Genomic DNA, 46,336 nt, shown 5'->3' with positions numbered 1-46,336 from the left:
GCTGGGCGCGCTGGCCGCTGATAGCGTGTTCCGCCTTTTCCGCTCCAGCTTGGTCAAGATCCCAAATGCCTTCCGCTCTTCTCCCTTTTTCCTCGACCAGCTTTTCCTGGTCCTCCCTTTCTACATTTTGTGGGCTTCTTCTGAAGGAGCTGAAAAAAGCTTCGAAGGCTTATAAACCCTTATCTGAACAGAAAAAGAGAGCAGACAAAATGAATTGTCTGCTCTCTTTTGTATTATGCTCCAACCCAAACCCAGAAGATGAACACGAAGATCGCTGCTGCGATAAAGAACGAACCTGCAAAGATACTGATTCGAGCGAACTCGTGCCCTTTTTGGTCCATATGCATCCAGACGAAAAGTTGGAATAATGCTTGAACAATAGCCAGGATGACGATAAATGGTACGGTAAAGCCTACTGGAACTGCTTCATACGCGACCGCAATGAAGGCCAATGCAGTCAAAAGAAGTGATCCAATGAAGGCCACCAGATGCCTTTTTACGCCGTCATGACTTACTTTCGGCTTGCGAACATCTTCGTTATGCGTACCTGCTCCCATTGTTTTATCCCACCTTTCCACCGATCATACCCATGAGGTATACCACAGTAAAGATGAATACCCAAACGACGTCGATGAAGTGCCAGTACAAGCAAGCTACGTAGAACTTCGGTGCTGTAACCACTGTCAGGCCTTTCTTGACCGTTTGCAATTGAAGGGCGATGATCCAACAGATACCGAACGCCACGTGCGCTCCGTGGAAGCCGACCAGTGTATAGAAGGCCGAACCAAAAGCACTCGCACTAATAGTGTGTCCCATACTTGTGTAGTGGACAAACTCATAAATCTCCAAGGCAAGGAACGCAAGACCCAGAACAACAGTAATTGTCATCCAGGTTTGCAGTTGTTTCAAGTTCTTTTTATGCAGGGCTAGAACAGCCATAACGCTTGCCATCGAGCTGGTCAACAGGATCAGTGTTGCAGCAGCAACGAGCGGCATATCGAACAATTGCTGTGAAGTAGGTCCGCCATTGGCCTGATCGCGAAGTGCGATAAAGGTCGCAAACAAGGAACCGAAAAGGACGGTCTCACCGCCAAGGAAGAGCCAGAAGCCAAGAATCTTATTCTTGCCCTCAAGGGTGGCTTTTTCCGGTTCGTCAGGCAATACCGCATGTGCGTGATGTGTAGCCATTTAAGCCTTAACCCCTTTCCCCTCAATTTCTTCCGGTTCAATGTGGTAGCCAGGATCGTCTTTCAAAGAACGAGCAATCATGCAACCAAATGTGAATCCAATACCCAGAATGACAACCGGGTACACGTGATACATGAAGCCATAACCTGCAACGAACAAACCTATAGACATCAGGAATGGCAAGAACGAAGGCGATGGCATGTGAATGGAACCGAGCGGCTCTGCTGGTGTCATGCCTTTGTTGCCAGCCATTTTTTCTACCCACAAAGCATCCAGACCACGAACCAGTGGAGTTTGTGCGAAGTTGTACTCTGGCGGCGGAGATGGAATCGCCCACTCCAGCGTACGTCCATCCCATGGATCAGCCGCAGCTTTTGGTCCTCGAGCGGACACAATCGCATTGACTACGAACAAAATGGTACCGAGCGTCATTCCGATAACACCGATCGAACTGATAAAGTTACCTGTTTCCAGACCTTGTCCTGCCAGGTACGTATAGACACGGCGCGGCATCCCCATCAAGCCCAGGAAGTGCTGCGGGAAGAAGGTCAGATGGAAACCGATGAAGAACAGCCAGAAGTTCCATTTCCCGATGGTCTCGTTCATCATTTTACCGAACATTTTTGGCCACCAGTAGTAAAGACCCGAGAACAGACCGAACACCATACCACCAACGATAACGTAGTGGAAGTGCGCTACGACGAAATACGTGTCATGGTACTGATAGTCAGCCGGAGGAATAGCCAGCATGATCCCGGTCATACCACCGATTGTAAACGTCGGAATGAAACCAACTGCAAAAAGGTTCGCTGTCGTGAAGCGAATTTGTCCGCCCCACATCGTCAACAGCCAGTTAAAGATCTTAATACCCGTCGGCACGGCGATCAGCATCGTCGCCAGACCGAACAGGGTGTTGGCTACGGCGCCGAGACCTGTTGTGAACATGTGGTGAGCCCACACCATGAAGCCAAGGAAGCCGATCAGCGCTGTCGCGAATACCATGGAGCTGTAACCGAACAGACGTTTTTTCGAGAAAGTAGCCACAACTTCGGAGATGATACCGAATGTTGGGAGAATCAAGATGTAAACTTCAGGGTGACCGAAGATCCAGAACAAATGCTCCCAGATAATGATGTTACCGCCCGCATCCGGGTTGAAGAAGTTACCGCCAAACAGACGGTCGAACATCAGCAATACCAGACCTACCGTGATCGCTGGGAAAGCGAACAGGATCAATCCGGAGGTAACGAAGGATGCCCATGTGAAAATCGGCATGCGCATAAACGTCATTCCTGGAGCACGCATGTTGATGATCGTTACCAGGAAGTTGATACCACCGATCAGGGTACCCAGACCGGCAATCTGCAAACCGAGAACGTAGAAATCCACACCCATGTGGCTGTACTGATTCAGCGACAAGGTCGCATACGAGGTCCAACCAGCATCCGGGGCACCGCCCAAGAACCAGCTAGTGTTGAGCAGAACTCCTCCGAAGAAGAAGAGCCAAAAACCCAGGGCGTTCACAAATGGGAATGCTACGTCGCGAGCACCAATTTGCAGAGGTACAATCGCGTTCATCAGAGCGAAGATGATCGGCATCGCTGCCAGGAAGATCATCGTGGTTCCGTGCATGGTGATCAGTTCGTTAAAAGTCCTTGCACCGACAATGGAGAGCTCTGGATAAATAAGCTGCAAACGGATCAGGATAGCCTCTAGACCGCCGGCCAAGAAGAAAATTCCACCGGCGATCAAATACAGAATCCCGATCTTCTTGTGGTCAACTGTCGTGAGCCAATCCCACAGCCCGCTACGATTTGGTGCGTGAGAAGCATGTGCAGACACGGTTTTACCTCCTTTTAAGCGTTACTGCCTTCGGCTAGTCTATTTCTTATCTTCCACTGTCAGCGTGGACATGTACTCTACCAATGCATTTACTTGATTGTCATCCAGGTTGAGGTTAGGCATGTTGTTACCTGGTTTGATTTTTTGAGGGTCTTTCAGCCATTCTGCAACGTTCTCTGGAGTATGAGCCAGGATACCGGCCACACGCTCACGGTCAGCGAAGTTGGTCAGGTTTGGACCCAGTTTGCCGCCTTTGCCTGCAATCGCATGGCAGCCCAAGCAGCTTTGGTTGAAGATGTCTTCACCTTGTTTCGCAACAGCAGATGTTGCTGCTACTGGCTCAGCGGCTTGAACACCTTTCATTTTTGCAGTCCAGTTGTCAAAATCGGCTTGTTCCATAACGGTTACTTTGAAGTCCATCAAAGCATGGGACGCTCCACAGAGCTCCGCGCACTTCCCGTAGAAGACGCCGGTTTTGTCAGCTTGCAGCCAGATTGGGTTTTCCAAGCCAGGGTTGGTATCGATTTTACCGCCCAGAGCAGGGATCCAGAACGCGTGCTTCACGTCTGCGGACGTAACGACGAACTGTACCTTTTTGTCCACTGGAATAACCAAGTCTTGTGCTGTAGCCACGCCAAGGTCAGGGTACTCGAATTCCCACCAATATTGGTGAGCCGTAACCTTTACTTGCACAGCCTCTTCAGGAGAATACTTTTTGTGCAGCTCAAATCCTGTCGTAACAGTTGGAACCGCCATCACAATCAGAAGCAGGAACGGAATAACAGTCCAGAGAATCTCTAACGCATGGTTTCCTTCCACTTGTTTCGGAATCCCTTGCTGTCCCGGACGCTTACGATATCGAATAAGTACGTACGTAAAGATCAGCATAACGACTACAAATACGCCGATCATGATAAAAAAGGACAGCTTCATCAAATCGAATTGCATGGCTGCAACCGGACCTGAGGGTCTTAGAGCGGAAAGCTCTTCTTTACCGCAACCGGTTAATACCAGCGACAGCAGACCAAACAGGGACAGTTGACGCCAATACTGTTGCCAACCCTTCATACCTATGAACCCCTCTTTCTTCGTGTTGGTAACGTTCTAGCTACGCTATGTAACTAGAAGGCAAAGTCTTTCCCAATTGTTTGCTCACGTTGGAAATCTTTACTTTCCACAACTATGATACCCAATCGCGAAAAGGATTAGCAACCCTCGTGAAAACAAACAAAAGGAATAGATGGGTATGTAGACCCCTCTTCCCTAGCGTAGCACCCATTTAAGTATACATAAATTTACCTGTTAACAAAGTCTATTTGTTATCATTTTGTTAACAAATTTATGAACAAATTTATGAACTTTCATCCTTCCCTCTGTAAATCGGGATCGATTTGAGCTAACTCTGGTAGAAAAAGGAGAACTCTTATGCATAATAAGCCGATTGCACTGGTCACAGGTGCTTCCAGTGGATTTGGCATGCATGCCTCTGTCGCGCTGGCCAAATCCGGTTTTCACGTAGTCGCATCCATGCGGGATCCGAGCAAGCGCGAACAACTGATCCAACTTGCTTCCGCCCACCTCGTCCTTGAGCGCGTGGAGATTCTCGCTCTTGATGTAACCCGCCCAGACGAGATAGATCATGCTGTCTCTGACATCGTGGATCGTCACGGAAGAATCGACATGCTCCTCAACAACGCAGGATATGCCTGCGGCGGTTTTGTCGAAGAGGTAGCTTCCGAGGAATGGCGCCGGCAATTCGAGGTGAACGTGTTCGGCTTGATCGATGTCACACGAGCCGTTCTTCCTTATATGCGGCAGAGAAAACACGGCAGGATCATCAACGTCAGCAGCATCAGCGGTCGCTTCGGTTTTCCCGGGCTTGCCCCCTACTGCGCATCCAAGCATGCCGTTGAAGGATTCAGCGAATCGCTGCGTCTGGAGATGCTTCCGTTTGGCATCCACGTAGTCCTGATAGAGCCTGGCTCCTACCGCACCTCCATCTGGGAGAAAAGCATCGCACAGGTGCGCCAGCATCCGCATTCGGCCTATCAACAGCAAATGCAAAAAATGTTGGCTATGGTAGAAAACATTCAGACCGAGGCCCCGGCCCCCGATGAAGTCATCGCCGCAATCGTGCACGCAGCAACGTCTGAAAGGCCTCGTTTCCGCTATCCTGTCGGACGAGGCGTGCGCCTTACGATAGCTGCCAAGCAATGGCTGCCCTGGAAGTGGATCGAACGGATCGTTGCGAGAAAAATGAGTTAGCACGAGCGCTTCACGGAATGTTCTGAATTCCGCTTCCCGACCATAAGTCTTGCATAACGCACCACCCGCCTATCTGTACTTTTGCTATTCCTGCTGTCTACCTGTAGGATAGCCTTTGCGCACCTGTTTGTCAAAAAACGGCACGCAGAAAAGACCTGCACCGCAGCGTTGGGCGGCGCAGGTCTTTTTTCCATTCGAGGCAGGCGATCAACCTGCCGCTTTTTCTTGGTCGGTTTTCAGTGCTGGATCGAAATACTCTACGTGGTGCTTCTCCTGCAGGTCGCTCCACCATTTGCCGTAATTCTCGGCCCGATTGCTGTCCACGAGAATCATCGTGATCTGCTCCTTCACTTGATCCAGTGGAGGCACTGGAGAGCCGAGCTGGCTTTTATGCTCTTCGTAATAGGCCGCAATCTGCTCGTCCGTAACCGGATAAGCCTTGTCCAGCAATTTGTCCCGTGTCATGAGGAGATTCATTTGATCTTTCAGCTTGTTCAGATCCATGCCCATCGATTCCAGGTAGTCGAGAAATGCTTGTTCCGATCCGATCTGTTGCTTCATCGCGTCGATTTCTTTGTCGATCTCTTCCTGGCTCACTGTTATATTCTGCTGTTTGGCTTCCTGACGAATCAGGGACTGCGCGACCAGCTCCGTCAACATTTGCTTGCCATACAAGCCTTTCATCTCGTTGTACAGCTGATGTTGCGTAATCTCGGATTGTCCTGCTTTTGCCAAAACGGGATCGTTCTTTTTCACCGCCGACTCGTAGAAGCCAAGAACGACCAATCCCAGTATCAAAACCGCAATCGTCAGGATCGAAATATCAAACTTCTTCACGTAGATGTCCTCTCTTTCACTGTATCTGCTTCGTTTCAGTATAAGACTGGGATGCGGTAGAAAAATGGAATAGCTCTTCCACAGCTTTTACACATTTTGTGGCTCGTATAGCGATGCATCGTCCTAGTACCTTTGGCCTAGCAAAAAAGAAACAAGGAAGGGACGGCACCCATCCTTGTTCCTCTCTACTTGCCCCTTCTTTTTTTGGCTGCCAAGAGGCGGTTCAACGTCTCATCCGGCTTCTTCGCCTGCTCGTCTTCGTCTTGCTTCGCTTGCGCAGGCGGCGGAACCGGTTGCCGGGGGCCTGCTTGTGCATGGCCGGATTTCGGCTTCGAGGCTTCTGACTGCTCCTCAGAAGCAACCGCATGCTGCCACATGCCTTCACCGGGATGCTCGCGGGTCTGCTTGCGGGTTTTCGCCCGTTTCTGCTCGATTCGGGTCCAGACCGTCTCTTTTTCGGCGGCCTTGCTGTCAGAAGCTCTCATGGTTTTTGTCCGGCTGCCAAGACGCGCCCACCACATCTCCGGCAATTGCAGGCGGCGCACAGCCACATCCAGCGGCAACAAGAGCGCTGCCAGCATCAAAAGCCATTCGCTCACCTTTTGGATTTCCCATTTTTCTGGGAGGTCATTGCCAAAAACCTCTCGCGAATCTGAAATCAACGCTCCTCCCCCAGCCAAGAGCCAATTTCTCAGCTGCTGCTCCCCGTCATCCTGCAGCCCGTATTCAGGGGAATAGGAAACCGTCAAGCCTGTGGTCTGGCTCGCTACGGCCTGCCCCCCGGCTTTTTCGGTAATCTGGATCAGATAGCTGCCTGGATCGGAAGCAGGGAACACTCCTTCCAGCACATTGGGCGCGGTCGGTCTCAGACGGATCACTTGCCTGTCCATCTGCTGGTTCAACACGACAGCCTCCAGCTCTTGCGGCATCGCTGCGTCGTCCGGCAGCGTGACTGTCACCTTTCCGCTGCCGCCTTCCAGTTGGGTCTGGGTCTTCCATACCCCATCCTCGATCTGCGGCAGCGTCCAGGCGACGATCTCGTTCCAAAGTCTGCTGTTGCCTCCCCATCCGACCCATTCCGCCGCCCATTTGCCTTCGAGATCACTCGTCCAGGCGGCTGTTCGGCCCAGGCCGTACTGCCAGCGGGCCAGTATCGGATCTTCGTCCATGCTCAGCAGGGAAACTTCGGCAGTCTGCTTGGGCGTCGTCGCGATGTAGGCCCGCAGCGGCGGCAGCGGCTGGCGAAGACCCGACCAGTTCCCTGCTCCCGTCACTTTTGGCACCTGCAATTTATCCACGATGAAGGTCCTGCTTGCCATCACTGTCTCATTGCTGAAAATCTGCGGGATGGAGGCGGCGTCACTGGCGAAATAGTACCTGCCTTTGCCCCATTCCGCCATCCTCTCTAGCAGTTCGCGATCGGCGTCTTCCCCGAGAGCTACGGTAGAGAGCGTGATCTGTTCACCCGCTATTTGTCCGATCAGCGTTTCATATTGCCCTGAATCACCGGATTGGCCGTCGGTCAGCAAGATGATATGCTTGCGCTTCGTTTGCATCGTCTTTATTTTTTGATACGCAAACTCCAGCGCCGGGAAAATGTCCGTCCCGCCATCTGCTTGAATACTTCCGATCTGCCGATGGATCTCGGCGAGATTGTTGACCGGCTGAGGGCTGACTACCTCCCAGGGCGATCCGTCAAAGGCGATGACCCCGATCTGATCCTGCGCCTGGAGCATCGTCGTCGAGCGGATCGCCGCTTCCTTCGCCAGCTCCATCTTGTCATAGCCGTCGCCGTAATCACTCATGCTGCCGGACTTGTCGATGACCAGAATCAGACCGAGCGACGGAAGTTCCTCTTTGTTTTTCAAATCCATCTGGACAGGCAGCGCTTCTTCGATCGGCGTCTGAAACCAGCCTCCCATACCGAAGCTGTCGCCGCCTCCTGTCATGATCAGTCCCATGCCCAAATCGCGCACTGCGGTCCGCATCCGTTCCATATCTGCTTCGTTCAGCTGCGTAGCGGACACGTCGGCGAGGATGAGGGAAGCGTATTGCTTGTAGACATCCAACTCCTTGGGCAAGGTGGAAATGTCTTTGACCTCCACTTTCATCTGGCCTGCCTGAAGGGCTGAGACGAGGTTGCTCGCCGCTCCCTGATGTCCCTCTACGACCAAGACAGTCGGCGTTCCGGCGACTTGGGTATAGGCTGTAGCCTGGTTGTTCGCCTGATTCGTATCGCGCTGCGCTTCAATCTCCACTCGGAAGCGGTGAAAGCCCTCTTCCGTCGCTTTTTGGGTGAACGCATAACGATTTTTTCCTTTTTCCACCTTTACAACCTGTTTGCCCGCTTCCCGATTCCCCTCGTAAAGCATCAGGGTCGCCTGCGTCGCCAAGGTGCTTTCCACCTCGACACTGATCGCGTATTCCTCGCCGCTGTACAATTGCTGCGGCACCTGCAAGGCGGTCAGGACTACCTCATCGCCTTGCTCCTGCTGGAAGGAGACAGCCTCTACCTCGATCCCGCGCTCCTTTACCAGCTTCGTTTCCTTTTCTGCGTCTCCTTGCGTCTGGATGCCGTCGCACAAGAGCACCAGCTTCCCCCGCGCCTGGCTGGGGATCATCGCAGCAGCCAGTCTGATCCCTTCGGACAGATCTGTCGCATGCCTGTTGATCTCCACTCCCAACTGCTGCACCTGATTGCGCTGGGTCAAGGGCTGGTCTACGGCTGCGGTCCCGCCTACTACGACCACCGCGTACTGGTCCTCGGCTGCCTTTTGCTGGACGGCCGCTTTCATAAACGCCGTCACACGCGGGTCATCCTTCATGGAAGCTGATCGATCGACGACAAAAACAATCGTCTTGCCCTGGACAGGAAAGTTCAGCTGCATGCCTGCCAAGACCAAGATCAGCAGGCAAAACAAGAGGCTGCGCATAATGGCTATCGTCCATTTTTTGCTTTTGGCCATCTGCTTCTGCTTGCGCCGCCACTGTACGACGACAAGGATCGCAGGGATCAGCAGCAGCAGAAACAGAGGCTGGAGAAAGTTAATAACCACGCTGGTACACCCTCCATTCCACAAAAAGGACCAATAGAGCAAGAGCGACGAGCCAAGGCGTAAGCTCTCTGCTTCCAGTCAATGGGTAATCTGCTGCCGTTGCGGGTGCAGATGGTTTTCCGAGTACTTCCACACCGATGAAATCCGGCGTTATATCGGACTCGCGCTCATGGATCGGCACGGAAAAATAGCGGCTGCTCCTGCCCGCACCAGTCTCTTCGTCCAGACGGTACAACCCGATCTGATCGGGTACTCGCAGCAGCCAGCTCGTACCTGTCGCCTCTATCGGCTCCTGCTGTCCATCCGGGTAGGTAAGCGTTCGGTTCATTCCACCCGGCGTGAGCGAAAGATTGAGCACATCGCCTGGGGTTGCCTCGTCGATCGGCACGGTCTGCAAGGGAGAAAGCCAGTTGATCCCATTTTGCATAAAAATCGGGAAAGCGGGCCGCAGCGGAAAATCAGACTGATGCAAGTCAAAACCAACGATGACCACGCGTCTTCCATCGATGACTCCCGCCCTGATCAGATCCCGCTCACCTGCTCGGACCAGCGTTTTCATTCCCGGCATCGGGTCCAGAACCGCTGTCTTTGCTACGTGGACATCACGCCAATCCACGTATCGAAGCAGCGGGTCTTCCTGCTGCACGGCTTGCGGCTGCTGTTCCAGTTCTGCCTCTCCGCGGTACGGCAGCCATGGCGTTTCCCGGTCTGGAGCAATCAACAGGATATTGCCCTCTGGCAGCTGGTCGGGAACAACTCCGTCAAATACCCAGAGATCCCGTGCCTCGGCTGCACCCTCCGGCATCTGCTGCCGCGTCTCGACCTCAAGCCTTCCGATCGTTTGCAGGGCCTGATGGAGAAAGCGATTGCCCTGCGGCGAGACGAGTGTCGCCTGACCGATCCCCGAGGCGAATGGGATGCTCCAGCGCTCATTGTCCAGAGCCAGTCCATCCTGCTGCGGCTCAATGACTGCGCGGTAGACGGGAGATGCGGGCAAAGACTGGAAGGTGATCGTCTGGGAGCTTCCCGCCTCCACCGAAAAGGCCTCCGTCTCCAGCAGCTGATTTTCCCCATCGTAGATGAATACTTGTCCGCTTGAAGTCTGTGTTCCCTGATTGTCCAAACGCAGCAATCCCTCCACTCCCCCTTTGACGGGCTGGGTGACAAAAGCGCCGATGGAGGTGTTTTCCCGGAACTGGCCCATCTGCATAAAGCGGAAAGCGCCAGAGATGCCTTGTGGGGCTTTTGCTGCAAAAAGCCGCTCCGTCTTGCCGTCTCCAAGCCAGACAACGCCACTGCCAGCCTCGTTGGCAGCGATAGCCGCAGTCAGGGTCATGGCCGCGCTTGTATCCGAAGAACCCAGTTGGGGCTTGATCGACTGGAGGATCTGTACAAGCTCTTCGCGATCATTGCTTTGTGCCAGCAAAACATGCGGCTGCCGGCCCGCTTCGATGAGCGTCACCACTTGCCCGCCGCTTCGCTTTTCCACAAGCTCTGACGCCGCCCGAATGGCTTTTTCCAGTCGGGTCATATCCCCTTCCTTTGCCTGCATGCTCGCCGCGTTTTCAATGACCACGATGGTGTGCTGGTCGGTCAATCCTTCTGTCGGCACAGCCAGGCGAAGCAAGGAGAGCACGAGCAGCACTGCGGCAAGCAGCTGCAAAAACAGCAGCAGATTGCGCTTGAGCTTTTCCCACGGCTTGACCGCTTCCCAGTTTTTCAGGGTTCGCCGCCACATCAGCGTGCTGGGAACGACCCGCTCCTCCACCTTTTGCTTGAGCAGGTAGAGCAGTATGATCGCCGGGATGATCAGTGCGAACCAGCTGTTTCCCAAGGCCAACCATTGCATAGTGCTCTCTCCTCTCTAGCGAATGATGCCTGCTTGTCGAAATACTTGAAAGACGATTGCTTCAAGCGGCTGTTCTGCCTGCACGGGCACATAGGAAATCCCCCTTTTATAGGCAAAAGCCGCCATGCGTTCCTGGAATCCGTGAAAATTTTTGCGGTACTCCTCCATCAAAAGGCCCGTGATCGAAACTTCCCGGGCACTGCCCGTCTCCGAGTCGATCAGACGCAATTCACCTTGATAGTCGGGATTCGTCTCCTCCAATGACCAGATGGGCACGAGCGTGACATCCTGTCTGGCTGCTTGCAGGTAGGCGACCCCCTTCTGATAGCCCGATTCAAAGAAAAAGTCGGACAGGAGGATGGAGATGCCCGGCTTGCCGCGTACCGCACCCGGAGAACGCATCGCCGCCTGCAGATCGCCCTCGCCCCCTGGCTGAACCTTGGACAAAAAATCGAGCAGTCGAGCAGCCTGGCCTTTCCCCTGCAAGCCGTGAAGCGAAGTCCTCACCTGCGAATCAAAGACGGTGACGGAGACATGGTCGAGATTGCAAAGCGACAGATAGCCGAGTGCCGCCGCCACTTGCACCGCCAGCTCCAGCTTGGAGGGCTGGCCATAGCTCATGGAACGGCTGCAATCGATGTAGATCGTCACATGCAGCTCCGTCTCATCCAGGAATTTTTTCAAAAACAGCTTGCCCGAGCGCGCATAGGCATTCCAATCCAGCTGCCGCAGATCATCGCCTGGCGTGTAAGCCCGGTAGTCTGCGAATTCCATCGAAGAGCCCAACAGCTTGGAACGCCGCTTCCCCGCCTGGCTGCCGCCGGCCTCGCGTTTGCTCGCCATCTGCATCCGCTCCAGCCGCGCCAGCCACGATGGGTCCAACAAATAGCGACTCATGCTGTCTGCGTCCCCAGCGAGCTGATGATGTCGCAAATGATTTGATCCGGCTGGATGCCGTTTGCCTCTCCCTCAAAATTGAGGAAAATGCGATGGCGCAGCGCAGGCAACGCGACAGCCGCAATATCTTCATACGCCAGGTTATAGCGTCCGGCGAGCAAGGCGCGTACCTTTGCCAGCGAGACCATCGCCTGTACCCCGCGAGGTCCCGCGCCGTTGCGCACGTATTGCTTGACTGCTGGAATCGCGTTCTCTCCCGGATGTGTGGCGAGCAGGAGGCGGACTGCATAATTCAAGACGCTTTCCGCCATGAGAATCTCTTGTGCAGCCCGCTGTATTTCGAAGATCTCTTGACCCGTAGCTACCTTTTCCACTTGCTCGGCGGTTCCAGAGGTCGTTCTCATGACAATCGCCTTCAACTCTTCTTCAGATGGGAACGGCACCTCGATTTTCAGCAAAAAGCGATCCATCTGCGCTTCCGGCAACGGATAGGTCCCCTCTTGCTCGAGCGGATTTTGGGTTGCCAGCACAAAAAACGGCTCAGGCAGCGAACGGGTCACCCCTCCGGCAGAAACAGTCCGTTCCTGCATGGCCTCCAGCAAGGCGCTTTGCGTCTTGGGCGTCGCACGGTTGATCTCATCCGCCAGCACCACATTCGCGAAGATCGGTCCTGACTGGAATTGAAAGGACTGCTGTCCATTCTCGTCTACCCGCAGGATGTTCGTACCGGTAATATCCGTCGGCATCAAATCGGGCGTAAACTGGATTCGCTGAAAGCTCAGCTCAAACGCTTGCGACAAGGTACGGACCAACAAGGTTTTGCCCAGACCGGGCACCCCTTCCAGCAGGGCGTGCCCACCTGCAAATACAGCCCAGAGCAGTTGCTCCACCACTTCCTTTTGCCCAACCAATACTTTGGCGATCTCCTGTCTTACACGCTCCACCTGCTGCTGACAATCAGGCAAGGCTTGCTGCTTCATCGCTCTCTCCCCATTCCATTAAGGTTCAATATTGCTGAAATATTCCTTGACGATCTCTTGATAATCTCCCGGAATATTGCCCTTTTCCAAGCTTTCGCGGGCAAATTGCGCATACTCGCCGTAGACCTCCGCATAGGGGAGCGTTCCACCTGACGATACCTGCGCATTGCTGCTTTGCGTTGTCTGGGAAGCTCCTTCTCCCAAAGGGCCGCTGACCGTATCGGTAGGTCCGCCTGGTTCCGTGATCCTTTGGGAAGGCACCGTAACCAGCTCATGCCGGCCATCTCCAAGGCCTGCCCCGCTGCCCTGGCCGACGCCATTGCCGCCATTGCCGGAGCCTGCTCCATTTCCGGCGCCTGTACCGTTTCCAGCGCCCGTACCGTTTCCAGCGCCCGTACCGTTTCCAGCGCCTGTACCGTTTCCAGCGCCCGTACCATCGCCTGTGCCACTTCCATTCCCGGTGCCCGTGCCTTGACCGGCTCCCCCATCTCCTGGTGAGCCTGGTTGGCTGCCTGGGTTCGCTCCTGTACCTTGGCCGGGTGCACCGGAACCCTGGTTATTCCCCGCGGACGGTTGGTTTGTTCCGTTGCCTGGAGCCGGAGTTCCGGATGCAGGAGTCGCCTGTCCATTGCCCTGAGTCTGCTGCCCAGTCGGCATGGCCCCTGCCATATTTCCCTGTGACCCTGCCCCCGCGCTCGCCAGCGTCATCTGGGACTGCTGGAGGGATGCTGTGGCCTGGGCTGCCGCGAGATTGCCTTGCTGGGACTGTCCTGCTGCCTGCATGCCTTGGGTCAGGCTCTGCTCCAGTACCGTTAATGCCTGCGGGATCTGTCCCTGCGCCAACTGTTGGGCAGTGGCACTCAGTTGTTCCGCGATCTTTTTCGCGTCCTCCGCGTTCGTCTCGGCCGCTTCCTGCGCAAGCTCCCCGGCAGACTGCTCCAATACGGCGGCCAGCTTGTTGATCTCTTCGACGGACATCCCTTCGATCGCCTTCGCCAGCTCTTGCAAGGCCTTGGTCAGAGCCTCGCGATCGCCTTGGCTCATCGCCTCCGCAAGGGATTGGGTCGCTTGCTGTCCAGCCAAGGCTTGCTGTAGGCGCTGCAAAGCCACCTGCTTGCGCGCCTCGGTCTGCCGCCACTTTTCCAATTGCTTTTCAGCTGCACGCAGGGCATTGAGACGATCCATCGGATCCTGCGCTTTCGCCAAAGCCTGTTTTGCTTGCTCCAGCATGTCCTTCAGTTCTTTTTTCTGCGCTTCAGTCAGCGCGTTGTTGGTTTGGGTTTCTTCCTGGATCTCCTCAAGTGTCTCCTGCGCTTCTTCCAGTGCCTGTTGCTCCATGGCCATCTGCGCCAAGCGCACGTCCTGGGCATTAGGCAGCAGGAAGAGCAAGGTGCTCGTGAGCGCCAGACCTGCAATCACGTAGATCTGTTTGCGCACCGTCGGCCAGATTTGGATACTCTCGACAATCTGCGGAATCTTGCTGCGCAGATGGGATAGGGCATCTTCTCGCTGGCGCAAGGCGATCGCCGTCTCACTATCCCGGTGTTCCCATGCCGTGACGGTCCGCTGCGCCAATCCCTGACCGTCTGCCGTCTGCGCACAATCCAGCCAGGTGGGCTGCTTGCTCCACGCAACGATGCTTCCAGCAGCCAGCGCCAGCACGAGAATAGCGAGCGCAATCCAGGGATAGTGCGGGATCGGCCATAAACGGGCAACGAGGAGAAGCAATACGCTTCCCCCCATCCCTCCCAAACCGTACAACGTCCAATGACGCATCAGCTGCCTGCGTCCCAGACGTTTGCGAATCGGCATCAGCAACGACTGCAATTCATCGGTCGACTTTTGGGCAAACATGGCTTATTGCTCCTTTTTCGCCGCCCTGAACAGACGCGGACGGACAGGTTGGATCAAGTAGATCGCCACCAGCAGAAAAATGATGGTGATAAGCCCGAGCAAGGCGCAGTAATACCAGTACGGATCGATCTTGTACAGCCAGGAGGAGCCGTAGCGGTTCCCGCGAGTCGCCGGACCTTCCTCAAAAATGTTCAGGATCGCAAACAGCGGATTGATGCTGTAGATCAGGTCGATCCAGTCCGTATTGCTGTTGTGTCCGATCACACCGGCGCGACGCTGGTAGCGGACAAACTGATTCAAAATTTCCACCAGCACCATGGTCCCGATCGAATAGCCGAAGACGACTGCGTAGCTGACAACAGTGGCTATTCCCGTCCGTTTGATCAATGTGGACAACAGCACGCCGACACTGCCGATGCCAAACATCGTGATGACGTATAAGCCGAATACCTTGACCACTTGCATCGGAGACACCCCGCCGTACAAAAAGACGATGGCGTACAACGGGATGGTGGCAAACACCAGAAACATCATGAAGCTCAGTGACGCCAGCCATTTTCCCAGAATCAGCCTGGTGGCGCTCACATTGGTGGTCAAAAGGATGCTGAGCGTCTGCCGTTCGCGCTCCCCGGAAATCGAGCCCGATGTAAGACCAGGCACGACAAACACGATCATCCCCAGCTGCAGGATCGACAGGATCATGAAGAGCTCCCTCGAATTGTCGGGATTGTAGTAAGTGCCTCCCTCTGTCTGCACATAAATGTAGAAAAGGGTGATCCCGCCCAAAACCATCAGGTAGAAGAACAGCATCCACGGTGAACGGACACTTCTCATCCGCATCTTCCATTCGTTGAACAAGACCGGGTTGTTCAAACGCTTCAGAACGTTCATGATCCCACCCCCTTCGTAATTTCCAAAAAGATTTCTTCGAGATCTCCCTGCTCTTCATTGAAAGCCGCAACTGGAAAGCCTGAGACCGCCAGATCGCGGAACAGCTCGACCTGTTGCTGGTCATCCCCCGTAAACCCGACGACAAGCCAATTGCCTTCGTGCGTAACCTGGGACACATTGGCCTTTTGCCGCAGATGGGACATCGCTTCCTCAAACCGATCCAGCAGACGGATGCGCAGGACCTTCGTTTCCTGCATCCGGGCATAGATTTCGTCTACCCGACCAAAGGCGACGAGATTGCCTTCTTCCACGATCCCGATCACATCGCACATCTCCGCCAGCTCTGGCAGGATGTGCGAGCTGATGATGATCGTTTTGCCCATGTTGCGCAGCTCTTTCAAAATTTCGCGCAGCTCGATCCGCGCCCTCGGGTCCAGGCCGGAAGCAGGTTCATCCAGAATCAGCACCTCCGGGTTGTGCACCAGGCAGCGGGCAAGTCCCAGTCGCTGCTTCATCCCGCGGGACAGGGAGTCTACGTAAGCATCACGCTTGTGGGAGAGATTGACGAGCTCCAGCAATTGCGGGATGATCTCTTTTCGCTCCGCCTGCGGAATATCGTAATTCGCCCCGTAAAAGTCCAGGTACTCTTCTGCTGTCAAATTATCGTAAACGCCGAAAAAGTCTGGCATGTAGCCGATCAGCTTGCGTACTTCCTTCGGCGACTTCGTGACCTCGTAGCCGCCGACGTACGCCTGCCCGCTTGTCGGCTCCAGCAGGGTCGCCAGAATGGACATCGTTGTAGACTTTCCCGCGCCGTTGGGGCCGACAAAGCCAAAAACGGTTCCTTTCTCAATCTCCAGCGTCAACCCTTTCAACGCTTCCATCTTGCCGTATCGCTTGCGCAGGTTCTTGATCTGAATCATGGGTTGACCACCTTCCCTTCCACGCTGACGAGCGGTCTGCCAATGTGGCGGTTGTCTTGGGAGTCGTGGGATACTCTGACCCGCAGAACCCCCTCGTCCGACACATAGCTTCCTGCTTTGTCCTGCCCCAGGACGCTGCCGGTGAATACCTTGTCATACGGATCGAAGCTGCCAGTCTTCCAGTTGTACACTTCCTTGGAGAAGAAGGCGTTGTCCTCCGACCAGATGAACAGATATAGTTTGTTGATCGCAAGCTTTGCTCCATTCGGGCGCAGATAGACATCAAAGGTAAGATCGCCTTTTTCCATGTAATAGCCGTTGGGCACCTCTTCCAGTCTGGCCGTGTTGCCCGATTTGACGATTTCAAATGAACCCGCCGGGAAAAAGACATCTCCGCCCGGGGAAGGCTTCATTTGCAAAGGAGCTGTGACTAATGTGATCCCTTCCGGCTTGGCAGAAGACCCCTCGACAGAGACCTCGGTGACTGCCTGATCAGCCCAGCCAATGATCTTCAGCGACGATGCCTGGCTGGGGTCGTATCGGTAATCATCGCGCTCCTCCAGCACCTGGATGATGTTGCCTTCACGCGTTTCGTACAGGGCGTTGCTATTGGTGTTGGCGGGAATAAGCCTACTCGCGATGCGGCGCATACCGCTTCTCCCTTGCATCAGCTGGGCAGAAGGCGAGAAACTCAAATCGACCTGGATTGTGCCGCCCGGCGCCAGTTCGCCAAAGTTCTGGACTTGGCTTCCTGCCATCACTCTGACGTCGCGCAGGGCAAATGCCGTCTCGTTGGTGACGGTCCCCTGCAGTTTTCCGTTGTTTAACGTCAGATTGGAGGTAAAACTGCCCGTATTCTCTATGTATTGCTGCGACACAGCATTTCGCATCGACCAAAACTCCACGTTGTGGAACCGCATCTCGGCGCGATCAGCATCCAGCCAAGCCCAGACATTGGCCTCCTCCTCAAAGCGCCTGCCGCTTGCATAGGGCTGTGCCAGACCCGCTCCGTGAATCGTCATGCGGTACTCCCCATTGAGCGGCACAAACATGGATGTGACCGCGCTTACCTTGGCCTTGCCATCGTTGTTCAACTCGACGATCCCCGCCTGATGGAGAAGAACCCCTGTCCCGCGCTGATAGGCTCCGAATGAAAAAATCCCCAAGCCGGTAATGACCGATAAGAGCGGGACGAGCACCCACATATAGCTTTGCTTTCTTTTGTACCGCAGGATAAAAAACAGCATAGGACCCGCAATCAACGCGTACAGCCCAAAGAACACGGCAAAACCGCTCACATCGGGCAATTTCAAGGATGGAATTTGTTCAGCCGCTCGCCTCAGAGACCACATGCCGTCCTGCAGCGTATCGTATTTTTCGGTGACAAGCGTGGAGCCAAATGCCTTTGGCAATACCTCTGCCCAAAACCGGCCGTTTCCTGCCCAACTGGCGATCGGCTCCTGCGCCAGATCATAGGCGACATAGAGTACCTTCCCTTGTCCGAAGGAACGGGAGACAAACAGCGGAATTCCTCCTTCTTCCGCGAGAACATTGCCTCCTCGTAGCGTTCCTGTGCTGACCGTGAACGGCGCTGTCAATTCCAGCACTCTGTCTTCCGCCTTCATGGCAGACAAGGATGTAAGCTGGGTCACCCCTGTCACTTCTACGGGCGACATGTCCTGCAGTGCTCCAGCCGTCTTTTTGTACTGGGGACCGCCTGCCAGTACCAGCATCCCGCCGAGGTCGGTCCAATCGCGTATCGCCTGAATTTGCTGACTGTTCAGTGTATCGAGAGCGTAGTTGTTCAGGATGAGCATGTCGACCATCTGCAGGTGAACGCCGGACGAGGGGACCAGCTCCTGCTTGAGCTGCACCACCTTGACATTTTTCGTCCAAATATCCCGAGGCATGACGCCGAGAAAGTTGGCTGTATCCGGATTATCCGCCATCACACCGACCATCAAGGTGTTTCCGCCATACCCTCTGCCGTAGACGCGTGTCTGGGCAACCATCTTCTCCCCCTGCATCAGCGACACGTAGGTATAGGATCTCATCATCTGGGCCGGAATCGTGATCGTGACTTGCTTGGTGCTTCCGCTCGCGACAGAAACGGGCTGAAAAAAGGCAACCCCTTCGCTTCGCTGGGAGGTGTCCCCCGAGTCTACGACCAAATCTCCTTCAATGTCTGGACCTGTGTTGGTAATCGTGACTTGTACCGGCACCAGTCCCGACTCTTTGTAATCTCCTTCAAAGCCTACCTTCGTCTCCAGCTTGACTGCGGTATTCGCCTGCTGCTCTGCCGATGAAATACCGGCAGGCAAAAGGGCGAAGATCAGCAAGCTGACGCTTAGTACAAAAAGCCAGTGCCTGGACTTTTTGATCTTCATTTTGACATACCCCCATAGACGGCCTTCTTGCTACCTTCATGTCCGTCTTTCTCATACAGATATAGACGTATTTGAAAGGAAAAAGCTACAAAAAAAGCCCGCCCTTTTCCAAAAAAAAAGGCAGGCGATCAAAAACAGCTTGATTTTCAATACCCGGGGGCTTGCAAGCGTTCGGGCTCCATCATATCAGCAACCGCCTGATGGACCTGAGGAGGATATTCCGCCAGGCGATGGCAGAGATAGAGAAACCACTCCTTCCCGTAAGTGAGATACAGCCGAACCGCTACCCCCTCTTCCCGCTTCTGCTTCGCCAGTTCGGGACGTACCCCGTAGAGGAGCTCCAACTCCGCATGCCGTTCTTGCAAGTATCCTCTTCGCTCCAGTTCATCGATCAAAAGCGAGTCGTGTGTCGCAAAAGAAACCTCGTGTCCTGCCTGTACACATTTCTCTGCCAGCATCAGATAGCGCTCGTTCAGTTCCATTGAACGTCCCAGGGCAACCTCCGGGGATTCCTTGAATGCGCCTTTTACCAGCCGAATTTTGCCCGGCAAACGCAACAGCCTGGTCACATCCTCCATCGTGCGGTGCTGTTGTACCTGCAGGGTGATCCCGACATTTTCCCGCTCGTTTGCGAGCTGCTCGTACACCTCGAGGATCGCGTCCGTCTTGGCAGCCTCCTCCATGCTGATCATGATCCCATGTCCTTGCCTCTTCGCCTCATCTGCCAATTCAGCTGCATAGGCAAAAGCCAGCTTGCGGTCGAGCAGCAATCCCACATGCGACAGGTCGAACGAAACGCCGATGGGGCGTTTGATCGTTCCGCACGCTTGGGTCAGCTGGAGCAGTTCGTCTTTGGCTTCACTGCAGGCTTCCGCATCTTGAGTGTTTTCCCCGATGTATTCGGCGGACAGGCGATATCCCAGACCCGTTAACTCATGAGCCCGTGCGAGCAGGTCTGTGCGCTTCTCTCCCGTTACGAATCGCTTCGCAGCGGAGAACAACAATTGGTAGATCGCGGGAGAATGCATCACCTCGTGCTTGATGGCTGGATTGCGCGCGACCGTGCGCAAGAATGTTGCTATATTTTGTTCCAAGTCTTGCATGGCATTTCCTCCCGTCATGGTGTTGGACTTCTTCGCATCACCATAACATGGTAAGCTAATCTCGATTAGAGCCAGTTAGGCACCTATTGCATAGAGCCACTTATACGGGAGGAACCTACATGCTGTACCTTGCGATTGACCGGGGGAAGTCACTTCCGCTGATCCGTCAGCTATATACCCAGTTGCGCTCCAAAATTCTGCAAGGGGAGCTGCTCGCCGGACAAAAGCTGCCTTCCACGCGCAAGCTGTCGGAAGAGTTGTGCATTTCCCGCAATGTCATCCTCGAAGCCTACGAGCAGCTGCTCGCGGAGGGCTATATCGAAGGTCGGCGAGGCTCGGGATACTACGTCGCGGCTGGCATGTACCTGGAACAGCAGGCGAGGCAGGAAGACTTGTCGATTTTCCCATCTGGCGAGGCCGAATCGCTTGGCAGCGACATCATTGATTTCCGCTCGGGTGTGCCTGCATTGGAGCACTTTCCGCGTACGGTATGGGGGAAAATCGTTCAGCGCGTCTGCCAGGAAGCGCCCCTCTCTGCCTTGGGCTACAACCGGCCCGAGGGACGCCTGGAGCTTCGCCAGATTTTGAGCCGCTATTTGTACCGTACGCGCGGAGTCTGCTGCGAGCCGGAACAGATCGTGATGACCTCCGGCGCTACACAGGCGCTTACCTTGATCGCCAAGGTTCTGTTGAAGCCAGGCAGCCGTGTGCTGATCGAAGACCCGATCACGCATGACATCCAGACCATCTTTCGCGCTGCTGGCGCTTCCCTGCATCCCGTCCCTGCAGATGCATCCGGTTTGCAGGTCGATCAGCTCCCCGATCCCGATGCGTGCCAACCAAGCTTTGTTTTTGCAACGCCCTCTCATCAATTTCCGTTGGGAGGAACCTTGCCGATTCAACGGCGCATTCAGTTGATCCAGTACGCCCGCGAAGCAGATTGCTATATTGTCGAGGACGATTACGACAGCGAGTTCCGTTACGACAGTCCGCCGATCAGTTCCTTGCAAGGTCTCGACGACCAACGCGTCATCTACGTCGGCTCGTTCAGCAAAATCCTCTCGCCGGGTTTGCGTTTGGGCTATCTCGTCCTGCCGCGGGAGCTGGTGCAGCGGTATCAGGAAGCGAAGTGGTTTTCTGACCTGCATACCCCTTCTCTCGACCAGCTCGCTCTGGGTCTTTTCATCGAGGAGGGGCATCTGGAGAAGTATGTGAATCGGGTCAAAAAGCTCTACAAAAAACGAAGAAAATGCCTGGTCGATGCACTTCACGAGGCTTTTGCAGATCGGGTGAGCATCTGGGGAGCGTCTGCCGGCCTGCACATCGTGGCTGCTTTTCCGGGGATTCGCTTCACACCTGCCCTGCTCGCCCAGATCAAAGATTGCGGTGTTCGCCTCTACCCCGTTGAAGAACATGCGATTGTACCGGGCAGACATGAAGAGAAAGTAATTCTAGGCTACGGCAACCTCTCTGAAGCCGAGATTCTCGCAGGTGTCGCGAAATTGAAGGATGTTCTTCAGCAAAACTAATGCAGCCAAGCGGCAGCCAAAGCCCGAACGCCCGGCTCGATCTTCTCCAGCGGAATACCGGCGAATCCGAGGAAGAATTCCTTGTGTGTCTCGGCAGGCGGCTGAATCCAGGTAAAGGAAGCCGGGGAAATGCGGACTTTCGCCTGGATCGCCAACTCTCTCATCTCCTGCTCGGTATATGGACTGTCGACGCGAAGCAGCAGGTGGAAGCCTGCGTCTTTGCCGTAGAGGACCGCCCTATCGCCAAAATGCTCGTGTACAGCCCGGATGCTTTCATCATGCTTCTTGCGATACAAGCTGCGCATTTTGCGCAAATGCTTCTCCAAAAGTCCCTTTTTCATAAAAGCCTCTAATGTGCGCTGGTGCAAACGCGACGCGGACTGCTCCAACAGCGTCTCGCTGACCAGCGCATAGTAGCGGTCTAACAAGCTCTCCGGCAGGACCATGTACCAGATGCACAGAGCAGGCGCAACGACCTGCGCGAAGCTCCCCATGTAGATGACGTTTGCCTTGGGAAGGAGCCCCTGCAAGGATGGGATCGGTCTGCCATGATAGCGGAATTCCCCGTCGTAATCGTCTTCGAGGATGTAGCCGTCCACTGTTTTTGCCCAGTCCAGCAGCTGCAATCGCTTGCTGATCGGCATGATCATGCCGCGCGGATATTGATGGGACGGGGAGACGACGGCCAGACGTGCTCCGCTTCGATGCAATTCCCCGATATCGATGCCGTCGTACTCAAGCGGGACGGGCTTGACTTCAAACCCGTGGTGAGTGAAGGTGCGCGCAAACAGCAAATACCCCGGATTCTCCACAGCGATCTGCGGGTACTCCGGCTTCAGGATCAGGCTGAGCAAGGACAACATCCCGAACTGATCAGACCCCACCACGACTTGATTGGGTGAACAGTCTACACCCCGATACTGATGCAGATACCTCGCGATTTGCTTGCGCAGTCCAGGCTCCCCCTGTGGATCGCCAAAAAACAGGTCATCCTGCTGCTCCAGCACGAGGGTCTGGTTGTACAGCCTGCGCCATTCGACGTAAGGAAACAAGGAAAAATCATTCCGGGACATATGAAAATCGTATTCGTATTGCCGAGAGTCGCGAAGCAGCGGACGCTCGATGACCGCAGCTGCGGCAGATTGACTCGCCAGTGGCTTTGCTTCCGGCTCCGGCAAATGCTCCACGTAATACCCGCTGCGGGGCCTGCTGGTGATAAAGCCCTCTGCCAGCAATTGCTGATAGGCCATCTCCACCGGGGTCGTGCTGAGACCCAGCAGATCCGCCAGTTTGCGGACAGACGGCAGACGGGTGTTTTCGGGAAGTTTGCCTTCCGCGATCTCTTTTTTCAGATACGCATACAATTGGGCGTACTGAGGTTCATTGCTGTTCGCTTCCCAGCCGGGAGTCAGCAGCATGATTCCTTCCCTCCAAACTGTCCTTTTCTTTTTTATAAAACTGCCCATTCACAAGTATACAGAAATTCGATAGCCTAGTGAAAACAAGATGAGAAGGAAGGAAACACCCATGTCACAACAGGAACAAGCTCTGACACCCGTGCGCTTTTTGGAAGGGGAGCGCGTCTACCTGCGCCCCGTCGGGATGGAAGATGTGGAAGTCTACTATCAGATGCTATTTAATTCGGATGCTCGCCGTTTGACCGGAACGCAGAAAGCATTTACACGGGAGGAAATCTCGGCGTATATCGAAAGCAAAAGAAATGACTCCTCCAGCGTGCTGCTGCTGATCGCCCTGCGCGAAAACGACCAGGTGATCGGCGATGTGCAGATCGGCGGGATCGATCGCAACAACCGCAACGCCTATATCCGCATCGCGATCGATTCCAGCAAGTTCCAAGGCAAGGGCTATGGCAGCGAGGCGATGCTTCTCATGCTGGATTACGGCTTTGGCATCCTCAACCTGCATCGGATCGAGCTGAATGTGTTTGCCTACAATGCCAGGGCCATACACACTTACGAAAAGCTGGGATTCCAGCGTGAGGGCGTCCAGCGTCAGGCTTTGTATTACAATCATGAGTACCACGATTCGATTCTCATGTCGATGTTGGCGGATGAGTACCGCGAGCGGTATGTAAAGTAAGAAGCGAATAATGATAAAAAAGCGACAAGGTTGGCTCGAAAGCCAGGCTTGTCGCTTTTGTCCTATTTTTTGATGCTTACGGATTCAAAATAGAGATGCTTCTTTTCATCCTCCTGAATATCGGGGTGCATCTCGAGAAACCATTCCTCCTGCAAAAACTCCTCCTTGAAGATATTCGGTCTCCAAAAAGAGAGGCCAAGGGCAGGAAACATGTACATGTATCCCACTTCCCAATCATCCCGGTCGTAGGGCGAGATCTCGTCGACTTTTGCCACCAGCTCTTCTGCCTTGGTGTTGAATACGTCCATTCCTCTGAAAGAACACGTAAAGAAGTCTTTCAAGCTGGACGGGATTTCGATGAAATGGACCCGCTCATCCTCGTCGTATTTCACCATGAATACATGTTCAAAATAGTTTTTTGAATAGCTGGGTTTCCTATACTTCGCCGTATATTCCTGGATGCACGCTTCTACCTCCTGCCTGCTCATGCCAAGCTCGATAGTTCCGATGCCTTTGCCTGGCTCAATGATCAGTGGGTCCATCGATCATTTCTCCTCTCCAATTGCTTCTGTTTTCCCTTTGTTCATCAGGACTAGTCAAAAAACAGGCTCCCCATCTCATCCTCTTCCTCGGCAATTCCGCTCAGCTTCCCCTCCAGGCGTGCAATCCGCTTTTCGTAAGCCTGCGCCTCTGCCCTCGTTTTTTGCCGCAACAGAGTGGCCCGCTGCTTCCATTGATCATACGCTTTTTTGGTGTAAAACAATGCCTTTTCCCAGTCCTTGAACTGATGCTCGCACAGCTTTGCCGCTTCGATGTAAACCTCTTCCGGGACGAAACGGGTTCCTTGCATGCAGGACTCCCAAACAAGCAGTGCCTGGGAAAAATCCTTTTGCTTTTTATAAAGCTGCCCCAATGCCAGCTTCGCCCGGACATTCCAGGAATGCTCGCTGTTGGCTACGATTGCATATGCCTTCATCGCCGCTTCCTGGTCGCCCAATGCGTCGTACCAGCGGGCAATGGCAAAGCGTTCCTCGTGGGATACCTGTTCCTGCTCGTGCCAAAGGATCAGCCGGGTAATATGGGTGTACAGCGTGATCAGCGACAGGACGTCCAGCTCGTTGTGGCGCAGAACACCTTCGATCACGGACGGGTCCTGGCTATGGAGAAAATCGAAGTAACGGATCGGGGCGAGAAAACCCGGCAGGTCGTCTTCGCGGGTGACCTGAAGCTTTTCCTGTTCGATCAAGGAGAGGCGGCAGGATTCCAGCTCGTCCTTCCACAAGCGTCTTGCCCCGTGCAAAAGGTCCAGGTGGCCAAAGGTCGGCAAGGCAGACACCTGGTCGCGTATCAAGGTATGCCGCGTCTTTACCTGCGGCCAGTCGAAAGATTTTCCGTTAAAGGTGACGAGGTGCGAGGACTTTTGTGCCTGCTCTAAAAACGAGTGGTACAGGGTCACTTCCGCGTGCGGTCCAGGCAGAAAATGCTGGCGCATGACTACCTCGTCACCTTCGAGACGGCTGTAGCCGAGCAAGAATACCGTATTGCCCGCACCGCCGGAAAGACCCGTCGTCTCCGTATCGAAAAAGAGCAGGTCTTCCGCTTTACGGCCAGCCGAAGACAGCGGATGCTGCCTGCCCGATGCTTCCCAGGCGGCAATCGCCTCGTGCAGCTGGGCAAAGGTATAGGAGCCGTGCTGGTGGGTTACGGGATAGCGCACCTCGCGCAGCATGACGTGCTCCCCGTCCCAGACGTAGGGCTTCGCCTGCAATTCCTGCCACTGCCGGGCGAACGGGATGTCGGCGGCAGATGGCTCCTGTTCGCTTTCCCGCGGCACCTCCTGCTTCTGCTGATCACTTTCCTTGACGAGATGCCCCTTCATCCGCTGCAGCTTGGATTTAAGAGACATAGGTGCTTCCCCCTTGGGCGACGCGCAGCAGGGTCATGGCCAATTCCTTGCTGCCGTCATCCGCGGCCCCGACACAAGACGGACAGCCGGATTCACACGGACAAGACGTAATCAATTGCTCTGCCTGCAGCAGAATCGTCTCCATTTCCTTGTACACCTGCTCGCTCAGCCCAATGCCGCCGGGATAACGGTCGTAGAGGAAAATCGTCGGCTGCTGGGAGTGAACAGCTTTTCGCTGCGGGATAACATGCAAATCCATCGGGTCGCACATGACGAACAACGGCGCCACGTGCTGCAGGACATGCGCCAGCCCGACCAGGCCGCGCTCCACATCCTCCGTTCCGATGGTTTCCAGCAGGCTGTTGGAAAAGCTGATCCAGGCTGCATTGGTATGCAGTTCTTCCTCGGGCAGATGGATGGGGCCGGAGCCTATATTTTCATGCGTCTCGAACTTGATCTTTTTAAATATGGTCGCCATCGCGTGCACGGAAACCTCTCCGTAGGCAAAGGCCGTCTCAGCGTGACTCCGCGTCTGGTCTTCCTCCAGCACCTTGAGCTGGACGGCGAGATTGGCATCGGTGTAGTAATCGACCTGCACCTCGCGCACATACGCCTTCTTTTCCTCGTAATCCAGCTTCTCGACCTGGTACTGTGTCCCCTGGTGCAGATAGATGGCCTCGTCGTGCAAGAGGGTCATGGAGCTGAAACGGTCCATTTCCCCGATAACCCGCTCGTTGCCGCGCTCGCTGATGTCGATGATGACCACGTTTTCCTGGGAGGCGGAGCGCAGGCTGATGTTGTGCGCAGGGAACGAATCATTCATCCAGAACCATTTTCCGCGGGAAAAATGCAAAACCTGCTCCTCCGTGAGGAATTCCAGAATCTCCATGATCTCTGCGCTGCCGAAGCGATCTCCTTCCTTGAAGGGAAGCTCGTAGGCAGCGCATTTGAGATGGTCGACGAGGATGATCAGGTTGTCCGGGTTGATCCGCGCCGTCTCCGGGCTGCGGTCGAAGAAATACTCCGGATGGCCGATCACATATTGGTCGAGCGGTGTGGAGCTGCCGACCATGACGACGACAGACTCGCCTTGCCGTCTTCCCGCTCTCCCCGCTTGCTGCCAGGTGCTGGCGACAGAGCCTGGATACCCCGTGATGACGCACACCTGCAGCTGCCCGATGTCGACGCCCAGCTCCAGCGCATTGGTGCTGACCACGCCCATGATCTCGCCGCTGCGCAGACCGCGCTCGATCTCCCGCCGCTGGCTCGGCAAATAGCCGCCGCGATAGCCCTGGATCTTCTTGGGGCCGAGCTTGCGCTTGATGAGTTCTTGCAGATATGTAAGCAAAATCTCCACCCGGACGCGGCTTCGCGCAAACAGGATGGTCTGGATGCCGTTCGCAAGGAACTGCTCCGTAATGTCACGCGCCTCCAGCGTTGCGCTGCGTCGGATGTTGAGCTGCCGGTTCACCACCGGGGGATTGTAGAACAGGAAGTGCTTGGTCCCGGCTGGCGCGCCGTTGTTGTCCACGAGCTCCACATGCTCCTCCGTCAACTGTTCCGCCAGCTCGCGCGGATTGGCGATCGTCGCAGAGGTGCAGATAAACTGCGGCTGACTGCCGTAAAAGGCGCAGATCCGCTTCAGCCTGCGGATGACATTGGCGACGTGGCTGCCAAAGACTCCGCGATAGGTATGCAATTCGTCGATGACGACATATTTCAAATGCTCAAAGAAGGACACCCACTTGGTGTGATGCGGCAAGATCGCGGAATGCAGCATATCCGGGTTGGTGATGACGATATTGCCTGCTTTTCGCACCGTTTGCCTAATTTGGGCCGGTGTGTCTCCATCGTAGGTCTCAGATTTGATCGACAGACCCATTTCATTGATTAGCTCGTGCAGCTCGCTTTTCTGGTCCTGAGCCAATGCTTTGGTGGGAAAGAGATAGAGGGCACGCGCCTGGGTATCCTCAGACAAGGTCTGCAGGACAGGCAGATGGTAGCACATGCTTTTTCCCGAAGCCGTCGGCGTGACTGCTACGATGCTTTTGCCCGCCATGACATGGCGAAACGAGGTCTCCTGATGCGTATACAACGCCGGGATTCCCCTTCTTATGAGTGCATCTTGTATGCGTTGGTCCAGTCCCGCCGGAAACGGCACGCTTTTGGCCTCCCGACTGGGAATGGTTCTCCAGTGAACAATATTTCGGGCGAAACGCTCCTCTGTTTTGAGATAATCCAGGATTTCGCCGATCTGTTTTTTTCTGATCATTTCCATCACCCGCTTTCTGTTATTGTACGAATGGATGTTCGGGATGTAAATGGAGAAAAATGCTTGAGCGCGAAAAGCTCCCGCATTGGTCCCTGGTGAGGGCGTTGGGGAGCTGAGTATGACATTTTTACGCTTGAAGATTGCTGCCTATTTGCTTGAAAATTTTTCGAAATATCGATCCAAGTAATAGGTAACACCCTCCAAAAATTCCAGAAAGGTATCGTGATCTGTATAAGTAAACCTCATACCATCACGATAAAACTGCGGATTATTCCGATTCCTGTGAACGAATTCATTCAATGTGAGTTCATCATCTCCTTCGTTCATTATAATCTTAACCCCGGTTGTCCCAGCAAAATGTTCAAACGTAACGGAACCCCTCTCTCTTTTGTAGATCAGTTTTCCGCCAAACATTATCGGGTTATCTTCATATTCAATTCGAAATCCTTTCTCTTCAAGATACGGGGTTATGATTTTCTGATAGACCGCATTCACATCGAATTGTTCGATCTGGTTGTCATGCAGCCATTTGTGGCCAAGATCGACAAACACATCCCGGATTTCTACCAGCACCGCTCTCAATTGATCCTCGTCTTCATAAGGCATATCACTTCTGTACTGTCTGCGTACCACCCAAAACATGTCGATATATCTCACAGTAGGTGAGTACAAGCTGGCTGAAATTTTGCCATTATCGGAAGCATCCAAGTAAATTCCGTACGTATAGCCGTGTTCATCTTTTCTCGTAAACGCAAACCGTTTCCGGTCGGACATGCTTTCATCAAGAAAATAACCAACTTGATTAAATGAATCTTGTAGTATTTCAAAAATGATCTTCTTTACCGGGATGATCTTCTTGCTCCCAGGAAAAAATCGAGCCTCTAAATCATTCAATCTATCATCACTGTCAGTCGACAGGTATGCATAAGAAATCCACTCTATTTTCTCGATGGCAAAGGCTTTCTTAAACAGCTCGACACCACCAAAGATTTCGTCCAAATGATCGTAAAAATGTTTGACCCACCGTCTGAAGATCATGTAAGCCTCTGGGTTTACACACGCTTTGTACAGAGCAGCTTCGCCATGGTTGTGTATATGGATCGATGATTCCTCGTAATTTACGAAGCATTCGCTTTCCAACCGGCCGCGATGAAAGAGCGAATACCCCCAGCCATGATCCACACAATCAAAAAAATAAAGTGCTGATGTATCGAGAGCAAGTGACATATTCTGTGCGGTTTGTTCAGCAATCTCCATGTCGTTTTCCACAATGACAGCCTGCCAGTCCGGATTTGCTGGAAACAAGTAGCTGCTTGATTGGCTTTTTTCAAGAAAATGGGCGATAGGTTCCTGGTTTCCTTTAACTAACGTGGCGAATGTAAATTGGCTCATGCCGGAAAGCTCCTTTCACGCGCATCTTGAACGAAGCGCCTGTTCTCATGAGTGAATCTATACGCCTAACCTGACAAAAAAACCTTCCCTATGTTCCTTCCTGATGATTCCGCGACTTGTACAGCCTCCCCCACCTGGTTCAGGTCAAAATAGGCTGACGGGGTCCGAAATGCCAGCCGTTGCTCCCGGACGAGCTCCATCAAGACATGGAACGTATCCTGCCACTTTTGTACGGAAGCCTGCTCATTCCAATGCCGCAGATGAAACAGCTTCACATGCACCCCCGTATTTCGGGTCACTTCCGCCCAATTGACAGGCTGTCCGGACAAAAGTCCAATCGTTACGAGGCTTCCGCCAGGCTGCACCATAGACGCCAGTTCGGAGCCATCCTGTCCCCCGATAGAATCGATGGCTGCTTTGGCTCCCTTGCCGTGGGTCATGTCCTTCACGATGGAGTGGACAGGCATCTCGACCGTGTTGATCACATGTGCTGCGCCAAGCTGGAGGAGTTCTTCCGTATAGTGATTGTTCCGGGTCAGCGCAACGAGCTTGAAGCCGAGAATTCGCGCCAACTGGGCAAAGATGCGTCCAATGGCCGACCCGCCTGCATTGACGAGCAGAACATCATCCGGCTGCAAAGCCAGCACCTCTGTACTAAGGATCCAGGCTGTCAGCGGATTGATGTAGAGTTGGGCGGCGATATAGTCCCCAAGGAAATCGGGCACCGGAACAGCCAACTCTGCAGATGTCTTTACAAGCTCCTGCCAGGTTCCCTCCCCGCGCAAAGGCAGGACGCGTCGGCCGATCCATTGTGTCGAAACGGACGGTCCGACCTCCACGACCACTCCTACTCCCTCATAGCCAGGAATCGATGGCAGGGGAATCCGATGCGCATAGGCCCCCCGAATCGGCAGCAGGTCAGAGGGGTTGATCGGACGGTGAATCATTTGGACAAGAAGCTCCCCGCTCTTTGGTGGCTCTATTCGTTTTCTTATGACTTGCAGAACCTTCTGCGGATCTCCGAATTCTTGGAACTGTATGCTGATGGACTCCAACATAGTCAACTCCTTTGCTGTTTTTTAGCACATTTGGAAACATTTATTCTAGATAAACGAGAGTACCTTTTGTATAATTGATCTCTGTAAAAAACGGCCCCGACTTTTCTGAAAGGGGAAAGTCAAAAATCCATCAAGAAACGAGGTACAATATTGAACATTCAACAACTGAAAATGGATTGGTTCTCCAACGTGCGAGGTGATGTGCTGTCCGGGATGACAGTAGCGCTTGCTTTGATTCCCGAGGCGATCGCTTTTTCCATCATTGCCGGTGTTGATCCGATGGTCGGGCTGTACGCTTCTTTTTGCATTGCGGTGGTGATCGCTTTTGCAGGGGGACGTCCCGGCATGATCTCGGCTGCTACGGGAGCCATGGCTCTGGTCATGGTGACATTGGTCAAGGATCACGGGCTGGAGTATCTGCTGGCAGCGACCGTGCTGACGGGAATTCTGCAATTCCTGATGGGCGTATGCAAGATCGGGAAGCTGATTACCTTCGTGCCGCACCCCGTCATGCTCGGATTCGTCAACGCCTTGGCGATCCTCATCTTTATGGCGCAATTGCCCCATTTTGCAGGAGCATCTTGGATGATGTATGCCATGGTAATCGGCACCCTGGCGCTCATCTATATCCTGCCGCGTTTTACCAAGGCGCTTCCAGCCGCACTCGTCGCCATCATCGTCATGACGGTTATTTCGATTTTGGGCGGTCTTGATCTACGAACGGTTGGCGACATGGGACAGATTACGCGCTCCCTGCCGCTGTTCCATCTGCCGCAGATTCCGGTCAATCTGGAGACGCTTATGATCATTTTACCTTATTCCTTTACGCTTGCCCTCGTCGGCATTCTGGAATCTTTGCTGACAGCCTCCCTGATCGATGAAATGACGGATACGCGAAGCAATAAAAACCGGGAAGTAAAGGGGCAAGGGCTAGCCAATATCGTCACGGGTTTTTTCGGAGGAATGGCGGGCTGCGCTATGATCGGCCAGTCGGTGATCAATGTAAAGTCTGGCGGACGCGGACGCTTGTCCACCTTCGTGGCGGGAAGCTTTCTGCTGTTTCTGATCATGGTTCTGGGTGATGTCGTCCAGCAGATCCCGATGGCAGCACTGGTCGGCGTGATGATCATGGTTTCGGTCGGAACCTTCAACTGGCAGTCTCTGAGAGACTTGCGCAAGGTTCCTTTCAGCGATTCCCTCGTCATGGTAACCACCGTCGCGATTGTCGTCGCCACACATGATTTGGCCAAAGGCGTCATTGCGGGTGTCATCATGAGCGCCTTGATCTTTGGTTGGAAAATGGCACGTCTAAAAGCCGTAACCTCCTTCACCACTGACGGGGTAAAAGTATATGCGATCTCAGGGCAGCTGTTTTTTGGGACCATGACGCATTTTGTCAATGAATTCGACTACCAGGCAGACCCCGAGGAGATTGTCATCGACTTCAGCCACTCTCATGTCTGGGACCACTCCGCCGTAACCGGCATCGCCAAAGTGGTTCATAAATACCAGCAACTGGGTAAAAAGGTACGCGTCGAAGGATTGAATGAAGAAAGCAAGTGGCTCGTGGACCGGATCGGGATTAGCGCACCGTCCGGGCATTAAAATAGGAAGAAAAAAGCATTCAGATGGCACAGTTTTGTGCTCTGAATGCTTTTTTTATGACGGGTCCCTCAATCACTCCGTGCGATCTGGTCGCCGCAACCCCTCGAGCAACAACGAAATGACAATCATGCTTTCTTCGTAGGCCTGCTCATCTTCCGCTGCCTGGGCAATCCAGAGAGCGGCTTCATTCATGGCTCCCGAGAGCATATGTGTCAATGCATCGACAGCGACTTGTCTCAACTCACCCTGCTGCTGCATGAATTGAATTTGTGCCCGCAAGAGCCGCATGGAGTTTTGCTCGTCCATTCTGCGCCACTCTTCCCACCCGAGCACTGCCGGGCCATCCAAAAGCATGATTCGCTTGTTCCTGGGCTCGACCGCTGCGGTGATAAAGGCACGACACCCCAAGATGAGCTGCTCCCAGACATCCGCGCTCGTGGCCGCCTGTGTTTCCACCCGTTCCGCGACCTCTTTTTGGACGGTATCCAGCACAGCCTGGAAGAGGCCTTTTTTATTCCCAAAATGGTGGTAAAGGGCGCCGCGCGTAAGCCCTGCCTCCTGGACAATCTCCTCCAATGCAGCATCGGCATACCCGCGTTCGGTAAAATGGGTTCTCGCTACCTCGATCAATGTTTGAATCGTTATCGCGGTTTCTTCCTTATTTCTTCTCATGCATCCCCTGTTCTCCTTTTATCCAAGCTTCCCTGCAAGCTCCCATGCCGCTTCGTCCCCGGTCTTCATCAGTGAGCGCAAAGCGCGGCGAATGATCCACGGCAGATGCTCGCCTCCGTATTCCACTTTTTGCAGCATCCACTCAAACGTAACCTCCTTGTAGTCTTTCGTCAAATCATTCAAATGATTGGCGACGGACTTTCTGACATAAAAGGAAGGATCGTCAAGCAAGGGTTCGAGCAAAGCCAGATTTTGCTTGGGATCGCCTTTGATCACCTCCATTCGCTTTGCCCAGGGAAGGCGTGGCCTGGTTCCCTCGCTGACCAGACGGCGAACATGAGGATTGGCGTCTCGGACCCAGATATGCAATTGCTTCAAGCAATCGTTGACATGAAGGGCCAGATATGGGCGGATCGCATATTCTGCCGTGTGCCGCTTCGTGATCTCATACAGGGCATGCATGGAAAGTTCAAAATGGTCAAGCCCGTACTTTTCCACGTAATAAGCGACAGGCATCAGAAAATAGCCGTTCGTAAACATCCCTTCCTCTGTCTCATTTTCCGGGCCGAGAATCTGGAGCAAGATCCGGACTGCCTCTGTGTAATCCGGGGGCAATGCCTCGCGCAAGGCTTCCGCGATCACCGCTACCCTTCCTTTCAGTTCGAGCGGCCCCACTTGGCCTGCTACTGCTTCTATGAAGGCTTTCTCGGGAAAAGCCGGATCATGAGAGCGGATCAGGACGGAGAGCCGCTGCGCCAACTCCGCTCCGAAATACTCCTTAAGAGCCACTGTCACGCCCTTCCTCCTCCTATTCAGACCAGATTTTCTCCAGGTATTGCGCGCTCTGCGCTTTCGAAGGCGGGATGACCGTGATGATGTCAAGCAAGACCCCATTTGGATCACGGGTGATAAAATGCCGCTGACCGAATTCCTCATCTCGAATATCCAGCTCCAACGGCAGTTTCCGTTCGATAATCAGGCGTTGATACTGAGCATTTACATCCTTTACCTCGAAGTTCAGAATCAATCCCTGTACGTTTTTGCGATAAGCGGCGGGAATCGTCGGGTGGGAAGCGTTCAGGATCGCCAGTTCAAAGGGAATTTGCCCTGCATCGGCTGGAACGCGCAGACTGACGTACCAATCGGCTTCGTACACTTTTTCGAATCCAAAGTGCTCGCAATAGAATGCTGCGCTGCCGGTGACGTCCTCAGTTAATACGACGGGATAAAAGCTGGTTGTGAGCATCGTGGGCCTCCTAGTGGATATGTTTGGGATTAATTTAACATACATACTGTATGTATGTAAATAGCGATTAAAAAATCTCTCCTGTCCGACACTGGAGAGATTTTTGCACTCTGCTGTCTGTTATGCCCGATACGCCTCCTGCAATATCCGCATATAATCCTCTACTGTCACCGCACGTACATTGCTTGGCGTGGAGCCGTTTCTGACTGAAAGCTCGACGATCCGGGAGAAATCCTCCTCGCGTACGCCAGGCAAGTCCCGCAGCTTCGGAATGTTGAGCTGCGCTGTCCACGTCTCGATCCCGGCAATCAGCTTCTCGCAGGCCAGCTCGTCCGAATCTGCGTCGCTGGCAAAGCTCATGTAACGGGCAAGCCGCGCATGCAGCGATGTGTCCTCCTGTGCGTTGAAGCGCAAAACATGAGGCAAAAATACCGCATTCGCCACGCCGTGCGGGGTATCGTACAAGCCCCCGAGCGCTTCCGCAAGACAGTGAACAGCCGCCACATCGGCAGAACCGAAGCACAGGCCTGCCAAAAGACTGCCCTCCAGCATCTCGTAACGGGCTTGTTCATCGCGGCCGTCCTGATAGGCCCTGGGCAAAGCCGTCACAATCTTGCGCATCGCCTGCGCTCCGAAGGCTTGCGAAATAGGATGGGTCAATTTGCAGGTGTAGCCCTCAATCGCGTGGACAAGTGCATCCACCCCGGTCGCAGCCGTAACTGCTGGCGGAACGCTGTAAGTGAGAGCCGGGTCCAGCACAGCCAGCGTGGGACGAAGCGCAGCATGCTTCAAGGTCATTTTGCGATGGGTCGCCGCTTCCGTGATCACGGCGGAGCGCGTTACCTCCGAGCCTGTCCCCGCCGTCGTCGGAACACAGACAATCGGCGCAATGTTGTGGTATGGAAGATGTCCGTCCGCATATTCAGCAGGGGTGCCGCCGTTTTTGCCGATCAGGGCAATCGCCTTGCCCGTATCCATCGCGCTTCCTCCGCCGATCGCCACGACCAGTTCGGCTGAAGTCTCGCGGAAAAGCGCCGCTCCTGCCAAACATTCGGTATCGCGAGGATTCTGGCTCAAGGCGTCAAAAAGCGTGACCGAAAAGCCGCCTGCCTCCAGAGCAGATTGGATCGGAGCAACCAATCCCGCACGAATCACACCGGGGTCACTCACTAAAAGAATAGACGAGCCCAGCCCCAGTGATTGCAGGATGGCAGGCAGCTCCAAGGATTTTCCCGTTCCCATCTCGATGCGTGTCGGACAAAAATAGCTGTATGCTTGCATGCAATTCCCCTCCCGCTCTTTTTTCTCATCATACTAGGGATTGGGGGATTGTACCAGTCAGTTTGACCGGTGTTTCTTTGCTCTGCGCCGTTCCAATACAAGATGCATACCCAGCAGGCACAGCACCAGCCAAGCTCCGCCAGCAGCATAGCCTGCCAAGACATCGCTGGGGTAATGGACACCGAGGTAAATACGGCTTGCTCCCACGCAGGCAATCAGGATAACGGCCGCAAGCACGATTCCGAGCTTGGCAAGCCTTGAGACAACGAAGAGGTACAAAAAAACGGCCACCATCCCGTAGAACAGAAAGGACGCCATGGAATGACCACTGGGAAAACTGTAGCCCCCTTCTTCGATCAGGCGATGCAGATCGGGCCTCTCTCGCCGGAACAGCTCCTTGAGAAGAAGATTGAACAGCATGCCGCCGCCCAGTGCCACTGTCAAAAACAGTGCCTCCCAACACTTTTTCTGCCAGAACATCGTCAAAGCGGTACAGATTAGCAGCACCACAAGTGCTTGCACCGAGCCCAGAAAGGTGAAAACCAGCATGAGTGAAGTCAGCCATGACGGGGCAACGGCTTGCACCCTCTGGATGACAGCTGAATCAAAAGCACGGATCGTCTGCGTCTCGATGCTTGCGCCCAGGATGGCAAACGTCCCCGCAAAAAAGAGAAACAGCAGGACTCCAATCCACACTTTCCTTTTCCCCAGATTTCTCCCTTTCTCGCGTTCCATGGACTAGACGCCATTCCCTTCCTCTGGTCTTTTGTCTAGTCTGTCCGTTCTTCCAATCGACTACTTTGCAGCCTCATCGATAAATTTCATGAACCGTATCCAGAAAACGCTTCAGAGCCGCTGAATGATAATATTTTTTGCTCGTAATCACTCCTACCTGCCACTTGAATGACGGGTTGGTAATCGGGATGGAGGCGATTTCGATATTCTTCAGCTTGTTCGCAAACACGCGCGGCAAAATAGCGATCCCCATCTGCACGGAAACCAGCTCCAGAACCAAATCCCACTGCGTGCTTTCCAGCAAAACATGCGGCGTGAAGCCCGATCGCTCACAAGCGTTCATCACGATTTTATGGAGCGCAAAGGTTTTGGCGAACACGATAAATTGCTCGTCCTTCACTTCATGCAGCTCGATCTGCTCCCGAGCCGCCAAAGGATGATTCGCCGACACGCAAAGCACGAAGGAATCCTCATAGATCTGCTCCGTATACAGGAGGGGGTTGTCCACTGGAAAGACGACAAACCCGACATCCAGCTCCCCTTTTTCCACGAGCTTCTCGGTTACAATGCCGCCCCTTTCTTCGATCTTCAGCGCCACTTTGGGATAACGCTCCGTGTACGCCTTCCCGATCGGAGGAAAAATGAACGTCCCGATGATTTGCGGCAACCCGATTTTCAATTGACCGGCTGCAGCATCCGACAGGTCTTCAATGCCGGTCTCCATGCGCTTCATCAAAGCCAGGACCTGTTTGCTGTGCTCGTACACGATCTCGCCGGCATCTGTCAGCGCAACATCCCGCATCCTGCGATCAAACAAGATCACTTGCAGCTCTTCCTCCAGCCGCTGAATGGATTTGCTGATCGAAGGCTGGGCAATGAACAATTTTTCCCCCGCTCTCGTAAAATTCCGTTCCTCCACAACCGTGACGAAAATCTTCAAATCACGTATTTTGCAGTCCAGCAGCTTCAATGTGCGGCTCCTTTCTCTCCATCATTCCAATACGGAATAGTTTGTATCTCATATATATATTTCTCATTATAGAGAAAACGTTTTAGTATTTACACTATAGACAATTTTCCGATTATAAAAGGATGGTGACTCCATGAGAAAGCTTCACGCCGCTTATATTGGTGCCTTTTTCTTCTTCTATGCCTTAACCTTTTTGCCGAATTTCAATGTGTTCAACGAAGCTGCTTTTATCGGATTCTTTCCACAGCCCCTCGTCTGGGTACTCGTCTTGAATGCCATCAATACGGTCATCATCTTCCTCGTGTACAAGAGGTTCTTCAAGCCCTTCGCCGAGCGGACGGAGCAGGAATTTGCCGCCTGGGAGAAAGGAGAGGAAAACAAATGAGCCAAGCTGCTGTCACGATATTCGTACTCGTTCTCTTCCTATCGATCCTGCTGTGGATCAGCAATCGCGCCTCAAAAGAAAACGTCGCGACGCCGAATGACTTCTTCCTCGCAGGACGCGGATTGGGGACGATTGTCATGACGATGACAACCGGAGCCAGCTACTTCAGTACGTGGACCCTTCTGGGGGCGATCGGCTCCCACTACCGCGATGGCGTCTGGTTCGTCGCCTTTGCCGCCTGGGCGGTGGTGCATGCGATGTTCATTTGGCTGTTCGGTACGCGCATCTGGTACTTGGGCCGCAAGCATAACTTCATCACGCCTGGCGACATGGTCGAAAAGTATTTCAACAGTCCGTTTTTGCGCATTCTCTTTGCTGTCGTAGGCATCGTCGGACTCGTTCCCTATATGCTGATCCAGATCACCGGCGGCGCTTTTGCCTTGAACAGCTTGACGAACAATGAGATCCCCTATTGGGTCGGCGTCTTGATCATGGGGGCGTTCGTCGGGATCATCGTGACGCTTAGCGGCGGACGAGGAGCTGCCTGGGCGGACACCTTCATGGGCTTCTTCTTTGGCTCCGTCCTGCTGTTGATCACCTTGATCTTTATCAGCCGCGCAGGCGGTTTCGACGCCTTCAAAGGACTTCAGGAAACCGCTCCGCAAATTCTCGTGAACAAAGGGAATTTCTGGGGGATATTTGAAACGGCACTCGGTCTCGGATTTGGTTTCTGGATCATGCCTCACATGTGGCAGAAATTTTATTCAGCCAAATCTCCTCTCATCCTGGCGAAGACGTCCATCATTACGCCGTTCTGGAATTCATGGCTGATGGCCTTGGGTGCCTTGTTCATCGGCATGCTCGCTCACAAGCCGGGTCTCGTCCCGGGCTTAAGCGCCGAAACCAGCGACCGCATCATCCCTCTGTTCTTCTCCACCTATGCACCGATCTTCGGGTCGATCGTAGTAGCGGCTGTCATCGCGGCCGGGATCTCGACGATCAACAGTGCCTTGTTGTCGTCCGCCAGCTTGCTGGTCAATGACTTGTTCGTCCGCTTCGTGAAAAAAGACGCGTCGCTGGAGAAGACAACCTCGATTGCCAAAGCGACGGTCCTGCTCATGACAGTGCTCGTCGTCATCATTTCGTTCATCCCTGCTGCCCAGGGTTTCCTGGTTCCAGTCGCTGCGCTAGGCTACGGCATCGTCCTGCAGCTCGTTCCGGCCGCACTCGGACCGCTCTTCTGGCAGGGCGGCACCAAGGCCGGAGCCATAGCCTCCATCTTCGTCGGACTGGCCGGACTGACGTTCGTCTACCTGGCAGGCTCTCCGCTGCCAATCGGTCCTGCAACGACCGGATTCTTGCTGGGACTGGCCGCTTTCTTTCTCGTCAGCCTTGCAACCCGGGATCAGGATACGAAAAACAAAGAGGAGTTCCATACCGATCTGAACCGCGTCTTCTACCCGGAAGAAGCGGCCTATAACAATACAAAGGAAGTGGCATCATGAAAAATAACAAATCATTTACAGTCGCTGTGATCCAGGCAGGCTCGATTCTTATGGACAAGGAAGCCACCGTCGCCAAAGCTATTCAACTGATCAGAGAAGCTGCGAAAAAACAGGCAAAAATCATGCTGTTCCCGGAAGCATTCATTTCCGCATACCCGCGCGGCATGTCGTTTGGCGCCAAAGTAGGAAGCCGCTCGCTGGAAGGACGAAAAGATTTTGCCCGCTATTCGGACAGCGCGATCACAATCCCGGGCCCCGAGACTGAAGCGATCGGAAAAGCGGTCAAGGAAGCCGGTGCCTATGTCGTAATTGGCGTTATTGAAAAGGATTCGGCCTACAGCGGAGGGACGCTCTACTGCACGGCTCTGTTCTTCGGTCCGGACGGCCAGATTCTCGGCAAGCACCGCAAGCTGAAGCCGACCGGGTCTGAACGGCTCATCTGGGGCGAGGGCGACGGCAGCACGCTCCCCGTATTTGATACGCCGTACGGCAGAATAGGCGCCTTGATCTGCTGGGAGAACTACATGCCGCTGGCCCGTGCAGCCATGTATGCAAAAGGCGTCCAGATCTATCTGGCACCCACGGCGGACGCGCGCGACACCTGGTTCGCCTCGATGCGCCATATCGCCCTGGAAGGACGTTGCTTCGTCCTCTCCTGCAATCAATATTCGACGAAGGACATGTACCCGGAGGATATTTTGGAGCGTGCCGAGCTTCAGGAGATGGACCATGAATTGACGCGTGGCGGAAGCTGCATCGTCGATCCGTTAGGCGAATTCATCGTGGCCCCCGTCATGGGGAAAGAGGAGATCCTCTACGCGGAGCTCAACCTGGACCGCATCACCGAAAGCCAATTCGATTTTGATGTCGTCGGCCACTATGCCAGACCTGATGTCTTTCAACTTCACGTAAACGAAGAAAAGCAAGAGCATACGAAATTCTGATAGTTATGAAACAAAAGGGGGAACCAGGTGTCTAAACCGGATTCCCCCTTCCTCTTCTCCACACATACACGCCCAAGCCAATCAAAACCGCTATCACCAATAACCAGAAGCCATAATGCCGCGCATATACCGCTACCCGATACCAATCCTTGCCCAGCGCAAATCCCAATTGCAAAAACGTCATACTCCATAAGAAAGCTCCCGAATAAGCGAAGAGGATGAATCGACGCAGATCCATTACCGCCATTCCTGCCAGATACGCAGTCAAATGTCGAACACCAGGCAAAAAAAAGCCGATTACGAGCAAAAACGGACCGTAGCGGGTGAACAGCTTCTGTGTAGAGGCGATCTTTTGCTCCGTAATATGCAGATAGGGGCCGAAACGCAAAAGCAACGGGAGTCCCCATTTTCGTCCAATCATGTAGCTGATCGTAATGCCCGTGATTGCCCCCAGGAATGCACTTAGAAACGCCAAAGGCATCAGGAGTGTTCCGCGAGCGACTGCAAACCCGGCGTATGTCATAAGTACTTCATCGGGGATGGGCAGCCCTATGATGCCCAACGCGAGCGAGCCAAAAATGCCCAGGTACCCGTACTTCATCACCAATACATCGAGAACCTGTTCCACGTCTCTCCTCCTGTCACCGCTTCTCTCCTTTATCCTATTCGATGCACGTCCCTTTCCATGCAGGCATTTTATTCCCATTTTCTCCTCTCTAATCAAAACAGTCTGTTCCCCGGCGGTTGCCTCAGGAAACAGACTGCTGTTACATGGCCTTATGCAGTTGGCTTTTCGTTGTTGTTCGGCTCTTGATTGTCGCTGTTCGCGTCGGGCAGGGAATCAGCTTGCTGGCTGTCCGCTGGTGCCTTCTTGCGGAACAGCTTGGTGCCAAATTTGAAAAGTGCCCCAATGATCACAACGATCAAAATCCAGCCCTTTTTCAGGAAAGCGAGAAGGATCGCCAGAATGCCCAGTTTCTTCGCCGCTGCCAGTCCGAGTCCTCCCAGAATCAGACCGCTGAGTCCGTATTCCGCCACTTGGTCGGTTTCAGGATTGAAGTCCGCATAACGATGGCCTTCCTTCACCGTAAAATTCTTGAGAATCACTTCGCGCAGAGTCTTCTTGTCTCTCTCCAGATTGGCCAGGTCTGTCACCAGGACAAAAGAGACGTTCCCCGTACGGGTCAGCAACTGCAGCTTATAGTTGAGGAATTTCTCTTTTTGCGCATTTTCGAGCAGCATCGAATATTCCAGCTCATGTGTAGCCGCATTGTAGTTGGGCGCTACATTCCAGCCGACGACGTGGAATTGCTCATGCGGCTCCCGCTGCTCGTTGGCTTCCTCCGTTCCCAATTTGTAGCTTTCCAGCAATTCGTCCGCATCGATTTCATTTTGATCTTCGTCCTTGATATGACCGGTTTCTTCGTATTCCATGTAGACAATCCAGTCTTCTTCGTAGGGCACTACGCTGCCGATTTCCAGCATCGTAGGGATATTTTTCATTTCCTGTTCCAGCTTGATTGTATCTTCTTTGTTGAGGAAGGCCATATTGTTCGGAATGGTGAACGAGAACTTGCCCTCCATTTCTACTGTCGTTCCGCCCTCGATAAAGTTGTAGTCCCCTTCTGCGCCTGCCGGAACGACCAAGCCAAGGCATAAAACCAGAATCAGGGACCATGACAGCCAAATACGTTTACTCATTTGAAAACTCCATTCTACATTTTTTCAAAACCCCCTTGATTTTACATGGGTGTAATTCCCATTTCAAAAGAAAGATGCATATCCGAGCAAAAACAGTTCTTTGAAACTAAAAGTATTGGGATAAGCATCGAGAGAAAATATATCTTTTCTCCCAATAATAAGAGAGGTTTTCTGTAACTTATTTACTATATTTTGCCATTATATAAATGACTATCGTAGCAAAAGAAAAGGACAATAAAAAAACCGCCGGACCTCGCATCCGGCGGTTTGCCTATCACTCTTTATTTTTTCAGGTCTTCGATGGAATTGATGTCCATGTAGGCCGGCACAGCCAGACCCAGCTTGGTTCCTTCCAGATTCGGACCGAGGTCCTCGATCTTGTCACCCAGCTTTTGGTAGTAGTCTTCATGCGTAGTTGGCAACCATGCCGCTACCATGCCGTCCACGTCCCCATTGGAAACACCAATCCACATTGGCCCTGCTTCTACTTGGCTCAGTTCTACTTTGTACTTCAGCTTTTGCTCTAGAACTTCCTTCACGACGTTGGTGCTGGCGATCTCGGAATCCCAAGCTACGTACGCGAGAGTCAGTTTTTGGCCTTCAGCGGGCTCGATGCCTGCTACCCATTCGTTCACCAGGGCTTCATTTTCTTTTACCCAGGCAGCAGCGGCTTCCTCAGGCTTCTGTCCGTCTGTGATAGCCAGCATGACTTTCTCCATATCGGCCGGGCTCCAATGGAATTTGTCGAGGAACGCATACGCGCTTGGCTGCTCCTCTTTCAAGCCTTTGCGAACGATGGTGTGAATCTGTTCGTCTTTTCCATATACGCCTTTTGGATCTTCCAGGTATTTCAGATCAAACTTGGAGAACATCCAGTGCGGCGTCCAGCCTGTCACGATGATCGGCTTTTGATCCTTGTAAGCCTGCGTCAAGGCAGCCGTCATGGCAGCACTAGACCCCTCTACCAGCTCCCAGTCTTTCAATTCGTACTCCTGAATGGCTTTCTCAGTGGCTTTCATCAGGCCGGCACCCGGGTCAATCCCGACAATTTTGTAATCCACTTGTTGTCCGACGCCGCCCTGCGCCGTTTCACCATTTTGTGGAGCCGGTTGATTGCCCTCCGGCGCTGGCGAACCGCTCGAGCATCCTACCATAAGCAAGCTCATTCCCAGTGCCAGCGTCAAGCCTTTCAACATCTGTTTCTTCTTCACGAAAACCCCTCCTAGACATTTTTTCTCTTTCCTACACGTTGGGTGATGCGATCCAATATGATGGCGATAATCACGATGGCAAGTCCAGCCTCGAAGCCTTCCCCGATTTTGATCTGGGTTACTGCCCGATACACGTCGGCACCCAGTCCCTTCGCCCCGATCATCGAAGCGATCACGACCATCGACAGCGCCAGCATGATGCTTTGGTTGATCCCTGCCATCATCGTGGACTTGGCGATCGGCAGCTGCACCTTAAACAGTTTTTGAAAATAGGTGGAACCAAACGCGTCTGCTGCCTCGATCAAATCGGAGGGAACCTGCCTAATCCCCAGATTGGTCAGCCGAATTGTAGGCGGCATTGCAAAGATCACGGACGCGATTACACCCGGCACTTGACCCAATCCGAAGAAGAAGATCGCCGGAATCAGGTAGACAAACGCCGGCATCGTCTGCATGAAGTCCAGCAGCGGCGTAATGACATTTTGCACCGTGTCTTTTTTGGCGCACCAGATCCCGACCGGTATCCCGATCACGACGGAGATCAATCCTGCCGTCAAGACGAGCGCCAATGTCTGCATCGAATGTTCCCAGTACCCGAGATTTTCAATCAAGAGAAGCCCAATACATGTAAAAAGAGCAATTGACCATTTACCTGCTCGGAATGCCAGGAGTGTAAAGACAATCAGCAGCAGCCAGAACGGCAAGCCCGTCAACACCGCATGAAACAGGTCGACGGTCCCGCCAATCCCGGCGGAAATCAGGTCGAACAAAAAGCCCAAGCGGTCATCCATCACATCTACAATGGTTTCTACCCACTCATTGAGCGGCAGTTTTGGGAATAGTTGGCTCATTCCGCCATCACCTGCCCTTCCTCTGCCGACTGTCCGGGATCTTGAGCGTTGACTTTCCCAGCCAAGCCCCCGAGAACGGATCCTTTCACGATCACGCCCAGCAATCTGCCCTGCTCTTCCGTCACAGCGACAGGCACATCCGAAAACGCAACCAGGTCAAACAGTTCGTTCAACAGCGTTTGCGGCCCTACAGTCGGCAATTCTTTACGCAAGACATCTTCCAGCGTCAGGTTGCCGTTCTTCGCTTCGTTGACAGCATCTGCCGTCAGCACGCCGAGCAGCATTTTGCGTTTGTCCACTACGTACAGGGTCGAAACCCCTCTCTCCCGCATCAACTGCAGGGCTACGCGCGGTCCTTTGTCCAGCGTAATTGTCTCTGCCCGCTTCATGACATGCTCTGCGGACAGGATTTTGGAGCGGTCCACATCTTCGACAAAGCGTTCGACGTATTCATTGGCCGGATTGGTCAGGATTTCTTCCGGCGAACCGATCTGGACTACAGCTCCATCTTTCATCAAAGCGATCCGATCTCCGATTTTCAGTGCCTCATCGAGGTCATGCGTAATGAAGATAATGGTTTTTTGCATCGTGCTTTGCAATTCCAGCAGCTCATCCTGCATGTCCTTGCGAATCAATGGATCGAGCGCGCTGAACGCCTCATCCATCAACAGCACATCGGGATCATTCGCCAGAGCGCGAGCGAGACCAACACGTTGCTGCATCCCGCCGCTCAACTGATCGGGAAAGCTGTTTTCCCAACCGGCAAGCCCCACCAACGCAAGGGACTCCTTCGCTTTTTTCTCGCGCTCTGCTTTCGGGACCTTCTGTACCTCCAAGCCATACGCGGCATTCTCCAGTACAGTCCGGTGCGGAAACAAGGCGAACTTCTGAAATACCATCCCGAGCTTCTTGCGGCGTACCTCTTGCAATTGCTCAGTGTTCATCCGCACGATATCCTGACCATCGATATAGATGTGTCCGTCGGTCGGGTCGATCAAACGATTCAAAAGCCGAACCAACGTGGATTTCCCGCTACCGGAAAGACCCATAATGACAAAAATTTCACCAGCCTGCACCTCAAAGCTCGCCTGGTTGACCCCTACGGTCAGACCCGTTTCCTTGAGGATTTCCTGCTTGCTCTTCCCCTGCTGCAAGGCTTGCAGGGCGCGCTGAGGCTGGCGTCCAAAGATTTTCGTTAGCTTTTCTACTTGTATTTTGGGCATATGGTCACCTCCAACTTTCTGCCCGTATCCGGACCCGCTTTACCCTTACTATTGTATAGTTGACGCAGTTTTCCCTCAAATTGGGTAAATCGTGATATTCCGCCGTTTCGAGCGTTCAGAAAAAACTTTACGTACTTTTCTTACCGTATTCGCAGAATAACTCGTATATACGGTATGATATCTCCATTTACTTTTTTCAGTCGGGAACGTACAATCTACTCAGGTAATCTGACCAGAGGAGTGCTATTCTTCAAAATGGAACCCAATCAGGAAAAAATCCTCGACAAGGCACAGGAACGCGTGATCGAGACTCTTGCCCGCAATTTGGATCTGTATGGCATCACGATGTCGACTGGCCTCTTGTATGGCACCCTGCTTTTTCAGGACAAGTCCATGACGCTTGACGATATGGGCCAGGCGCTGGGAATGAGCAAGACCAGCATGAGTACCAGCGTACGGACGCTGCTCGATATGAACATGGTCGAAAAGATATGGAAAAAAGGAACGCGCAAGGACCATTACGAGGTCAATCTGGATTGGTACCAGAACTTTATCGACCTTTTTTCCACCAAATGGCGGCATGCCTGCGAACAAAATGGATCTGCGCTGAAAAAATCGCTGCACGAATTGCGCGCTCTGCGGGAAGCGGAAGGATTGTCCGCCGAAGACCTGGAGCGTATCGATCTCAGCATCCAGCGCATCGAGAACGGTTTGGAATATTATCAATGGCTGCATCGTTTGATCGATTCCTTCGAATCCCATGAAATATTTGAGTTTGTGCCAAAACAGAAGAACGAATAAAAAAATGCTCCGACCGTTGCCAACAGGCAGACGGAAGGAGCATTTTTTTGTTATGATCAGACGGCAAGCAGTCATTCCTACTATTTATTAAGGAGGAAACACAGATGACTCGCAAGACCGCTCTGCTTATTATCGATGCCCAAACAGGCATTATTGAAGCTCCCGACGGTCCGGTACATAACGCCGCCGGATTGCTCCAAACGATGCAAGCAATTCTTTTGAAAGCCCGCCAGCAATCCATCCCTGTCTGGTATGTGCAGGATCTGGATGTAGCCGCGGTTGAAGACGAGGCTTTTGCCACTCATCCTGCCATTGCGCCACTTCCCGGAGAGCCGATCATCTTCAAACGGGCGACGGATTCATTCCACGGGACGGACCTGCACGACCAACTGCAGGCGGCTGGTATCGAGCATCTCGTGATCATGGGCTGCCAGACCCCGTATTGCATCGACAGTGCTTGCCGCAAAGCCACGACTCTCGGGTACGATGTTACGTTGGTCGAAGACGGGCATTCCACTACGGATAACGCTGTCTTGCCCGCAGAGCAGATCATCGCTCATCACAACAAAATCCTCCACGGGATGAGCAATCTGGAGCCGTTTATCCTGGTTCGCCATTCCGAAGAAAATCTTTTTGAGCCAACTCATGATTCGTATCGGTAACAGATAGCTGCATTTCAGAAAAACGCGGGAAGTCGACTGCGTTTTTTTGTTTTTTGGTCATCCTGCTGTAGTGGAGCGGCGGAAAAAGGGAAAAACGCTTTAGGCCGGTTGGGATCTTCACTGGTGGCAGTACTGGCCGGCTCCATTCCAAAAGGCGGAACCGCGGCCAAAAGCAGCCGCCTTCGAAGAAGTGGTTCAAGGTGTAGAGTAGAGAA

The 46,336-nt window shown here is 53.5% G+C and carries 41 protein-coding genes; 9 read left to right on the top strand and 32 right to left on the bottom strand.

Translation table 11 applies throughout. From position 1 onward, the window contains the following. Positions 1 to 233: 233 nt before the first annotated feature. Genes EDM58_RS24475 through coxB form a run of 4 tightly spaced genes read right to left on the bottom strand, consistent with a single transcriptional unit; the run spans position 234 to position 4,098 of the window. A complete protein-coding gene (locus EDM58_RS24475; protein ID WP_122915656.1) occupies positions 234 to 557 on the bottom strand; it encodes a cytochrome C oxidase subunit IV family protein in 324 nt (107 codons plus the stop codon). Between the two features lie 4 nt (positions 558 to 561). After that, positions 562 to 1,188: a cytochrome (ubi)quinol oxidase subunit III gene (locus EDM58_RS24470; RefSeq protein WP_023558472.1), complete on the bottom strand. Its 627-nt coding sequence runs from the start codon at positions 1,186 to 1,188 to the stop codon at positions 562 to 564. Beyond that, a complete protein-coding gene (ctaD, locus tag EDM58_RS24465; protein WP_122915655.1) occupies positions 1,189 to 3,030 on the bottom strand; it encodes a cytochrome c oxidase subunit I in 1,842 nt (613 codons plus the stop codon). A gap of 39 nt (positions 3,031 to 3,069) precedes the next feature. Further along, complete coding sequence (gene coxB, locus EDM58_RS24460) at positions 3,070 to 4,098, bottom strand: cytochrome c oxidase subunit II (RefSeq protein ID WP_122915654.1); 1,029 nt, start codon at positions 4,096 to 4,098, stop codon at positions 3,070 to 3,072. Between the two features lie 357 nt (positions 4,099 to 4,455). Between coxB and EDM58_RS24455 the strand changes: the two genes are divergently transcribed. Beyond that, positions 4,456 to 5,295 (top strand): oxidoreductase, encoded by an 840-nt coding sequence (locus tag EDM58_RS24455; protein WP_122915653.1) that lies wholly within the window; start codon positions 4,456 to 4,458, stop codon positions 5,293 to 5,295. Between the two features lie 207 nt (positions 5,296 to 5,502). Here the strand turns inward: EDM58_RS24455 and EDM58_RS24450 are convergent, their stop codons facing one another. From EDM58_RS24450 to EDM58_RS24405, 10 genes are all read right to left on the bottom strand, one after another. After that, positions 5,503 to 6,132: a SurA N-terminal domain-containing protein gene (locus EDM58_RS24450; protein ID WP_122915652.1), complete on the bottom strand. Its 630-nt coding sequence runs from the start codon at positions 6,130 to 6,132 to the stop codon at positions 5,503 to 5,505. 185 nt (positions 6,133 to 6,317) lie between these two features. Then, positions 6,318 to 9,188 (bottom strand): VWA domain-containing protein, encoded by a 2,871-nt coding sequence (locus EDM58_RS24445; protein WP_122915651.1) that lies wholly within the window; start codon positions 9,186 to 9,188, stop codon positions 6,318 to 6,320. After that, complete coding sequence (locus tag EDM58_RS24440; RefSeq protein ID WP_122915650.1) at positions 9,178 to 11,037, bottom strand: vWA domain-containing protein; 1,860 nt, start codon at positions 11,035 to 11,037, stop codon at positions 9,178 to 9,180. Before EDM58_RS24440 ends, EDM58_RS24445 begins: the two co-directional genes overlap by 11 nt. A 15-nt stretch (positions 11,038 to 11,052) precedes the next feature. Beyond that, positions 11,053 to 11,934: a DUF58 domain-containing protein gene (locus EDM58_RS24435; RefSeq protein WP_122915649.1), complete on the bottom strand. Its 882-nt coding sequence runs from the start codon at positions 11,932 to 11,934 to the stop codon at positions 11,053 to 11,055. After that, a complete protein-coding gene (locus EDM58_RS24430) occupies positions 11,931 to 12,914 on the bottom strand; it encodes an AAA family ATPase (protein ID WP_122915648.1) in 984 nt (327 codons plus the stop codon). The genes EDM58_RS24435 and EDM58_RS24430 overlap by 4 nt, the downstream gene beginning before the upstream one ends. Positions 12,915 to 12,932: 18 nt before the next feature. Continuing rightward, the gene (locus tag EDM58_RS24425; RefSeq protein ID WP_122915647.1) at positions 12,933 to 14,768 is read right to left on the bottom strand and encodes a coiled-coil domain-containing protein; all 1,836 of its coding nucleotides are present in this window, start codon (positions 14,766 to 14,768) and stop codon (positions 12,933 to 12,935) included. Positions 14,769 to 14,771: 3 nt separating this feature from the next. Next, the gene (locus EDM58_RS24420; RefSeq protein ID WP_122915646.1) at positions 14,772 to 15,659 is read right to left on the bottom strand and encodes an ABC transporter permease; all 888 of its coding nucleotides are present in this window, start codon (positions 15,657 to 15,659) and stop codon (positions 14,772 to 14,774) included. After that, the gene (locus EDM58_RS24415) at positions 15,656 to 16,582 is read right to left on the bottom strand and encodes an ABC transporter ATP-binding protein (protein ID WP_122915645.1); all 927 of its coding nucleotides are present in this window, start codon (positions 16,580 to 16,582) and stop codon (positions 15,656 to 15,658) included. Before EDM58_RS24415 ends, EDM58_RS24420 begins: the two co-directional genes overlap by 4 nt. Continuing rightward, a complete protein-coding gene (locus EDM58_RS24410; RefSeq protein WP_122915644.1) occupies positions 16,579 to 18,969 on the bottom strand; it encodes a DUF7408 domain-containing protein in 2,391 nt (796 codons plus the stop codon). Before EDM58_RS24410 ends, EDM58_RS24415 begins: the two co-directional genes overlap by 4 nt. A 146-nt stretch (positions 18,970 to 19,115) precedes the next feature. Beyond that, positions 19,116 to 20,072 carry a proline dehydrogenase family protein gene (locus EDM58_RS24405; protein WP_122915643.1) on the bottom strand — a complete coding sequence of 319 codons (957 nt, stop codon included), beginning with the start codon at positions 20,070 to 20,072 and terminating at the stop codon, positions 19,116 to 19,118. A gap of 119 nt (positions 20,073 to 20,191) precedes the next feature. Here EDM58_RS24405 and pdxR (EDM58_RS24400) point away from each other — a divergent pair, with 119 nt between their 5' ends. Beyond that, entirely contained in the window at positions 20,192 to 21,601 is a 1,410-nt protein-coding gene (gene pdxR, locus EDM58_RS24400; RefSeq protein ID WP_122915642.1) for a MocR-like pyridoxine biosynthesis transcription factor PdxR, read from the top strand. Here pdxR (EDM58_RS24400) and pdxR (EDM58_RS24395) read toward each other — a convergent pair. Continuing rightward, positions 21,598 to 23,019 (bottom strand): MocR-like pyridoxine biosynthesis transcription factor PdxR, encoded by a 1,422-nt coding sequence (pdxR, locus tag EDM58_RS24395; RefSeq protein ID WP_122915641.1) that lies wholly within the window; start codon positions 23,017 to 23,019, stop codon positions 21,598 to 21,600. The genes pdxR (EDM58_RS24400) and pdxR (EDM58_RS24395) overlap by 4 nt on opposite strands. A gap of 109 nt (positions 23,020 to 23,128) precedes the next feature. Here pdxR (EDM58_RS24395) and EDM58_RS24390 point away from each other — a divergent pair, with 109 nt between their 5' ends. Beyond that, positions 23,129 to 23,701 (top strand): GNAT family N-acetyltransferase, encoded by a 573-nt coding sequence (locus EDM58_RS24390; protein WP_122915640.1) that lies wholly within the window; start codon positions 23,129 to 23,131, stop codon positions 23,699 to 23,701. 62 nt (positions 23,702 to 23,763) lie between these two features. Here EDM58_RS24390 and EDM58_RS24385 read toward each other — a convergent pair whose 3' ends face one another. The 5 genes from EDM58_RS24385 to EDM58_RS24365 form a co-directional block, all read right to left on the bottom strand. Continuing rightward, a complete protein-coding gene (locus EDM58_RS24385) occupies positions 23,764 to 24,243 on the bottom strand; it encodes a hypothetical protein (RefSeq protein ID WP_122915639.1) in 480 nt (159 codons plus the stop codon). A 50-nt stretch (positions 24,244 to 24,293) separates the two neighbouring features. Continuing rightward, on the bottom strand, positions 24,294 to 25,607 hold the full coding sequence (locus EDM58_RS24380; RefSeq protein ID WP_122915638.1) for a ribonuclease H-like domain-containing protein: 1,314 nt from the start codon (positions 25,605 to 25,607) through the stop codon (positions 24,294 to 24,296). Next, a complete protein-coding gene (locus EDM58_RS24375) occupies positions 25,597 to 27,879 on the bottom strand; it encodes a DEAD/DEAH box helicase (RefSeq protein ID WP_122915659.1) in 2,283 nt (760 codons plus the stop codon). The genes EDM58_RS24380 and EDM58_RS24375 overlap by 11 nt, the downstream gene beginning before the upstream one ends. 147 nt (positions 27,880 to 28,026) lie before the next feature. Next, entirely contained in the window at positions 28,027 to 29,271 is a 1,245-nt protein-coding gene (locus tag EDM58_RS24370) for a hypothetical protein (protein WP_122915637.1), read from the bottom strand. A gap of 65 nt (positions 29,272 to 29,336) precedes the next feature. Next, the gene (locus EDM58_RS24365; RefSeq protein ID WP_425455638.1) at positions 29,337 to 30,326 is read right to left on the bottom strand and encodes a zinc-dependent alcohol dehydrogenase family protein; all 990 of its coding nucleotides are present in this window, start codon (positions 30,324 to 30,326) and stop codon (positions 29,337 to 29,339) included. A 174-nt stretch (positions 30,327 to 30,500) separates the two neighbouring features. On the opposite strand from EDM58_RS24365, the gene EDM58_RS24360 reads away from it, so the two are divergent. Further along, positions 30,501 to 31,934, top strand: coding sequence for a SulP family inorganic anion transporter (locus tag EDM58_RS24360; RefSeq protein ID WP_122915658.1), 1,434 nt, complete (start codon positions 30,501 to 30,503; stop codon positions 31,932 to 31,934). A gap of 72 nt (positions 31,935 to 32,006) precedes the next feature. Here the strand turns inward: EDM58_RS24360 and EDM58_RS24355 are convergent, their stop codons facing one another. The 6 genes from EDM58_RS24355 to EDM58_RS24330 all read right to left on the bottom strand — a co-directional run bounded on the left by EDM58_RS24355 (position 32,007) and on the right by EDM58_RS24330 (position 36,838). Further along, the gene (locus EDM58_RS24355) at positions 32,007 to 32,606 is read right to left on the bottom strand and encodes a TetR/AcrR family transcriptional regulator (protein WP_122915635.1); all 600 of its coding nucleotides are present in this window, start codon (positions 32,604 to 32,606) and stop codon (positions 32,007 to 32,009) included. A gap of 18 nt (positions 32,607 to 32,624) precedes the next feature. Further along, positions 32,625 to 33,401: a DNA alkylation repair protein gene (locus tag EDM58_RS24350; protein WP_246001037.1), complete on the bottom strand. Its 777-nt coding sequence runs from the start codon at positions 33,399 to 33,401 to the stop codon at positions 32,625 to 32,627. Between the two features lie 13 nt (positions 33,402 to 33,414). Beyond that, on the bottom strand, positions 33,415 to 33,852 hold the full coding sequence (locus EDM58_RS24345) for a VOC family protein (protein WP_122915633.1): 438 nt from the start codon (positions 33,850 to 33,852) through the stop codon (positions 33,415 to 33,417). Between the two features lie 120 nt (positions 33,853 to 33,972). Continuing rightward, positions 33,973 to 35,133, bottom strand: a complete 1,161-nt coding sequence (locus EDM58_RS24340) for an iron-containing alcohol dehydrogenase (RefSeq protein ID WP_122915632.1) — start codon at positions 35,131 to 35,133, stop codon at positions 33,973 to 33,975. Between the two features lie 57 nt (positions 35,134 to 35,190). After that, entirely contained in the window at positions 35,191 to 35,829 is a 639-nt protein-coding gene (locus EDM58_RS24335) for a phosphatase PAP2 family protein (protein WP_183187617.1), read from the bottom strand. Between the two features lie 112 nt (positions 35,830 to 35,941). Then, positions 35,942 to 36,838: a LysR family transcriptional regulator gene (locus EDM58_RS24330; protein ID WP_023558500.1), complete on the bottom strand. Its 897-nt coding sequence runs from the start codon at positions 36,836 to 36,838 to the stop codon at positions 35,942 to 35,944. 133 nt (positions 36,839 to 36,971) lie between these two features. Between EDM58_RS24330 and EDM58_RS24325 the strand changes: the two genes are divergently transcribed. From EDM58_RS24325 to EDM58_RS24315, 3 genes are read left to right on the top strand one after another with little or no spacing between them, the layout of a single operon-like run. Continuing rightward, on the top strand, positions 36,972 to 37,223 hold the full coding sequence (locus EDM58_RS24325) for a hypothetical protein (protein WP_122915630.1): 252 nt from the start codon (positions 36,972 to 36,974) through the stop codon (positions 37,221 to 37,223). After that, positions 37,220 to 38,728, top strand: coding sequence for a sodium:solute symporter family protein (locus EDM58_RS24320; protein WP_122915629.1), 1,509 nt, complete (start codon positions 37,220 to 37,222; stop codon positions 38,726 to 38,728). Before EDM58_RS24325 ends, EDM58_RS24320 begins: the two co-directional genes overlap by 4 nt. Next, positions 38,725 to 39,672 carry a carbon-nitrogen hydrolase family protein gene (locus EDM58_RS24315; protein ID WP_122915628.1) on the top strand — a complete coding sequence of 316 codons (948 nt, stop codon included), beginning with the start codon at positions 38,725 to 38,727 and terminating at the stop codon, positions 39,670 to 39,672. The genes EDM58_RS24320 and EDM58_RS24315 overlap by 4 nt, the downstream gene beginning before the upstream one ends. Before the next feature lie 31 nt (positions 39,673 to 39,703). Here the strand turns inward: EDM58_RS24315 and EDM58_RS24310 are convergent, their stop codons facing one another. The 5 genes from EDM58_RS24310 to EDM58_RS24290 all read right to left on the bottom strand — a co-directional run bounded on the left by EDM58_RS24310 (position 39,704) and on the right by EDM58_RS24290 (position 44,658). Further along, complete coding sequence (locus EDM58_RS24310; protein WP_246001035.1) at positions 39,704 to 40,300, bottom strand: DedA family protein; 597 nt, start codon at positions 40,298 to 40,300, stop codon at positions 39,704 to 39,706. 149 nt (positions 40,301 to 40,449) lie between these two features. Continuing rightward, positions 40,450 to 41,373, bottom strand: coding sequence for a DUF2167 domain-containing protein (locus EDM58_RS24305; protein ID WP_122915626.1), 924 nt, complete (start codon positions 41,371 to 41,373; stop codon positions 40,450 to 40,452). A 281-nt stretch (positions 41,374 to 41,654) separates the two neighbouring features. Further along, positions 41,655 to 42,569 carry a glycine betaine ABC transporter substrate-binding protein gene (locus EDM58_RS24300; protein ID WP_122915657.1) on the bottom strand — a complete coding sequence of 305 codons (915 nt, stop codon included), beginning with the start codon at positions 42,567 to 42,569 and terminating at the stop codon, positions 41,655 to 41,657. A 26-nt stretch (positions 42,570 to 42,595) separates the two neighbouring features. Then, complete coding sequence (locus tag EDM58_RS24295) at positions 42,596 to 43,435, bottom strand: ABC transporter permease (RefSeq protein WP_122915625.1); 840 nt, start codon at positions 43,433 to 43,435, stop codon at positions 42,596 to 42,598. After that, positions 43,432 to 44,658, bottom strand: a complete 1,227-nt coding sequence (locus tag EDM58_RS24290) for a quaternary amine ABC transporter ATP-binding protein (protein ID WP_122915624.1) — start codon at positions 44,656 to 44,658, stop codon at positions 43,432 to 43,434. The genes EDM58_RS24295 and EDM58_RS24290 overlap by 4 nt, the downstream gene beginning before the upstream one ends. Before the next feature lie 255 nt (positions 44,659 to 44,913). On the opposite strand from EDM58_RS24290, the gene EDM58_RS24285 reads away from it, so the two are divergent. Together EDM58_RS24285 and EDM58_RS24280 are read left to right on the top strand one after the other, a co-directional pair. Beyond that, positions 44,914 to 45,459, top strand: coding sequence for a GbsR/MarR family transcriptional regulator (locus EDM58_RS24285; protein WP_122915623.1), 546 nt, complete (start codon positions 44,914 to 44,916; stop codon positions 45,457 to 45,459). 104 nt (positions 45,460 to 45,563) lie between these two features. Then, positions 45,564 to 46,121 (top strand): cysteine hydrolase family protein, encoded by a 558-nt coding sequence (locus tag EDM58_RS24280; protein ID WP_122915622.1) that lies wholly within the window; start codon positions 45,564 to 45,566, stop codon positions 46,119 to 46,121. 14 nt (positions 46,122 to 46,135) lie between these two features. Here EDM58_RS24280 and EDM58_RS26065 read toward each other — a convergent pair. After that, a partial coding sequence (locus tag EDM58_RS26065; RefSeq protein WP_221175435.1) for a hypothetical protein occupies positions 46,136 to 46,336 on the bottom strand: 201 nt, incomplete at its 5' end.

The organism is Brevibacillus panacihumi, assembly GCF_003710985.1.
Lineage (GTDB): Bacteria > Bacillota > Bacilli > Brevibacillales > Brevibacillaceae > Brevibacillus > Brevibacillus panacihumi.
The sequence above is the reverse complement of the archived record's forward strand: the minus strand, read 5'-3'. Positions and strand labels throughout refer to the sequence as shown.

What these genes read in the sequence shown, in the direction of transcription:
- EDM58_RS24475 (WP_122915656.1), bottom strand. Translation starts at nt 557, where the DNA reads ATGGGAGCAGGTACGCATAACGAAGATGTTCGCAAGCCGAAAGTAAGT.
- EDM58_RS24470 (WP_023558472.1), bottom strand. Translation starts at nt 1,188, where the DNA reads ATGGCTACACATCACGCACATGCGGTATTGCCTGACGAACCGGAAAAA.
- coxB (WP_122915654.1), bottom strand. Translation starts at nt 4,098, where the DNA reads ATGAAGGGTTGGCAACAGTATTGGCGTCAACTGTCCCTGTTTGGTCTG.
- EDM58_RS24455 (WP_122915653.1), top strand. Translation starts at nt 4,456, where the DNA reads ATGCATAATAAGCCGATTGCACTGGTCACAGGTGCTTCCAGTGGATTT.
- EDM58_RS24440 (WP_122915650.1), bottom strand. Translation starts at nt 11,037, where the DNA reads ATGCAATGGTTGGCCTTGGGAAACAGCTGGTTCGCACTGATCATCCCG.
- EDM58_RS24435 (WP_122915649.1), bottom strand. Translation starts at nt 11,934, where the DNA reads ATGAGTCGCTATTTGTTGGACCCATCGTGGCTGGCGCGGCTGGAGCGG.
- EDM58_RS24430 (WP_122915648.1), bottom strand. Translation starts at nt 12,914, where the DNA reads ATGAAGCAGCAAGCCTTGCCTGATTGTCAGCAGCAGGTGGAGCGTGTA.
- EDM58_RS24425 (WP_122915647.1), bottom strand. Translation starts at nt 14,768, where the DNA reads ATGTTTGCCCAAAAGTCGACCGATGAATTGCAGTCGTTGCTGATGCCG.
- EDM58_RS24420 (WP_122915646.1), bottom strand. Translation starts at nt 15,659, where the DNA reads ATGAACGTTCTGAAGCGTTTGAACAACCCGGTCTTGTTCAACGAATGG.
- EDM58_RS24415 (WP_122915645.1), bottom strand. Translation starts at nt 16,582, where the DNA reads ATGATTCAGATCAAGAACCTGCGCAAGCGATACGGCAAGATGGAAGCG.
- EDM58_RS24410 (WP_122915644.1), bottom strand. Translation starts at nt 18,969, where the DNA reads ATGAAGATCAAAAAGTCCAGGCACTGGCTTTTTGTACTAAGCGTCAGC.
- EDM58_RS24405 (WP_122915643.1), bottom strand. Translation starts at nt 20,072, where the DNA reads ATGCAAGACTTGGAACAAAATATAGCAACATTCTTGCGCACGGTCGCG.
- pdxR (WP_122915642.1), top strand. Translation starts at nt 20,192, where the DNA reads ATGCTGTACCTTGCGATTGACCGGGGGAAGTCACTTCCGCTGATCCGT.
- pdxR (WP_122915641.1), bottom strand. Translation starts at nt 23,019, where the DNA reads ATGCTGCTGACTCCCGGCTGGGAAGCGAACAGCAATGAACCTCAGTAC.
- EDM58_RS24390 (WP_122915640.1), top strand. Translation starts at nt 23,129, where the DNA reads ATGTCACAACAGGAACAAGCTCTGACACCCGTGCGCTTTTTGGAAGGG.
- EDM58_RS24385 (WP_122915639.1), bottom strand. Translation starts at nt 24,243, where the DNA reads ATGGACCCACTGATCATTGAGCCAGGCAAAGGCATCGGAACTATCGAG.
- EDM58_RS24380 (WP_122915638.1), bottom strand. Translation starts at nt 25,607, where the DNA reads ATGTCTCTTAAATCCAAGCTGCAGCGGATGAAGGGGCATCTCGTCAAG.
- EDM58_RS24375 (WP_122915659.1), bottom strand. Translation starts at nt 27,879, where the DNA reads ATGATCAGAAAAAAACAGATCGGCGAAATCCTGGATTATCTCAAAACA.
- EDM58_RS24370 (WP_122915637.1), bottom strand. Translation starts at nt 29,271, where the DNA reads ATGAGCCAATTTACATTCGCCACGTTAGTTAAAGGAAACCAGGAACCT.
- EDM58_RS24360 (WP_122915658.1), top strand. Translation starts at nt 30,501, where the DNA reads ATGGATTGGTTCTCCAACGTGCGAGGTGATGTGCTGTCCGGGATGACA.
- EDM58_RS24355 (WP_122915635.1), bottom strand. Translation starts at nt 32,606, where the DNA reads ATGAGAAGAAATAAGGAAGAAACCGCGATAACGATTCAAACATTGATC.
- EDM58_RS24345 (WP_122915633.1), bottom strand. Translation starts at nt 33,852, where the DNA reads ATGCTCACAACCAGCTTTTATCCCGTCGTATTAACTGAGGACGTCACC.
- EDM58_RS24340 (WP_122915632.1), bottom strand. Translation starts at nt 35,133, where the DNA reads ATGCAAGCATACAGCTATTTTTGTCCGACACGCATCGAGATGGGAACG.
- EDM58_RS24325 (WP_122915630.1), top strand. Translation starts at nt 36,972, where the DNA reads ATGAGAAAGCTTCACGCCGCTTATATTGGTGCCTTTTTCTTCTTCTAT.
- EDM58_RS24320 (WP_122915629.1), top strand. Translation starts at nt 37,220, where the DNA reads ATGAGCCAAGCTGCTGTCACGATATTCGTACTCGTTCTCTTCCTATCG.
- EDM58_RS24315 (WP_122915628.1), top strand. Translation starts at nt 38,725, where the DNA reads ATGAAAAATAACAAATCATTTACAGTCGCTGTGATCCAGGCAGGCTCG.
- EDM58_RS24305 (WP_122915626.1), bottom strand. Translation starts at nt 41,373, where the DNA reads ATGAGTAAACGTATTTGGCTGTCATGGTCCCTGATTCTGGTTTTATGC.
- EDM58_RS24300 (WP_122915657.1), bottom strand. Translation starts at nt 42,569, where the DNA reads ATGTTGAAAGGCTTGACGCTGGCACTGGGAATGAGCTTGCTTATGGTA.
- EDM58_RS24295 (WP_122915625.1), bottom strand. Translation starts at nt 43,435, where the DNA reads ATGAGCCAACTATTCCCAAAACTGCCGCTCAATGAGTGGGTAGAAACC.
- EDM58_RS24290 (WP_122915624.1), bottom strand. Translation starts at nt 44,658, where the DNA reads ATGCCCAAAATACAAGTAGAAAAGCTAACGAAAATCTTTGGACGCCAG.
- EDM58_RS24285 (WP_122915623.1), top strand. Translation starts at nt 44,914, where the DNA reads ATGGAACCCAATCAGGAAAAAATCCTCGACAAGGCACAGGAACGCGTG.
- EDM58_RS24280 (WP_122915622.1), top strand. Translation starts at nt 45,564, where the DNA reads ATGACTCGCAAGACCGCTCTGCTTATTATCGATGCCCAAACAGGCATT.